The organism is Streptomyces sp. SID8352, from assembly GCF_009862265.1.
In the GTDB taxonomy this organism is placed as follows: domain Bacteria; phylum Actinomycetota; class Actinomycetes; order Streptomycetales; family Streptomycetaceae; genus Streptomyces.
In genome coordinates, this window is record NZ_WWGX01000012.1 from 1 (window position 1) to 57,671 (window position 57,671).

The following is a 57,671-nucleotide window of genomic DNA, read 5'->3' on the forward strand; positions in this document are numbered from 1 at the left end:
CATGGCGGCTTCGACGTTGGTGACCTGGTAGCCGTGGACGGGGTCCATGATCGTGGGGAGGCAGAGGCGGCCGGGGTCGCAGGAGGAGAATCCGGCGTTGCGGTCGGGGGTCCATTGCATGGGGGTGCGGACGGCGTCGCGGTCGCCGAGCCAGATGTTGTCGCCCATGCCGATNTCGTCGCCGTAGTAGAGGATCGGTGAGCCGGGGAGGGAGAGGAGGAGGGCGGTGAAGAGCTGGATCTGGTTGCGGTCGTTGTCGAGGAGGGGGGCGAGGCGGCGGCGGATGCCGATGTTGGCGCGCATGCGGGGGTCTTTGGCGTATTCCGCGTACATGTAGTCGCGTTCTTCGTCGGTGACCATTTCGAGGGTGAGTTCGTCGTGGTTGCGGAGGAAGATGCCCCATTGGCAGTTGGAGGGGATGGCGGGGGTTTTGGCGAGGATTTCGGAGACGGGGTGGCGTGATTCGCGGCGGACGGCCATGAAGATGCGGGGCATGACGGGGAAGTGGAAGGCCATGTGGCATTCGTCGCCGCCGGTGGTGTAGTCGCCGAAGTAGTCGACGACGTCCTCGGGCCATTGGTTGGCTTCGGCGAGGAGGACGGTGTCGGGGTAGTGGGTGTCGATCTCGTGGCGTACGCGTTTGAGGAAGGCGTGGCTGGCGGGGAGGTTTTCGCAGGTGGTGCCTTCTTGGGCGTAGAGGTAGGGGACGGCGTCGAGGCGGAAGCCGTCGATGCCGAGGTCGAGCCAGAATTTGAGGGCGGCGAGCATTTCCTCCTGGACGGCGGGGTTGTCGTAGTTGAGGTCGGGCTGGTGGGAGAAGAAGCGGTGCCAGTAGTACTGGCGGCGGTGGGGGTCGTAGGTCCAGTTGGAGGCTTCGGTGTCGACGAAGATGATGCGGGCTTCGGGGTAGCGGGTGTCGTCGTCGGCCCAGACGTAGTAGTCGCCGTAGGGGCCGGTGGGGTCGCGTCGTGATTCCTGGAACCAGGGGTGCTGGTCGCTGGTGTGGTTCATGACGAAGTCGATGATGACGCGCATGCCGCGCTGGTGGGCGGCGTCGGTGAATTCGACGAAGTCGGCGAGGTCGCCGAATTCGGGGAGGACGGCGGTGTAGTCGGCGACGTCGTAGCCGCCGTCCTTGAGGGGGGACTGGAAGAAGGGGGGGAGCCAGAGGCAGTCGACGCCGAGCCATTGGAGGTAGTCGAGGCGTGCGGTGAGTCCTTTGAGGTCGCCGATGCCGTCGCCGTTGCTGTCCTGGAAGGAGCGGACGAGGACCTCGTAGAAGACGGCCCGTTTGAACCAGTCGGGGTCGCGGTCGCTCGCGGGGGTGTCCTCGAAGGTGTCCGGTACGGGCTCGTTGACGGTCATGAGATGGGTGACCCTCCGGTCTGCGGGGTGGACGGTCGCAGGACCGGGCGGACGTACGGGGGCCGAGCGGCCCGTTCCGTGACGCGCATGCCGGTCCTGCCCCGGGTGACTGGTCCCGCCGGCGGGAGGCTCTCCCGTCGGCACCGACTCGGGCCGTTCCGAGCCGAGTTGCGGCATGTCCAACGAGGACGTGGCCCTCCGGGTTGTGGTGCGCTCCGAGGCCGGCCGCCCGGCGGAGACGCCGTCCGGCGCCCGCCGCCCCGGGCGTACGGGGGTCCGCGGGGCACGGGACGGGGGACGGGCGGTGGGTCGCGGGGCCGTTCCCGGTGACGGGGGTGCGCGCCGGGGAGCGCGGCGCCGGGGAACGTCTCCCGGCGGGCGACGGGGGTGAGCTGGCGGTTCCCGCCCGGGGCGCCGTGTCCCGCCGGAGGGGCCGGGGGGGCTCGCGCGGCGTGACGGGGTGGCCGCGGGGGGAGGAGGACCCGGGCTCCGATGGTCCCGCCGTCGGGGGACGGGCCGTCGGCGGGGGCGGGGAGGCACCGGAAGCGGCGGTGGGGACGGGCGGGTGCGGTGGTGGAGATGGGCCGGATGGGGGAGGCGCCGTCCCCCGGGCATCCGGTGGGGCACTGCGCCGGTCGCCCGGCGGCGGTCCTCCAGGGGGAGTAGTCACGCGGTGGGGCCGGAGACGGGCCCGGCACGCCCGCCCCACCCCTTTGGCGCCCCGTGGCCTCCCCATCGGGCCCATCACCGGGCTTCCCCACCGGGCCCTTCTCCCGGCCCGTTCCCCCCAGGACCCCGCCGCGGTGACCCGGACCCCGGGCACGCCACCGTGGCCCCGGGCCCACCGCCGGGGCCCGCCTCCGCCTTCTGCGGGAGGGACCCCACCTCGTACGGGACGCCCCCCTCGTCCCGGACGCGCCCCACCCTCGCCGGAGCGGACGACCGCGCCCCGCGGGCGCTCGCGCCGTTAGCCCATCCGGCGCCCAGGACCACCGCATTCCGCGAGGAATCACCCCTCAAGGGGGTGAACCGCCCGGCGGTGGACGAAGCGGCGCCGTAACGTCGTCGGCGCCGAGAAGGCCCACCGTCCGACCGAGCGAATGCGTAGAGGTGGAGTGTGAAGGCGATCCGCCGTCTGACCGTCCGTCCCGTTCTCCCCGACCCCCTCCGGCCGCTCAGCGACCTGGCCCGCAATCTGCGCTGGTCCTGGCACGAGGGGACGCGCGACCTGTTCCGGTCCGTCGACCCCGGGTGCTGGGCCGACGCCGGGGGCGACCCGGTGCGGCTGCTCGGCACGGTCCCGCCCGCGCGTCTGGCCGAGCTGGCCGGGGACGGGGAGTTCCTGCGCCGGCTGGCCGGGGCCGCCGCCGACCTCGACCGCTACATGACCGGTGACCGCTGGTACCAGGACCGGGAGCGGTCCGCCCGGCTCCCGGCCGCCGTCGCCTACTTCTCGCCCGAGTTCGGGATCACCGCCGCCCTGCCCCAGTACTCCGGCGGGCTCGGCATCCTGGCCGGCGACCACCTGAAGGCCGCCAGCGACCTCGGGGTGCCGCTGGTCGGCGTCGGCCTGCTCTACCGCCACGGCTACTTCCGCCAGTCCCTCTCCCGCGACGGCTGGCAGCAGGAGCACTACCCGGTCCTCGACCCGGGCGCCCTGCCCCTGGCCCTGCTGGAGGAGCCGGACGGCACCCCCGCCCGCGTCGCCCTCGCCCTGCCCGGCGGCCGGGAACTGCGCGCCCGGATCTGGCTCGCCCAGGTGGGCCGCGTCCCGCTGCTGCTGCTCGACTCGGACGTGGAGGAGAACGACCTCGGGGAGCGCGGCGTCACCGACCGGCTCTACGGCGGCGGCAGCGACCACCGGCTGCTCCAGGAGATGCTGCTGGGGATGGGCGGCGTCCGGGCGGTGCGGGCCTACTGCCGGATCACCGGCCACGCCCCGCCGGAGGTGTTCCACACCAACGAGGGCCACGCCGGGTTCCTCGGCGTCGAGCGGATCGCGGAACTCTGCGACGGGGGGCTGGACTTCGACTCGGCACTGGAGGCGGTCCGGGCCGGGACCGTCTTCACCACCCACACCCCCGTGCCGGCCGGCATCGACCGCTTCGACCGCGACCTGATCGCCCGCCACTTCGGCCCCGGCGCCGAACTCCCCGGCATCGGCGCCGAACGCGTGCTGCGGCTGGGCGGGGAGAGCTACCCGGGCGGTGAGCCCGGAGTCTTCAACATGGCCGTGATGGGCCTGCGCCTCGCCCAGCGCGCCAACGGCGTCTCGCTGCTGCACGGCGGGGTCAGCCGCGAGATGTTCGCCGGGCTGTGGCCGGGCTTCGACGCCGACGAGGTGCCGATCACCTCCGTCACCAACGGGGTGCACGCCCCGACCTGGGTGGCCCCCGAGGTGTTCCGGCTGGGCGCCCGCGCGATCGGCGCCGAGCGGGCCGAGGAGGCGCTGACCGTCGGCGGACCGGACCGCTGGGACTCCGTCACCGACATCCCCGACGAGGACCTCTGGGAGCTGCGCCGCACCCTGCGCGGACAGCTCGTCGCCGAGGTGCGCGAGCGGCTGCGGGCCTCCTGGCGGGAGCGCGGCGCGGGCGAGGCCGAGCTGGGCTGGATCGACGGTGTCCTCGACCCCGGCGTGCTGACCATCGGCTTCGCGCGGCGCGTCCCCTCGTACAAGCGGCTGACGCTGATGCTGGAGGACCGCGAGCGGCTGACCGGGCTGCTGCTGCACCCCGAGCGGCCGGTGCAGATCGTGGTCGCGGGCAAGGCGCACCCGGCGGACGACGGCGGCAAGCGGCTGGTGCAGGAGCTGGTGCGGTTCGCGGACGATCCGCGGGTGCGGCACCGGATCGTGTTCCTGCCCGACTACGGCATGGGGATGGCGCAGAAGCTCTACCCGGGCTGCGACGTCTGGCTGAACAACCCGCTCCGGCCGCTGGAGGCGTGCGGGACCAGCGGGATGAAGGCGGCGCTCAACGGCTGCCTCAACCTGTCGGTGCTGGACGGCTGGTGGGACGAGTGGTACCAGCCGGACTTCGGCTGGGCGATCCCCACCGCCGACGGCGCCGCGAGCGATCCGGAACGGCGCGACGCGATGGAGGCGGCGGCCCTCTACGAGCTGCTGGAGCAGCGGGTGACCCCGCCCTTCTACGAGCGGGGGCGGAGCGGTCTGCCCGACCGCTGGATCGAGATGGTGCGCCGCACCCTGAGCCTGCTGGGGCCCCGGGTGCTGGCGGGCCGGATGGTCCGGGAATACGTGGAGCGGCTGTACACCCCGGCGGCCGAGGCGCACCGGGCGATGGAGCCGGACGCGGCGCGCGGGCTGGCCGAGTGGAAGGCGCGGGTGCGGGCGGCCTGGCCGGGGGTGCGGGTCGGGCACGTGGAGGCGTCGGCGGCCACCGCAACCGCCGAACTCGGCAGCACGCTGGGGCTGCGGGTGCGGGTGGGCCTCGGGGACCTCGCCCCGGACGACGTGGAGGTGCAGGCGGTCTCGGGGCGGGTCGACTCCGGGGACCGCATCACCGGCGCGGCCGCCCTGGCGCTGAAGCCGGTGAGCGGGCCGGACCTGGAGGGCCGCTGGGTCTACGAGGGGCCGCTCGCGCTGGACCGCACCGGACCGTTCGGCTACACGGTGCGGGTGCTGCCGTCCCATCCGCTGCTGGCTTCCGGCGCCGACACGGGCCTGGTGGCCGTGCCGACCGACGAGCCGGCCGGTACGGCGGCACCGCTGATGCGCTGATGCGTTGATGCGTTGATGCGTTGATGCGCTGATGCGCTGGGGTGCTGACGGGGCGGGACGCCGGGGTGTCTGGGTGCCGGCGCGGCGACGGGTCGCAGCCGTCACCGGAACCGGAGCCGCCGCCGCGCCCGGAGCCGCCGCCGGACCGGGACCGCGGAGGGCCGGGAACCCCGGACGGCCCGCGCCCGGTCACCGGCCCCGGGCTCCGGCCCTGAGCACCGGCCCCGGGCTCCGGCCAGGTCACCGGCCCCGGGCTCCGGCCAGGTCGCCGGCCTCGCCGGCGGGGGCCCGGCCCCGCCCCGCGAGGGCCTCAGTCCTGCTCGTCGCCCCCGCTCAGCCGCCGCAGCACGGTGCCGCACCGCCGGGCGTAGGCGTGCTGGAAGCCCCGGGTGGCCGGACCCCCGGCCCGCGCGTACCAGCGGGCGGGGCGGCTGAAGCCGGTGACGGTCAGCCAGACGGTGCCGTCGCCGGTGCGGTCCACGACGAAGGCCTCCTCGCCGGACTCGGGGTGGCCGGACAGGGTGCCGTAGGCCCAGCCCGCCCGGCGGTACTCCTCGGTCGTCCACACCACCCGGCAGGGCGCCCGGAGCAGACCGGCGAGGGTGACGGTGACGTCGACGCCGGGCGCGGCCCGCAGGGCACCGGTCTCGATGCCGATGCCCGCCTCGCGGTGCATCTCCCAGGTGAGCACGGCCTCGGCCGCCCGCCGGAAGATCCGCTCGCCCTCGCCGAGGCGGGTGCGTACGTGCAGGGGGCGGAAGCCGGGCGGGCAGGGGCCCCGCTCGCGGGTCGCGCCGACGTCGTCGTACGTGAAGGACATGGGGCCCAAGCGTAAGGGCTGCCCCGTGGCGCCCGGCGGGGGCCGGGGCATCGGGGCAGCCCGTGGGCGGGTGCCCGGGGACCGCGGGTCCCCGGGCACCCGCCCGCCGTGGTGCGGGGCGGGTCAGGTCACGTTGATGGCGGTCCAGGCCGCCGCGACCGTCTGGTACTCGGTGCTGGAGGCGCCGTACAGGGCCGACGCCGCGTTCAGGGTCGCCGTGCGGGCGCCCTTGTAGTTGGTCGTGGACGTCATGTAGGTGGTGAGCGCCTTGTACCAGATCTGCAGCGCCTTGGCGCGGCCGATGCCGGTGATGGTGGAGTTGTTGTACGTCGGGGAGTTGTAGCTGACCCCGTCCACGGTCCGCGCCCCGCTGCCCTCGGCCAGCAGGAAGAAGAAGTGGTTGGCGGGGCCGGAGGAGTAGTGGACGTCGACGCCGCCGATGCCGGAGTACCAGTAGTCCTTCGAGGCGCCGTCCTTGCTGGGCTTGTCCATGTAGCGCAGCGGGGTGCCGTTGCCGTTGATGTTGATCTTCTCGCCGATGAGGTAGTCGCCCTTGTCGGAGGCGTTGTTGGCGTAGTACTCCACGCCGGTGCCGAGTATGTCGCTGGTGGCCTCGTTGAGGCCGCCGGACTCACCGCTGTAGACGAGGCGGGCGGTGTTGGCGGTGACGCCGTGGGTCATCTCGTGGCCGGCGACGTCCAGCGAGGTGAGCGGGCTGGTGTTGCTGTAGCCGTCGCCGTACGTCATGCAGAAGCAGCTGTCCTGCCAGAAGGCGTTGACGTAGGCGTTGCCGTAGTGGACGCGGGAGTAGGCGGCCCGGCCGTCGTTGCGGATGCCGTTGCGGCCGAAGGTGTTCTTGTAGAAGTCCCAGGTGGTCTGGGCTCCGTAGGCGGCGTCCGCGGCGGCGGTCTGGTCGGCGGAGGAGCTGGAGGCGGCGCCGGTGCCCCAGACGTCGTCGGCGTCGGTGAACAGGGTGCCGGTGCCGGAGGTGCCGCGGGCCAGGTTGTAGGTCTTGTGGCCGCCGCGCGTGGTGTCGTAGAGCTGGTACGTCGAGCCCGACAGGGTGGTGGTCAGGCTGACCGTGCCCGAGTACAGGGTCTTGCCGGTGCCGGTCTCGACGCCCTGCCACTCGCTGAGCCGGGCGCCGGTGGCGGCGTCGGTGATGACGTGCAGCTCGTTGGGGGTGCCGTCCTCCTGGAGGCCGCCGACGACGGTCTCGTAGGCGAGGACGGGGGTGCCCTCGGCCGCCCAGACGACCTTGCGGGGCGTGGAGTCGGCGGACGCCCCGGTGGCCCCGGCGGCGTCGGCGGCGCCGAGCGCCTGCTTGCGGGCGGCGGTGGCGGACACCTTCGGGGTGAGGGTCGGGACCTTGATGGTGGCCTCGGTCGCCCGGGTCACGCTCCGGGTGACGCCGGAGGCGCTCTTGTGGACGACGAGGTCGCCGCCGAGGACGGGCAGCCCGCCGTAGGTGCGCTCGTAGCGGGTGTGGACACTGCCGTCGGCGTCCTTGACGACGTCGCGGACGACCAGCTTCTCCTTGGCGCCGAGGCCGATCTCCCCGGCGGTGGCGGCGGCGGTGCCCTGCTCCTGCTGGATCAGCGCGGCACGGGCCGTGCTCGACAGGGCGACGGGGGCGGCGCCGAGGGTGCGCGGCGCGGGGGTGCTGCCGGCGGCGGCGGTCTGGGCGGTCAGGCCGGTGGTGAGCAGGGCTCCGGCGGCGACGGCGGTGGCGACGGCGAGCGTGGTGCGCTTGTGGCGCGAGAAGAGGGAGGACACACAGACTCCTTGGGTGGGGGGTCCGGCCGGATGTGGGGTGTCCGGCCGTTGCTGAGTGCGAAGTTGTGCGGCGGGTGGGGAGAACACTGACACCTTCGACGTGTACATGTCACCAGGGTCGAAGGGTGTTGGCCGAATCGGTCCGGCCGGAATGGAGTGATCTTGGGGAGGGCGCCGCCCCCGGGAACGGGGTCTCCGGGGGCGGCACCCCGGTCGGGACGCCGCTCCGGGGTGCGGGCGGCGCGGTCCGCGGTGGCCGGAAACCGACCCCGCGCGGACCCCTCGGGAGCCGGGTGGTCTAGGGGAAGGTGATCTTCCATCCGTCGATGTAGCCCGTGTCACCGGGGCCCTTGTCCTGGACGCGCAGCTTCCAGACGCCGTTGGCCGCGACCGAGGAGGCGTTGACCGTCCACGTCTGGTGGACGTCGGGTGCCGGGTCGTAGCCGCTGCTCTTCAGGCGGGCCGTCGCCCCGTTCGGGGCGACCAGGTCGATCTGGAGGTCGCCGCGCCAGGAGTGCGCGATGTCGACCGAGACCTGGAGGTTGGCCGGGGCGTTGCCGGTGCGGCCGGTGACCGTGATCGGCGAGGTGACCGCCGCGCCGTAGTCCGGGATCTGGACGTCGGCGGTGTTCTCGAAGGTGGAGCCGTCGCCGGGCGGGTCGGTCGGGTCGCCGCCGCCGGAGCGGGCGCCGACGCCGACGGCCGCCCACGCGTCCTGCACCGCCGCGTACTCGGTGCCCGTCGTCCCGTACAGCTCGCCGGCCGCCGCGAGGGTGCCCGTGCGGGCGCCCGCGTAGTTGGTGGACGAGGTGAACTTCGTGACCAGGGCCCGGAACCAGATCTGCTCCGCCTTGGCGCGGCCGATGCCGGTGACCGCGAGGCCGTCCGCGGTGGGCGAGTCGTAGCTGACGCCGTTGATGGTCTTGGCGCCGCTGCCCTCGCTCAGCAGGTAGAAGAAGTGGTTGGCGGGGCCGGAGGAGTAGTGGACGTCGATGCCTCCGATGCCGGAGTACCAGGAGTCCTTGGAGGCGCCGTCCCTGCTGGGCTTGTCCATGTAGCGCAGCGGGGTGCCGTTGCCGTTGATGTTGATCTTCTCGCCGATGAGGTAGTCGCCGACGTCGGAGGCGTTGGCGGCGAAGAACTCGGCCGAGGTGCCGAAGATGTCCGAGGTGGCCTCGTTGAGGCCGCCGGACTCACCGCTGTAGACGAGGCCCGCGGTGTTGGAGGTGACGCCGTGGGTCATCTCGTGCCCGGCCACGTCGATGGCGGTGAGCGGGCGGCTGTTGCCCGTGCCGTCGCCGTAGGTCATGCAGAAGCAGCTGTCGTCCCAGAAGGCGTTGACGTACGCGTTGCCGTAGTGGACCCGGGAGTAGGCGCCGACGCCGTCGCCCCGGATGCCCGAGCGGCCGTGCACCTGCTTGTAGTAGTCCCAGGTCAGCGCGGCGCCGTAGTGGGCGTCGGCGGCGGCGGTCTCGCTGTCGGCGGCGGTGCCGTTGCCCCAGACGTCGTCGGCGCCCGAGTAGAGGGTGCCGGTGCCGGAGGTGCCGCGGTTGAGGTTGTACGTCTTGTGGTTGCCGCGGGCGGTGTCGGTCAGCGAGTACGACGACCCGGACTGCGCGGTGCCCAGTGTCACGGTGCCGCTGTACAGGGTGTTGCCGGTGCCCTTGTGGACGGCCTGGTACTGGTACAGCTCGGCGCCGGTGGCGGCGTCGGTGACGACGTGCAGGCTGCTCGGGGTGCCGTCCTCCTGGAGGCCGCCGACGACGGTCTCGTAGGCGAGGACGGGGGTGCCCTGCGCGGCCCAGACCACCCTGCGCGGGGCGCGGTCGGCGTCCGGCTTCTCGGCGCCGGCCGCCCTGGCGGCGGCGATGGCCCGGGTCTCGGCCCCGGCGGCGGAGATCTTCGGCGTCACGGTGGCGGGGGCGACGGCGCGGGTGACGGTGGCGGTCCTCGGGGCCCCTCCGGGGCGGCTCTCGACGACGAAGTCGCCGCCGAGGACGGGCAGTCCGTCGTAGGTGCGCTCGTAGCGGGTGTGCAGGGTGCCGTCGCGGTCCTTGACGACGTCGCGGACGACCAGCTTCTCCTTGGCGCCCAGGCCGAGTTCGGCGGCGGTCCGGGCGGTGGCGGCACCGGCGTCGCGTATCAGTCCGGCGCGCTGGGCGGGGGAGAGGGCGACGAGTCCGGCGCCCTTGGCGGGGGGCGCCGTCGGGGCGGCGGTGGCCGGACCGGACTGGACGGCCGCCGCCACCAGCGCGGCGACGCCGGCCAGGGCGACGGCGGCGGAGCGGAGCCGGGTCCTGCGGTGGGGTGGGACGGGAGAGGTGTCTCTGTGGGGAGAGCTGCTGCTCAACACTGACTCCTTCTGCGCGGGCCGCGGATCGCGCGGCCTGGGGAGACCGGCCGGCGGGTGGGCCGGCCGGGCGGTGCGGGAGATACGCAGATGTGGTGTGCGGACGCGTGGAGCGGGCCGGGGCGCGGCGCTGGAACGCCGGTTGCGGGGGCGCTGCGGAACGGCCGTCGGAAGAGTCGCAGGAGAACGTGGTTCTTGTCAGGAGCGCGTCAGTAGGTTGGCCGAAAGTCGTTCGTTGTCCGGGCGTTCACGTTCGATATACGGACCCTTCACGTGGTGCGGCTCCGGCCCGTCCGCGCCCCGGGAGGGGGCCACCGCCCGCCCCGGGGCGGGGGCGCGTCCGCACCGGGGCGGGCCGCGTCCGTACCGGAGGCACCGCGCGTCCGGCCGGGTGCGGGAGCCCCTCGCCAGGTGCCGCGTCCGCCCGGGCCTCGGCGACCGCCCGGGGGCCGCCGCGCGCCGGTCCGGGAGCCGCCGCGCGTCCGCCGTCCCGGGCCCGCCGTCGCCCGCCCGGGGTGCCCGTGCCGCCCGGGTCGGCTCAGGACAGTGCCTAGGACAGGCTGTCGCGCCAGGCGCGGTGCAGATGGGCGAAGCGGCCCGTGCCGGCGATCAGTTCGGCCGGGGGGCCGTCCTCCACGATCCGGCCGCCCTCCATCACCAGCACCCGGTCCGCGATCTCCACCGTCGACAGCCGGTGCGCGATCACCACCGCCGTACGGCCCCGCAGCACCGTCGCCATCGCCCGCTGCACCGCCCGTTCCCCGGGGACGTCCAGCGAACTGGTCGCCTCGTCCAGGATCAGCACCGCCGGGTCGGCCAGCAGCGCCCGCGCGAACGCCACCAGTTGCCGCTGCCCGGCGGAGATCCGCCCGCCCCGCTTGCGGACGTCGGTGTCGTAGCCGTCGGGCAGGGCCGCGATGAACTCGTGGGCGCCGATGGCCCGCGCCGCCCGCTCGATCTCCTCCCGGGTGGCCGAGGGGCGCCCGATGGCGATGTTCTCCGCGACCGTGCCGGAGAACAGGAACGCCTCCTGCGTCACCATCACCACCCCGCGCCGCAGTTCGGGCACGGCCAGCTCGCGCAGGTCCGTCCCGTCCAGCAGCACCCGCCCGGCCGAGGGGTCGTAGAACCGGGCGAGCAGCTTGGCCAGCGTCGACTTGCCCGCCCCGGTCGAGCCCACCACCGCGACGGTCTGCCCGGCCGGGAGGACCAGGTCGAAGCGGGGCAGAACCTCGCCGCCGGTGCGGTAGCCGAAGCTCACCGCGTCGAAGACCACTTCCCGCCCGGGGTGCTCCGACGCCAGGGGCGGCAGCTCCCCGGGCGCGGCCGGTTCCGGCACCGACGGGGTCTGCGCCAGCAGCCCGGCGATCTTCTCCAGCGAGGCCCCCGCGGACTGGTAGGAGTTGAGGAACATGCCGAGCCGGTCGATCGGGTCGTACAGGCGCCGCAGGTAGAGCACGGCCGCCGCCAGCACCCCGAGCGCCAGCGTGCCCTCCGCCACCCGGTACGCGCCCCACAGCACGATCCCCGCGACGGCGGTGTTGGCGACCAGCCGGGAGCCGACGACATAGCGGGCCATCTCCAGCAGCGCGTCCCCGTTGGTCCGCTCGTGGCGGGCGTTGAGCACCGCGAAGTCGGCGTCGTTGGCGGCCTCCCGGCGGAAGGCCCGCACCGGGCGGATGCCGTTCAGCGTCTCCACGAACTTCACGATGACCGCCGCCATCGCCGTCGACCGCTCCGCGTAGACCCGGCCCGCGCGCCGCTGGTAGGACCGGATCAGCAGGCACAGCGGCACGAACGACCCCACCGCGACCGCCCCGAGGCCCAGGTCCAGCCACAGCAGCATCAGCGAGATGGAGACGAAGGAGAGGACGACCGTGACGAGTTCCTGGAGCCCGTCGCCGAGCAGCTCCCGCAGCGACTCCACGTCCGTGGTGGACCGGGAGATCAGCCGCCCCGAGGTGTAGCGCTCGTGGAAGTCGACGCTCAGCGCCTGCGCGTGCCGGAAGATCCGGCCCCGCAGCTCCAGCAGCACGTCCTGGTTGACCCGTGCCGAGAGGATGATGAAGCCGTACTGCAGGGCGCCCCCGGCCACCGAGCAGAGCAGATAGCCGGCGGCCACCGCGACCAGCGGCCCGCTGTCGCCCGCCCGCAGGGCCGGCACCGCGCGGTCGATGGCGTACGCCACCAGCAGCGGGCCCGCCTGCACCGCCGCCTGCTGGAGCAGCAGGAGCAGCGCCGCCGCGGCCACCCGGGCCCGCAACGGCGCCAGCAGGGAGCGCAGCAGGGCGGCGGTCGCCCCGGGCGGGCCCGCCAGCAGATCCTGGTCGACGGGATCGACGACGGCGCCGGAACCCCTCGCCCGGTCCTCGCCCTCGGGCCGTTCACGGTCCGGCGCGGTGGCCGTGGGCGCCGTCATCGGACGTCCCCCTCCTCGTGCTCCTCGTGTCCCGCCATCAGATGGGCGTACTCGGCATGGGTGCGCAGCAGCTCCTGGTGGCTGCCGACGGCGGCGATCCGGCCGCCGGAGAGCAGCGCCACCCGGTCCGCGAGCAGGACCGTGGAGGGGCGGTGCGCCACGATCAGCGCGGTGGTGTCCGCGAGGACCCGGCGCAGCGCGGCCTCGACGGCCGCCTCGGTGTGCACGTCCAGCGCGGACAGCGGGTCGTCCAGGACGAGGAACCGCGGCCTGCCGACCACGGCCCGCGCCAGGGCGAGGCGCTGGCGCTGCCCGCCGGACAGGCTGAGCCCCTGCTCGCCGACGGGGGTGCCGGTGCCCTGCGGCAGCGCGTGCGCGAAGTCGGCCTGGGCGATGGCCAGGGCCCGGACCAGCTCGTCGTCACCCGCGCCGGGACCGGCGCCCATGAGGACGTTCTCCCCGACGGTGGCCGAGAACAGGGTGGGCTCCTCGAAGGCGACGGCCACCAGGGCGCGCAGCTCCTCGCGGGGCAGGGCGGTGATGTCCACGCCGTCCAGGGTGATCCGGCCGGAGGTCACCTCGTGCAGCCGGGGGATCAGCGCGGTGAGCGTCGTCTTGCCGCTGCCGGTGGCGCCGACCAGGGCCATCGACTCGCCGGGGCGGATGTGCAGATCGACGCGGTCGAGCAGGGGAGGGGAGCCGGGGGGCGCGTCGGGGTAGCGGAAGCGGACGTTCTCGAAGCGGAGCCCGGCGGTGCCGGGGCGTCCCGCCTCCCGGGCGCCGGGGCCGACGGCGCCCTTGGCCGCCGGGGCCCCGGCAACCGAGGCGTCCGGGGTCCCCGCCCCGGCGACTCCGGACGGGGCCCCGGCGGCCGGGTGCGGGGCGGCCGGGACCGGGGCGGCCGGGCGGTGGGCGACACGGACGCTCCGCCCGGCGGCGGGTGGGGCGGACGCCGTGCCGCTCTCCTCCTCGGCGTCCATCACCTCGAAGTACCGGTCGGTCGCGGTGGCCGCCTCCTGGCTCATCGCCAGCAGGAAGCCGATGGACTCCACGGGCCAGCGCAGCGCCAGCGCCGTGGACAGGAAGGCCACCAGCGTCCCCGCCGACAGCGCCCCGTCGGCCACCTGGACCACGCCCACCACCAGCGCCGCGCCGACGGCCACTTCGGGCAGGGTCACGATGACCGCCCAGATGCCGGCCAGCAGCCGCGCCTTGCGCAGCTCCGTCCCCCGCAGGGTCCCGGACAGCTCCCGGAAGGCCCGCGCCTGGCTGCGGTGGCGCCCGAAGCCCTTGATGATCCGGATGCCGAGCACGCTCTCCTCGACCACGGTCGTCAGATCGCCCACCTGGTCCTGGGCGAGCCGCGCCACCGCCGAGTACTTCTTCTCGAACGCCGCCAGGGTGGCCACCACGGGCACGGCGGGTCCGAGGATCACCAGTCCCAGCAGCCAGTCCTGCATCAGCATGATGACCACGCCGACCAGGATCGTCACCCCGTTGACCAGCAGGAAGGTCAGCGGGAACGCCAGGAACATGCGCAGCAGCATCAGATCGGTGGTGCCGCGCGAGAGGAGCTGCCCCGACGCCCACCGGTCGTGGAAGGCGACCGGGAGCCGCTGCACGTGCCGGTAGAGGTCGGCCCGCATCCGCGCCTCGATCCGCGACAGCGGCCGGGCCACCAGCCACCGCCGCAGCCCGAACAGCAGCGCCTCGCCCACCCCCAGGAGCAGCAGGAACAGGGCGCCGAGCCACACCCCGGCCGTGTCCCCGTCCGCGACGGGCCCGTCCACCATCCACTTCAGGACCAGCGGGATCACCAGCCCCGTGCAGGAGGCGACGACCGCGATGAGGGCGGCGAAGGACAGCCGGGCCCGCACGGGCCGCACATACGGCCACAGCCGCAGCAGCGCGCGCACGGCGGAGCGGTCCGGGGGGGATTCCTCGGGGGAGGCAGGTGTGGTGGGCATCAGGACCGAGCCTACGGTTCACCACTGACACTGCCCAGTGGGTTTCCGCGCGGCCGGGCCGCCCCGGGGGAGGGGGCCGGAGGGGGAACCTCCGGCGGAACGGCCCCCGCCCGGGGCGCGGGGACGGCCCCCGCCGGGTGCCGCCCCGGCAGCCGCGCCCGCGCCCGCGCCCGCCTCCGGCGTCCCGGTGTGTCGGCGTCCCGGCGTCCCTACGTGTCGGCCCCGATGGTCCGGCGGCCCTACGTGTCGGCCCGCACGTCCCGGCGGCCCTACGCGTCGGCGTCCGCCAGCAGCCGCTCCAGCTCCGTCATCAGCCGCACCGCCGCCGCCCGCTGGTCACCGGCGAGCCCGCCCCGCCGGGGCGCCCGCGGCCGGCGGTCGATGGCGATCCGCAGCGCCGCCGCGGCCTGCCGCGCGAAGAGGGACAGCAGGTCCAGCTCGCTGAGGCTGGAGCGGGCCTGCGGGGCCGGGTCGAGCACCTCCAGCACGCCGAGGACCCGGTCGTCGTGCAGCAGCGGCGCCGCCATCAGCGCGTCCGGCACGTACGCCGTGGACTCCGCCAGCGCCCGGTCGAAGGAGGAGTCCCGGGCGAGGTCGTCCACGATCACGGACTCCCCGGACATCGCCACCCACCCGGCGATGCCCCGTCCGGCCGGGAAGCGCCGCCCGGTCAGGAACTCCTCCCCCTGACCGGACACCGCCTGGAAGACCAGTTCCTGCGTGCCGTCGTCGAGCAGCAGGACCGAGCTGGCCCCGGCGCCGAAGATGGCCCGCGCCACGTCGACGACCGACTGGAGGAGTTCCCGGACCGAGGCGTCCTCGCCCGGACCGTCGGGGGTGGGGGCCGTCGCGGGCCCGATCGGAAGAGTCATGGGGCACCTCTGCTGCCGGGTCGGGCGACCTGCACGTTGGCCGCCGAGAGAAAGAGGGCGTTCTTGAGCTGGAAGGTCGTCATGCGGGGGTGCGCGGACAGCAGCCGGGCGCACAGCCCGGCGACGAACGGGGTGGCGAAGCTGTTGCCGGTGGTGCGGATGCTGGCCCCGCCGAGCCAGGCCACCTCGACGTTCTGCCCGGGGGCGAAGAACTCGACCGGCGGGTCCGGGTTGTACAGGTGCAGCCCGGGGTCGTCCTCCTGGTGGCTGCCGACCGAGACGACCGAGGCGAACCGCCACGGGAAGCTCTCCACCGGCGTGTTGTGCGCCGAGGCGGTGATCACCGTCCGGTTGAAGTACGCCTCGTCGGCGAGGGCGTGCAGCTCCTCCGCGAACCGCGCCCGCGTGGTGGACAGACTGAGGTTGATCACGTCGAAACGCTGTCGGACGGCCCAGCGCAGCCCCGCGATCAGCATGTCGCCGGTCCCGGAGAACCGCTCTCCGAGGACCCGCACGCTGTGCAGCTCGCACTCCGGGGCCGTACGGCGGATGATCCCGGCGCACGCGGTGCCGTGGCCGCAGACGTCGCCGGTGTCCGTCTCCCGCACGGAGACGGTCCCGTCGTCGTCCCGGACCACCACCCGGGACCCGGCGACCGGGCCCACCAGCGGGTGGTCCCGCTCCACCCCCGAGTCCACCACGCACACCCGGACACCGGCGCCGGTGCCGCCGGGCAGCGGCCGTTCGGCCGGTTCGGGGCCCCGGTCGGCCAGGACGGGGATGTCCCCTGGGCCCCGGCCGCGCAGGCTCCAGGTCAGCCCGTCGCCGGGGCCCGCCGTCGCGGTCGTCATGCGGAACTCTCCTCTCCTCGCGGGGCCGGCCGCCGCGCCGGGCTGGCGAGCCGCACGGCCCGCGCCCAGCCGACGCCGGGCAGATGGCCCTTGGCGGTGAACGACTCCTCGGCGGCCCGGGCCGCCAGGACGGCCTCCCGGCCGCTGCCCAGGGCCCGCAGGGTGTGCGCCAGGTCCAGCGAGGCCAGCGCCCGGACCAGCGGGGAGTCGGTGTCCGCCGCCGCCCGGACCGCGCGGGCCGCCAGCTCCCGGGCCTCCCCGTCCCGGCCCCGGGCCGCGGCCAGCCGGCCGTTCAGCCCGTCCAGGTCCACCGCCTCGGCCGGGGGGCGGCCGGGCCGCCCGGACAGCGGGGCGAGCGCCGCCGCCGCCTCCCGCCACCGCCCCTGGTCCAGCAGGACCCGTGCCGACTCCAGGGCCACCGTGTCCCGCAGCGCGTCGGCGCCCAGCGACCGCGCCTCGCGGGCCGCCCGGTCCAGCGCGCCCAGCGCCCGGCCGCCCCGGCCCGCCAGGGTGTCGACCAGCGCGCCGAACAGGGGCAGGAACACCCGCGCCTCCGCGTAGCCGAGCCGCTCCGCGAGCCGCTCCGCCTCCGCCAGCCGGGCGCACGCCTCGGCCGGCCGGGCGCGCAGCGCCAGCATGACGGCGAGCGGGCAGTTCAGCGTCACCCGTACGGTGGGGCGCCGCCCGTGCTCGGCGAGCAGCGCCCGGCAGCGGTCCAGCGCCGTCGGCAGCGGCTCCGGGCCGCGCCACAGCGAGACGCCGACGGCACCGAGCGCGGCGGCCCGCTCCGGCTCGGCGTCGGCGGCCACCGCGTGCGCCAGGGCCCGGGTGAGCAGGGTGTCCGCCTCGCCGTGCCGGCCCTGCGCCTGCCGGTGCTGGCCGAGCCGCAGACACGCCCTGGCCTGCCCGAGCGGATCGCCGGCCGCCTCGAAGACGGGCAGTGTCCCCCGGGCGGCCTCGGCCGGGGAGCCGCCGTCCGGCACCCCGGCCACCGCCAGGCTCAGCCGGGCGTGCGCCAGCTCCAGCGGGTCGGCCGGGGGCGCGGCGGTGCGCCGCAGCAGCTCCCGTGCCTCCGCCACCCGGCCCAGCGCCAGCCGGACCTCGCCGAGGCGGCGCAGCGCCCCCGCGGCGGACGGGTCGCCGGGTCCGTACAGGGCGGTGGACCGGCTCAGCAGGTCGTCGGCCCACGGCAGGTCGGAGCGGGCCAGCGCCTGCGCCCCGGCGCGGCCGAGGGCACCGGCCGCCCGCAGCCGCAGCGTCCCCAGCTCCTCGGTCACCAGGCCCAGTTCGCGCCGGTAGCGGTAGGCCCGCTCCAGATGGCCGCCGACCGCGCCGTCGCCGCGCGCCCGGACCCCGGGCAGGTCGGCGGCCCGCTCGTGCCGTTCGGCGCGGGCCCGCTTGGACATGCAGCCGTACGCGACCTCCTGGACCAGTCCGCTGGCGAACCGGTAGCCGCGCCCGTCGGCGGCCGGTTCGACCATGCGGTGGCGGCCCAGCGCCAGCAGCGCCTCGACGGTGCCGCGCCGGGTACCGCGGGCCAGTTCGGCCAGCTCCCCGGCGTCGAACCGGCCGCCCAGCACGGCGGCGAGGTCCAGGGTGACCCGCTCGGCGCCGGTCAGGGCGTCGATCCGGGCGCCCAGGAGCGCCTGCACGGTGGGCGGCGGGTCGTCGGCCCGGGCGCCGCGGGGCAGCGGCAGCAGCAGTTGCTCCAGGTGCAGGGGGTTGCCTCCGGCGCGCTCCAGCAGCCGGTCGGGCAGCCCGGGCGGGGCGGCGGAGGACGCGCCGGACGGGGCGCCGGGGGTGAGGCCGGCCGGGGTGCCGGGCGCGCTGCCGGTCGGGCCGAGGCGGGGCGCACCGCCGCCCGGAGCGATGACGCCCTCGGGCGGTCCGGCGTGGAACGTCCCGGCGCCGGCGTCGGCGCCGGGCGGGTCGGCGCGGGGTGACCGGCCGTCGGCCGCGCCGACCCGGGTGGTGAGCCGGGCGGTGGCTCCGGCGAGGACCTCCGCCAGCAGCCGCGCGTCGGCCTCCGGCAGCCCCGGCAGGGCCAGCGTGGTTCCGGGCGGCGCGGCACGGGAGTCCAGCAACTCGGGCCGGGCCAGGCAGAGCAGCAGGACGGGGGCGTCGCCGAGTTCCCGGTCGAGCCGGTCCACCAGGTCAAGCAGGGCCGGAGCGGCCCAGTGGCAGTCGTCGAGGACCAGCACCACCGGGCCGCCGGTGGCGGCGGCGGTCAGTACCTGGAGCAGCGCGGCGCAGGTGTCGTCCGGCGAGGGGCTGGGGGTGCCGTCCGCGAGCAGGCCGCCCGCCAGCACGGCCAGGGCGTCCGCCGCGTCCCGCTCCGCGGCCCCGGAACGCCGGGCGGCCAGCAGCGAGGTGAGGGCGTCGGCCAGCGGCCAGAGGGTGCCCCGGTCGCCGTAGGGGCGGCAGCGCCCGGCGCCGTACGCCACCCGGGGCCCGGCCCGGGTCGCCAGCCACTGCCGGACGAGCCGGGTCTTGCCGAGCCCGGCCTCCCCGTGCACCAGCAGCAGGTGCCGGAGAGGGGGACCCGCGGCGCCGGTCCCGGCGGCACGGCTCCCCGGCGGGCCGCCGGAAGGACTCCCGCCGTCCGCGACGCCGGTGCCCCGGCCAGCCGGAGCCTCCCCACTCCAGGAGCCTTCGTCCGCGGTGTCCCGGACCGCGCGGTGGGGCTCGGCCGTGCGGGGTGAGGTGTCCCGGTCGGTGTCCGTGTCGGCGTGAACACCGGGGGGTGAGTTGTTCACGGAATGGGGGCCGGTGCTGTCTTCGGGGGTGGCCGGGGCCGGGCGGGTGTCGTGGGCCGCGTCGTGGGGGGCGTCGATGCGGCCGACGACGTCGGGGGCGTTGTCGCGCGTGCCGGCCGTGCTCGGGGAGCCGTCCCGTTCGAGCCACGGGTCGGCGTCGGGGCCGGGTCCGGTGCCGTCCCTCCGGTCACGGACGTCCGTGACGGCCCGACCGCCCTGCGCCGGGGCGCCGTTCGCGGTCCGCGCGCCGCCGGGCGCGCCCGGCGTCCAGGTCGTCCGCGGGGCTCCCGCCGTCGCCGTCGCACGGGCCAGCGCCGCGTCCAGCGCGTCGAGTTCGACGCCGCGTCCCACGAACGGGATGTCGAAGCGCCGCAGTTGGTCGGGCTCGTCGCCGCCCAGCCCCAGCAGGCGGTACGCCGTCACCGGCACCGACTTGCCCTTGAGGCGCAGCGGGCCGACCTCCTCGACGCGGACCGTGGGGCCCGCCGCGAGACGGGTCTCCGGGCCGAGCAGGATGCTCCCGGCGTCGGCGTGCTGCTCCAGCCGGGCCGCGACGTTGACGGTCTCCCCGGAGACGAGGGCCTGCCGCGCCGAGGCGTCCGAAGCCGCCACCACGGGGCCGGTGTTCACGCCGATGCGCACTTCCAGCCCGATCCCCAGGGCCTGTTCGAGGTCGGCGTTGAGCCGGTCCAGCGCGTCGAGCATGCCGAGCGCGGCGCCGAGGGCGCGGCGGGCGTCGTCCTCGCGCACCGAGGGCACCCCGAAGACGGCCATCACGGCGTCCCCGATGAACTTCTCCAGCGTGCCCCCGTGCTCCTCCACCTGGCCGCGCATCAGCGCGAAGTAGCGCAGGGTGACGGCGCGGAGGGTCTCCGGGTCGAGGGCCTCGGAGAGCGCCGTGGAGCCGACCAGATCGCAGAAGAGCACGGTGACGACCTTGCGGGCCTCGACCGGTCCGGGCGGGAATTCCGGCCCGGGCCCCCCGGACGGGACGGGGCACGGGTCCGGCGGACGGCAGGGGGTGCCGCAGGACGGGCAGAAGCGGGCCCCGCCCGGCAGGGCGGCCCGGCAGCTCGTGCAGCTCATGGCGGGGACCTCGTCGCGGTGGCCGGTCGGGTGGACGGGGGAGGGGTGCCGCTCGGCGCGGCGCGTCGCCCGGAGCAACGCGTCGCCCGGCGCGGCGCGCCGCTCAGAACAGCGCGCCGCCGGCGACCTCGCTGTGGGCCTGCACCTCGGGGCCCACCTCGCCGAGCCGCCGCCCGATGTCGATGAGGAGCGCGACCTCCTGCTCGGTCATCGACAGCAGCACCTCCACCTGTTCGTCGGTGAGCGCGTCGAGGGGGAAGCCCGCCGCGGCCAGCCGGGCGAAGCGGGCGGTGCGGTCGTCGCTCATCGGTGACCTCCTGACGGGGCCGCGGCCGTCCTTGCGGGCCGGGCGGCGAGTTCGGACAGCAGCCGGGCCAGGCCCGACACGGTGTGCAGGGCGCCGACCGAGACGGCGGTGCGCTGGGGCCCGGTCAGCGGCAGCCGGTCGAGGACCCGGTCCAGGGCGGCCACGTGGGCGGAGTCCAGCGCCGCGTGCGCGCGCAGGGTGCGGAAGGCCGCGTCGGGCAGGCCGGTCCCGGCGGCGAGGTGCTCCGCCAGCCAGCCGGCGGGGGCGTTCCCCTCCAGCGCGGCCATGTAGCCGAGGAGGACCGCGGGGTGGTGGTGCTCGACCCAGTAGTACGGGGCGCCGGTCAGCACCGCGACGGCGGTGGGCGGCAGCGCCGCGCGCACGGCGGCGGCGTCGCCCCCGGCCAGGGCCAGGTCGGCGAGCAGCCAGTCGTCGTGGCCGCGCTCCTCCTCGATGTGCCGGCGCAGGTACCGGGCGAGCGGGCGGGCCACCGGGTCGCCGGGCGGCGCCGCCTCGCAGCGGGCGACGGCGCGTTCCATCAGCGGTACGGAGGCGCGGACCAGGGCGTGCATGGCGCCCAGGTAGGCGAGATAGCGCGGGCGCAGCCCGTCCGGCCGCCAGAGCAGGGCGGCGGCGGCGTGCACGGCGGGCTCGGCCAGCGACAGCTTGGTCCGCAGCACCCGGGAGAACGGCGCGGCCCCCACCGCACCGCCCCCGGCCGCTCCCTCCACCGCCCGCCCGGCCGCACCGCCCCCGGGTCCCCCCACGGCGACCCGGGCGGCACCGCCCCCGGCCGGTTCCCCCACGGCGGCCCCGGCAGCGCCGCCCACGTCCCCCGCCGGGAGCCTCTCCGCGGCCGGCGCACCACCCCCTGTCCGCCCCGGCCCGCCTCCCGCGCCTCCCGTGCCGTCAGGAGCCGCCGCCCGGTGGCCCCCCGCGCTCCGCGCGCCGCCCGCGGCACCCCCCGCCCGTCGGCCCACCGCACCGCGTGCCGCGCCGTCCGGGGTCCCCGCCGGGCCGCCCCGCGTGCCCCGTGCGGCACCGCCCACGACCCCCGCCGCGTCTCCCGCCGCACCCCGTACGGCGCCGCCCGTGACGTCCCCCTCCGGGCCGCCCGCCGCACCCCTCACCGCGGGTCCCCGTCCAGCGCGACCAGATCCGCGTACGGGGCGCAGCCGTGCCGCCGTACGAGGGCGACCGGGCCGGCGGCCGTCTGGCGCCGGGCGGCCTCCGCGTCGAGCAGCTCCCCCACCGGTCCGGTGCCGTCGCGGGCGGCTCCGGCGAGCACCCCGGGATGCCGCTCCAGACGGTGGCAGGAGGCGCAGTAGCCGCCCTCCCCGCCCGCGCCCCCGTCGCCGTGGCGGGCGTACAGATGGACGGGGCCTGCGGCGCGGACCATCCGCAGCACGGGGGAGGCGCCCGAGCGGCGCCGCACGGCGGGCCAGCCGTCCTCGGCGATGTGGCCGAGGCGCAGGTGCGCCGGGGCCGGGCGGGCGTCGACGGCGCGCTGGTTGCAGCAGGCGAGGACGGTGCCGTCGAAGGCCACCACCGGCCAGGCCGCCAGCGCGCAGGGCAGCGGCCGGTCGCCGTCCGGGAGGACGCGGGCGGCGCCCGCCCAGGCGGCGGCCCGGCCCAGCGGGCGGACCGCGGTGACCAGCATCGGCACCCGGTCGGCGAACTCCCGGCGGATCTCGGCGGTCACCTCGGCCAGATAGGGGTCCCGGGGGCCGCTCCCGGTGAGGTGGAAGCTGACCGGCACCCCCGCGTCGCGGATCTCCCGCACCGCCCGCAGCACGTCGGCGCGGGGCACCTCGCGCTCGTGGTGGGCGTCCAGGCTCGCGGAGAAGTGGTCGACGGCGGTGACCGCGCGCATGATCCGCCCGGGGACCCGGCCGGAGCGGGCGAAGAACATGCCGCTCAGCAGCGCGCTGCGGGTGCCCGCCGCGCGGGCCGCGACCGCGAGCGCGGTGGTCAGCTCCGGCCGCAGCAGCGGCTCGCCCCCGGTCAGCAGGAGCACCTCGGGGCGGTCCGCGGCGCCGAACGAGCCGACGAAGCGCAGCAGATGCCCCCCGTCCGGCTCCTCGCCGGACATCGTGGAGGCGGTGGAGCAGTGGGCGCAGCTCAGCGGGCAGCGCCGGGTGAGGGTCAGCAGCAGTCCCGCGCCCGGGACGGGCCGCAGCCGCAGCAGGTCGGACAGACGCACGGGCGCACCTCCCTGTCTCGTCGCCCGGCCGGTGGGCGGCCGTGGCCACCCAGCGTCCCGGCGGGCGGTCAACGGGCGGTTCGGCGCCGCCTGTGTACCGGTAAACCGGCAGGCCGGACGGGTGCCGGGCGGTGCCGAGGAGCCCCGGGGGCGGTGCCGGGCGGCCGGTGACCCGGCCCGAACAGCGTCCATACCGCTCGCATACCGGCTCTTGACCGGCGGGGAACCGCCGCTGCCTAGCGTCCTGTTCCACCGGCCGGCGACCGCCGCCCGGAGTCCCGTCCGTGAGGAGTGAACCCATGGCCGACGCCATCGAGCCCACCGAGGACAGCACCCCCGAGAACGACAGCCCCGAGGTCGAGGCCCACCTGTCGAAGGACGCGGTCAAGAACGCGGTGCTCGGACTCCAGGCCGGCGGCCTCGAGGGGGAGTCCGTGATCTCCCCCGCGATGAGCTGTTCCTCCTGCGTGGCCGCGAGCTGCTGAACCGTCGCCCCGGCGCCGGCCGGACCGGCGGTCCCACCGCCGGTCCGGCCGGCGCGACCGTTCGGCCGACGAGACGACGATGACAGGAGAGGGGCTGGGCGGAGATGCGCCTATCGTGGGAAACGGTGGTGTTCTACCTGGGGAACCACCGCCGGTGGTTCGAGGACGTCACCCGGCGGCAGCCGGACGCCGTCCATCTGCGGGAGTACCGGGCGGCCGTCCCGGCCACCTGGGGCCTGCGGCGCCGTGGCTACTGGCTGATCAGTGAGCCGCCGGGCGCCGACCGCGTCGAGCAGGGCTGGAAGCTGCACGTCAGCGCCACCTCCCGGAGCAGCGCGGAGATCCTGCGCCGCGCCCTGCCGGTGCTGCGCGACGCGGGGGTGCGGTTCAAGTTCCTGATGGACCCGGCGGCGGTGGCCGAGGTGAACGGCAAGAGCGCCCCCCGGGGTTCGAGCGGCAAGTTCATCACCGTCTACCCGCCCGACCCCGACGGCTTCCACCGGATCGCCCGCGCGCTCACCGAGGCCCTCGACGGCTGTGACGGCCCGTACATCCTCTCCGACCGCCGCTACCCCGGCTCCCGGATCGTCTTCTACCGCTACGGTGCCTTCACCTCGCACTTCCGGCTGCGGGCCGACGGGATCAAGGAACTGCTCATCCAGGCCCCGGACGGGTCCTGGGTGCCCGACGTGCGCACCCCGTACTGGGGCGCTCCCGACTGGGCCGGCGACCCCTTCGACGGCCCCGCCCGCACCACGGCGCCCCCGGCCCCCACCGCGTCCCCGGCCTCCACCGTGTCCCCGGCCACGGCGAGCCCGGCCCCCGCCTCCCCGGGGACCCCCGCCGCGCGGGAGGAGCCCGCCCCGGCCGAGGAACCCCCGGCGCCGCTGCTCGACGGCCGGTACTCCGTCACCGGGACGCTGGCCCTCGGCAACCGCGGTGGCGTCTACCGCGCGGTGGACACCCGGACCGGCGCCGACGTGGTGCTGCGCGAGGCCCGCCCGGCCGTGGAGGTCGGCCTGCACCGCACCGAGGCCGTCGCCCTGCTCCACCACGAGCACCGGCTGCTCACCGAACTCGCCGACACCGGCCTCTTCGTCCGCCCGGCCGGCCTCTTCACCGCCTGGGAACACTCCTTCCTCGTCGAGGAGTTCATCGACGGCGTCCACCTGGGCCGGCTGAGCATCGGCGAGAACCCCCTCTACGACCTGGACCTGACGCCCGAGCGGCTGACCGCCTACTACGAGCGGCTCCGCGCCCTCTGGCTCCAGGTCGCGGACGCCATCGCCGTCTGCCACGAGCGGGGCATCGTCCTCGGGGACCTCTCCCTCACCAACATCCTCGTCACCCCCGAGGACCGGGTGCGGATCATCGACCTGGAGTCCGCCTGCCACGAGGGCGTCGACCGCGGTGCCGGGCTCGGCACCCCGGGCATGGCGCCCCGCCGGGCGGCCACCGGCACCGTCGACCGCCGTGCCGACTACTACGCCCTCGGCGCCGTTCTGCTCAGCGGCGTCCTCGCCTGCCAGCTCAGCGATGTCGTCGAGCACGAGGTGCCGCTCGGGCTGCTCGACGAACTCGCGGCCGACCTGGACCTGCCCGCCGAGTTCACCGCCCTCGTCCGCGACCTCTACGACGAGGACGCCCCGCTGCCCGACCCCGACGTGCTCCGGGGCCGCATCGCCGGCCTGCCCTTCGCCACCGCATGGCGGCAGCCCCCGCCCCTGGTCCGCCGCGCCGCCCCCGGCCCGGAGGACGCCGCCGAGCTGCGCCGCCGGATACGCGACGTCCTGCGGGGCGTCCGCGACTACGCGCTCGGCGCCGCCGACACGACCCGCGACGACCGGCTCCTCCCCGCCGACCTGCTGGTCTTCGAGACCAACCCGCTCTCCCTCGCCCACGGCGCCTACGGCAGCCTCTACGCCCTGCACACCGTCCACGGCGAGGTCCCCGGGGAACTGCTCGCCTGGGCCCTGCGCCGCCCCACCGGGCACACCGCGATGCCCCCCGGCCTCTACTACGGCTCCGCCGGGGTCGCCTGGGCCCTGTCCGCGATGGGCCATCCCGCGCAGGCCGCCCGCGTCCTGCGCGACACGGCGGGGCACCCGCTGCTGGCCGACGAGGGCGACACCGGCGTGCTGACCGGCACCGCGGGCCACGGCATGGCCTGCCTCAGGCTCTGGCAGGACACCGGGGACCCCGAGTTCCTGGACCGTGCCCGCGCCCTCGCCGGCGGCCTCGCCCGCACCGCCCGCCGCGAGGAGGACCGCGCCCACTGGCCGGACGCCGAGGGTCGGCGGCCCGTCGGCTACGGCCACGGCCCCAGCGGCGTGGCGATGTTCCTGCTGGCCCTGCACGCGGTCACCGGCGACCCGGACACCCTCGCCCTGGGGCGCGCGGCCCTCGAACACGACCTCTCCCGCGCCGAGTACGCCCCCAGCGGACTGCTGTCCTTCCAGGCATACGCCGACGACCGGGACGCGCGGACCATCCTGCGCCACTACTGGGACGAGGGCACCGCGGGCATCCTCACCACCCTGCTCCGCTACTGGTGGAGGACCGGCGACGAGCGCCTGCGCAAGCAGGTCGACCGGCTGCTGCCGGACGTGCGGCGCAAGTACACCGTCTTCCCCCAGCTCTTCCACGGCATCAGCGGCCTGGGCGACGCCCTGCTGGACGCCTACGAGTTCCTCGGCGACCCCGAGCTGCTCGGCGACGCCGAACGGGCCGCGCGGGCCGTGCTCCGCTGGGCGGTGCGCAGGCCCGAGGGGGTCGTCTTCCCCGGCGAGCAGACCCTGCGGGAGAGCGCCGACCTGGCCACCGGCTCCGCCGGGATCGCGCTGTTCCTGTCCCGGTTCGAGCACACCGTCCCGGGCGCCCGCACCAACCGCAACTTCCTCCTGGACGACCTGCTGGCCGACCCCCGGCGCCCGCCGGGCGAGCGGCGGGCGGACCGGTGACCGGGACCGAGCCCCGGACCGAGCCCGCGCCGGGGCTGCGGCACAACCGGACCTTCCAGCTCCTCTGGACGGCGCAGGCCCTGTCGGACTTCGGCTCGTCGATGTCCGCCATGGCCCTGCCCCTGGTCCTGCTGGCGGGCGGCTCCTCCAGCGCCGAGGCGGCGGTGATCGGCACCGCGATGCTCGTCGTCGGCCTGGTGGTCCGCATCCCCGCCGGATACCTCAGCGACCACCGCGACCAGCGGGTCCTCATGGTCGGCTGCGACCTGGCGCGGCTGCTGGCCGCCGGGGTCCTGGCCCTGTGCCTGCTGGTGCGTCCGCTGCCGCTCTGGCTGGCGCTGGCCGCGGTGGTCGTCTCCGTCACGGCCGTCGAGGTGTTCCGCCCGTCCCAGCAGAAGGTGCTGCGCTGGATCGTCGACCGCGACCAGCTCCCCGCGGCGATCTCGCTCAACCAGGCCCGCTCGTACGGGGCGGAGATCGCCGCGCCCGCCGTCGCCGGGTTCCTCCTCGGCCTGGGCCAGGCCCTCCCGTTCGCCGTCGACGCCGTCACCTTCGGGGTCTCCGCGCTGTGCGTGGCCGCCGCCCCCGGCGTACGGCGGGCCGTCGCCGCCCGCCTCCCGGAGGCCGGGGCGCCGGCCGCCGCGCCCGGCCGCCCGGCCGAGCGGTTCTGGCCGCGGCTCACGGCCGGGTTCCGCTACCTCGGCGGCCACCGGCCCCTGCTGTACCTGGCGTTGTACTTCAGCGGCGTCAACCTGGGCTTCTCCGCCTTCGGTTACGTGCTGATCCTCGGCGTGGGCGGCGGCTCCGGCGGCGCCACCGCGGTGGGCGCCGCGATGAGCACGGCGGCCCTGGCCGGGCTGTGCGGCTCGCTGATCGCCCCACGGGCGCAGCGGCTGCTGCGGATGCCGGTGCTGATCATGGCCGGGCCCGCGGCCTCGGCGCTGCTGCTGCTCGCCGCCTGGCGGACCGGGAGCACCGTGGCCGTCGCAGCCGGGTTCTCGGCGCTGTGCCTGCTGACGCCGGTCGTCGGGGTGGTGTTCTCCACCATCATGGCGACCTCCGTGCCCGAGGAGGTCTACGGCCGGGTCAACTCCAGCCTCTCGCTCCTCGCCCAACTGCCGCAGTGTGCCGGTCCCATGGCGGCCGGACTGCTGCTGCTGAACCTGTCCCTGCCCGGCACCGCGGCGGTCCTCGGCGTCCTGTTCGCCGGGCTCGCCGTCGTCGCGCCCGCCCTGCCCGACCTGACCCGCACCGCGCCGGACGCCCCGGCCGGGGAGGAACGATGACCCCCTCCGGAGACACCGGTCCCGTCCGCCCGGCATCCTCCGCTTCCGCCCCCGCCCGGCGGCACCCGTCCGCCGCGCGGGGCCTGCCGGCCGGGCGGCGGGGGGCGTTCCGGTCCCGTGCGTGCCCCGAGACCCGGGCCCCCGGGCGCCGGGGCGTGCCCCTTCCCCCGGCGCGCCCGGAGGGGGCCCGGTCGTCCCGGTGCTCCGGGCCGTTCCGGTCTCCCGTGTGTCCGCAGGCGTACCGGTCATCCGCGCACCCGGGTGCGGCCCGGCGGGTGGACACGGAGGAGTCCCCGCCGCCCGGAGGGGGCCGCCGGGGCCGGGAGAGCAGGGGGCGGCGGCGATGACGCGACCGTTCCCGCCGGGCACCGCACCGCCCTGGGCGCCACCGGCCGGCCACCCCGAACCCCGGGCGGCACTCGGCCGGTTCGCGTCCGGCGTCGCCCTGCTGACCGCGGGCCGCCTGATCCCGCACGCGGTCACCGTCAACTCCCTCACCGCCGTCCCGACGGAACCGCCGCTGGTGGTGGTGAGCGTTCCGCGCGCGGCGAGCGTCCACGCCACCGTGGAGCGGGACCGGGAGTTCGCCGTCTCCGTCCTCTCCGGACGGCAGCACGCGGTGGCCGCGCGGTTCGCGGAACGCCACCGGCCCCGGGGCCGACAGGAGTTCGCGGGCGTCGACACCTTCCGGGGACGGCGCACCGGCGCCCCGCTCCTCAACGGCGCTCTCGCCTGGCTGGAGTGCGCGCTCACCGATGTGCGCGACGGCGGCGACCACTCCGTGTTCCTCGGCTCGGTCCTCCACCTCACGGCGGGACCGCCGGGCGACCCGCTGGTCCACTTCGCCGGCGCCTTCCGCACCCTCGGCCGCACCCCCATACCCGGCGGCCCACGCTGATCCGGTGCCTTGTGCCGGGCCCCGCGCGAAGGGTGCCTTGCGCGGAGGCGGGCCCTGCGCGGAGGCGGGCCCTGTGTGTGTCCCGGTCCCGCGCGGACTTCGGGTCCTGGACTTCGGGTCCCGCACGGACTTCGGGCCCCGCAGGGGACGGCGGCACCGCGCCGACTCCGGGCCCCGGGCCGGGTTCGGGCCGTGCCGGGTTCGGTGCGCAGCCCGGGGTACGGCCATTGTGTGTGCCGGTGCCGGTGCCGGTGCCGGTGCCGGTTCCGCAGGGCCGGGAGGCCCGGGGAAGTGCCGGAACCGGAGCCGGGACCCGGCGGCGGTCCCCTGTCTCCCCGGGGATTGCCGCACGCCCGTACGGCCCACCATCCGAGGTACCCGGACCACTCGGGCCATCCGCAGTGCCCGGGCCACCCGTCCCGTTCCGTCCCGTCCCGGGCCACCCGTTCCGTCCCGTCCCGGGCCACCCGTTCCGCCCCGGGCTTCCGCCCCGGGCTTCCGCCCCGGGCTTCCGCCCCGGGCTTCCGCCCCGGGCTTCCGCCCCGGGCTTCCGCCCCGGGCTTCCGCCCCGGGCTTCCGGTCCCGCGCGGCCCGGTCAGCCGCCGGTCCCGCCCACGCCGTCCGTGCCCGTGTGCTCGCGGACGTACGACTGGAGCAGCCGCGGCACGGTGTACCGGGCCGAGTGGGCCGACACCTCCTCCCCGGGGCAGCCGACCGCGCCCGCCTCGATCAGCCGCTCCAGCCTGCGCAGCGCCTCGTCAGTGCCGCAGCCCAGGGCCTCGGCGGACTCCCCGAGGGTGAACGGCACCCCGACCGGCAGCCGCGCGATGCGCAGCAGCGCCCCGCGCCCCTCCTCGGACAGGTCCCGCCAGCTCGCCTCCAGCCGGGGGCGGACCGCCACGTCGCCCGCCGCCAGTTCGCCCAGCGCCGCCGCCGGATCGGCCAGCCGCGCCGCGTACTCGGCCAGCGGCAGATGGCGCAGTACGGCGAGCCGGTTGCCGCTCACCCGCACCGCGAGCGGCAGCATCCCCCCGGCCGCGACGATGCGCCGGGCGGCGGCCGGGTCCCGGGCGAGCCGTTCGGCCCCGGCGATGCGGGCCAGCAGCTCCAGGGCCTCCGCCTCGGTGTACGCGGGCAGGCCGACCCGGGTGACCCCGGCCAGCCCGGCCAGTTGGGCCCGCGCGGTGACCAGCACCCGGCCGTGGCCCTCGCCGGGCAGCAGCATCCGCGCCGTCGCCTCGTCGGCGGCGTCGTCCAGGACCAGCAGGACCCGGCGCCGGGAGAGCCAGCCCCGGCACAGCGCCGCCGTCCGCCCCGGGTCGGCCGCGGCCCGGTCCAGCCCCGCCAGCCGGGCGACCTCCCCGACGACCGAGGCCGGGGGCCGGGGATGACCGGCCGCGGTGCGCAGGCCCACCAGCAGCAGCCCGTCCGGGAAGCGTCCGGCCAGCCGCCGGGCGGCGTGCACCGCGAGCACCGTCTTGCCCGCGCCCGCCGCCCCGGTGACCAGCGCGTCCCGGCCCCGCCGCAGCGCGCCCTCCAGCTCCCGCAGCGGATCCTCGCGCCCGGTGAAGTCCGCGAGGCCCGGCGGCAGCAGGCAGCCCGGGCCCGGCCCGGGGACGGCGGACGCGGCCGGGGCCCCGCGCCCGCCGCCGTCCCCGTCGCCGAGGACCGTCCGGTGCAGGGCCGCCAGCCGGGCGCCCGGCGGCAGCCCCAGCTCCCGGGCCAGTTGCTGCCGCACCTCGTCGTAGACCGCGAGGGCCTCGGTCCGGCGGCCGGACAGGTGCAGGGCGCTCATCCGGGCGGCCTGGAGCCGCTCCCTGAGCGGATGCCGCTCGGCGGCGGCCCGCAGCCCGTCGGCGACCGCCTCCGCGTGGCCCGACGCCAGCTCGGCCTCGGCCCAGTCCTCGAACACCCCGGCCCGGTCCGCGTCGAGCCGCCGCACCGCCTCCTGGACCTGCGGCGAGCACCGCAGCTCGGCCAGCGGATCGCCCCGCCAGAGGCCGAGCGCCCGGCCCAGCAGCCCGGCGCAGAGGGCCTGTTCGCCGCGGAGCCCGGCCGCCCGGCCCTGCCGGGCGAGCGCCGCGAACCGCAGGGAGTCCAGCTCCCCGGGCTCGACCCGCAGCGTGTAGCCGCTGTCCTGGCACACCAGCCGCCCGGCGGCGGGGCCGTCCAGCAGCTTGCGCAGTGCCGAGACGTAGACCTGGAGGTTCTTGCGGGCGGTCCGGGGCGGCTCGTCCTCCCACACGGCGTCGGTCAGCCGGTCCACCGTCACGGGCTGGTTGGCGTGGCAGAGCAGCACCGCGAGCACCAGCCGCTGCTTGAGCGGCCCCAGCGGGCGGGGCCGGCCGTCGACGGTCAGGGCGAGCGGGCCGAGCACGGAGAAACGGAGCCCCATGTCCTCCGGCTCCCCGGCCTCCGCCCCACGGGCCTCCGCCGCTCCGGCCGCCGGGCCCCCGGCCGGCGCGGGCCGGGCGTCCCGGCCGGGGCCGGTGCGCGTGTGCCGGGCGGGCCGGACGCCCGTCGCGGTCACCGACACCCCTCCGTCCGGCGGGGGCGGTCCGGCCGGGCGGTGAGGGGTCCGCGTCCGGGGGTTCTCCCCCGGGGGGTGGCCCGCCCGTACCCGGCGGCTCCCGCCGTCCGGACGTCCGGGGCGGCCCCGTGCACCCCCGGGACCATGGTGCGCATCTCGTCCATCGCTGTCGTCGCGCCGTAGGGGGTCATGCGTCCAGCGTGCGCGGCGCGGGCCCGGCCGCCCATGGGCGCGTGCCCCCGCATTCCGTCCCCCGTACCGCCCGGCCGCCTCCGGCCGCCGGGAATCCGGGGGCGGGCCCCCATATCGCGGCGGGTCCCCCGCTGGCATTCTGACGGCCATGACCGAAGCCGAGGCCTGGTGGAGCAGAGGCGTGACACCGGCCGAGCGGACGGCTGCCGGGCACCGGCCGGGGGATGCGGTGCGCGGCGGCCCGACGCCGGTGCCGTCGGGCGACGCCCGGCACCGGGACCACCCGCGCGCCGGGGGGTCCCGGGCACGGTCCGGTCCGCACGGGGACGCCCCGGGCACCCTGCCGTCCGGGGCGTCGGGGGCGTCCGGGGCATCCGGGGCGTCGCGAGCGTCCGGGGCGTCCGCCGCCCGGCCCGCCCGTCCCTCCTGGGCCGCCACGGTGGAGGAGGCGCTGGCCCGCGCCCCCGCCGAGGGGATCCCGCCGCCGGCCGGAGCCGACTGGCGGGAGGCGTTCGCGGCGGTCCTCGCGCCGTTCACCGCGCACGCCGCCGACCGCCTCCTCGACGCCGCCCGCCGGAACGGCGCCGACGCGGTCGCCGACCTCGCCGCCGTACGGGACTGCTTCACCGACCGGCTCGGTCGGGACCTCGTGACCCTCGCCCGGCGCACCCTGGTCCTGGAACTCCACACCGCGCGCGCCGCGGGACGGCTGCGCGGCGCCACGCCCGAGCAGCGGTTCGCCGACTTCGCGGGGCGCGCCGCCGCCCGGCCCGCGCTGCGCGCCCTGCTCACCCGCTACCCGGTCCTGGCCCGGCTGCTGGCGCGCACCGCCGAGCAGGCCGTCGCCGCCTGGGTGGAGATCCTCGAACGGCTCGCCGCCGACCGTGCCGACCTGGTCGCCGCCGTGTTCGCGGGCCACGACCCGGGGCCGCTGGCCGAGGTGCGCACGGGCGCGGGCGACCGGCACGAGCGGGGCCGCTCGGTGGCGGTGCTGCGCTTCGGGGACGGCACCCGGGCGGTGCTCAAGCCCCGGCCCGTCACCGTCCACCGGCACTTCAACGACACCGTCCACTGGCTCGGCGCCCACGTGCCGGGCCTCGGCCTGCGGACCCTGCGGGTGCTGGAGCGGCCGGGCCACGGCTGGGTCGAGTACGCCGAGGCCGGGCCCTGCCCGGACCGGGACCACGTCGCCCGCTTCTACCGGCGGACGGGCGCGCTGCTGGCGCTTTTCCAGGCGCTCGGCACCACCGACCTGCACGCGGAGAACCTCATCGCCTGCGCCGACCAGCCGGTGCCGGTGGACGTGGAGACCCTCCTCCAGCCGCGTCTGGCCCGCCCGGCCACCGACGATCCGGCGATGCGCGCCCTGGACTCCTCCGTCCACCGCACCGCGCTGCTCCCGGCCCTCCTCGTCGGCGAGCGGGGGGCGCTGGACGTGTCCGCGCTCGGCGGCGACCGGGACGCCCCGCTGCCCGACGCGGTCCCCGGCTGGTCCGCGCCGGGCACCGACGAGATGCGCCTGATCCGCACCACCGGCGTCTTCGCGGGCGCCGCCAACCGGCCCCGGCTGGACGGCGAGGACGCCGACCCCGGCCCGTACGCCGACGACCTGCTCGACGGCTTCCGGCTGGCCTACGACGCGATCACCGCGCACCGGGACGAACTCCTCGGCCCCGGCGGGCTGCTGGCCCGCTTCGCCGGGGACGGCACCCGGGTCGTCCTGCGCAACACCCACTGGTACGCCACCCTGCTGGACGAGTCCACCCACCCCGACGTGCTGCGCGACGCGGCCGACCGGGACCGGCTGCTCGGCCTGGTGCGACGGGAGTCGGCCGCCGACCCGGTGCTGGGCCCGCTGGCCGACGCCGAACTGGCCGGGCTCTGGGAGGGCGACGTCCCGCTGGTCGGCTACCGGCCGGGGGACCGGGAGCTGACGGTGGGCCGGCTGACGGCGGGCGGCCTGGTCAGCCGGTCCGGACTGGCGGAGGCGGAGCGCCGGATCGCGGCGATGAGCCCGACCGACCGGCTCGACCAGGAGTGGGTGATCCGCGCCGCCCTCGCCACCCGCCGCGCCCACGCCCCCTGCGGCGACCCCCCGCTCCCGGGCACCCCCGTCCCCGCCACGCCGGAGCGTCCTGCCGATTCGCCGCACGGCGCGCCCAACACGACGGCAGAGCAATCCCGTTGGGTGTCCGCAGCGGCCACCGTGCCGAAGACGCCCGGCTCTTGGCCGTCCGGAGGGGCCACGGTGCCGGTGTCGCCGATTCCTTCGCGTTCCGGCGCGCCCGAATCGCGCACGGTGCCCGAGGCGCCCGATGCGGCCGCGGTCATCGCGCCGGTGTCCCTCGTTTCCTCGCCGCCCGGTACGGCCGCCGCCCCGCCCGTCCCTCCGCCCGCCCCGGGTGACGCCCTGTCCGGTCCGGCCGTCGGCCCGTACGATGCCGGCATGGCCGCGTCCGGAACGGCGCACGTCACCCCCGCCCCCGCTCCCGGTGCGGGCCCCGCCGGGGTCCCGCCGGGTCCCCCCGCCCGGCCCTCCGCCCCCCAGGAGAGGGCACCGGTCCCGTGCCGGCTCCCGTTCCCGGCGCCCGGCCCGGCGGCCACCCCGTACGGGCCGCTCTCCGCCGGGGCACCCGACGAGGAGCGGTTGCTGGCCGCCGCCGGGGCCGTCGCCGACCGCGTCCTGGCCGCCGCGCAGGACAACGGCCGGCGGGTCAACTGGCTCGGCCTGGAACCCCTGGACGGCCGGGTGTGGGCGATCCTCCCGCAGGGCGCCGGGCTCGCCCACGGCTACCTCGGCACCGCCCTCTTCCTGGCCCAGCTCGCCCGCCTGACCGGCACCGCCCGCTACGCCACCGGCGCCCGGCGCGCGCTCACCGCCGTGCCCGGACTGCTCACCGCCCTCGCCGGGCGGCCCACCGACGCCGCCGTCATCGGCACCGGCTTCGCCGGGCTCGGCGGGATCGCCTACGCCCTCGCCCGGCTCGCCGTCCTCCTCGACGACGACGCCCTCGCGGACCTGGCCGACACCGCCGCCCTCGCCGCCACCACCGCCCCGGACGACGGGGACCCCGGCGTGCGGGAGGGCGACGCGGGGCTGCTGGCCGCGATGCTCGCCGTGCGGTCCACCACGGGCTCCGCCCGCGCCGCAGACACCGCCCGCCGCTGTGCCGTCCGGCTCGCCGCGCTGGACCCCGGCCACCTGCCCGCGGGCGGCCTGGACAGCGGGGCGGCCGGGATCGGCTGGGCCCTGCTCCGCTACGCCCGGGCCACCGGCGACGACCGGTTCACCGCCCCCGGGCACGCCGCCCTGCGCACCGCCGCCGCCCGGTACGCCACCGCCCCCGTCGGCACCGGCTGGTGCGACGGCGCCGCCGGGACCGCCCTGGCCGTCGCCGACAGCCCCCGCGCGCTCCGCGACCCCGGCCCGGCCGCCCTGCTGGACCGCGCCGTGTCCGCCGCCGCCACCGCCCCGACGGCCGACCACAGCCTCTGCCACGGCGAGGCGGGCGCCCTCGACCTGCTGCTCACCGCGACCGCCGCCGGGCGCGCCGCCCCCGGCACGGTCCTCGCCCGCGCCGGGGCCCTGCTGAGCACCCTCGACCGCCTCGGCCCGCGCTGTGCCACTCCCGACGCCGTCAGCACCCCCGGGCTGCTGACCGGACTCGCCGGCATCGGGTACGCCCTGCTCAGGACCGCCTGCGGGGACCTCGTCCCGTCCGTCACCCTGCTCGCGACCCCCGGCTCCGACCGCGCCGCCGCCCCGCACCCGCGGGCCGGGCACCCCGCTCCGGCGGGGGAACACGACCGCACCACCGCACCGCGTCCCATTCACCGCACCCTCCAAGGAGACGTCCGATGAGCCATGGCGTACGCACCACGCGCTGGAACGACGCGGAGGACACCTCCGCCACCCCCGCCGGGAACCCGGCCGGGGAGATCCGGTTGCCCGCGGCCCCGGCGGCCGGGCAGCGCGCCAGACTCCTGGCCGGGATGACCGAGTACAACGAGCCGAGCACCATCATCCAGACCACTTTCAGCCTCAGCATCATCTGATCCGATTCCAGGGCGAATTGACGCCCTGTTCGGCACCCGCCACCGGCGGTTAGCATCTGGCCATGTTGGTGACATCGCCGGTGGTGGTCGGCCGTGCGGAGCAACTCGGACTGCTCGACGCCGGACTCGCCGCCGTCGGCGCGGGCCGGGGCCGCGCGGTGTTCCTGCTCGGTGAGGCGGGGATCGGCAAGTCGCGGCTCGCCGGTGAGTGCGCCTACCGCGCGGTCACCGGCGGCCTGGCCGTGCTGCGGGGCCGCTCCGGCCCCGGCGCGGGCGCCGCCGCCCCCTTCCGGCCCATCGCCGAGGCGCTGCTCTCCCTCTTCCGGGTCAGCGGACCGCCCCGCGCCCCCGAACTCGTGCCCTACCGCTCCGCGCTCGCGGGCATCCTGCCCGAATGGCGCGCGGGCGGCACCCCGGCCGAGCCGACCTCGCTGATCGAGACGGCCGAGGCGGTGCTGCGGGTGCTGCTCGCCGTCGCCCGGGACCGCGAGTCCCATCCGCGGCCCGGCTGTCTGCTGATCCTGGAGGACCTGCACGACGCCGACGCCGAGACGCTCGCGGTCGTCGAGTACCTCTGCGGCAACCTCGCCGACCTGCCGGTCTTCCTGCTGGGCACCCTGCGGTCGGAGGCGGGCGCCGCCGGCACCCTGGTCCGGGAGGCCGCCCGGAGCCGCTGCGCGGACCTCACCGAACTGCTGCCGCTCAGCGCCGAGCAGGTCACCGCGATGGCCGGGGCCGCCCTCGCCGCGGACGCCGCCCGGCCGCTGCCCGGCGCCGATCCGCCGCCGCTGCCCGGACCGGTGGCCGAGCGGCTGGCCCGGGACGCCGAGGGCAATCCCTTCGTCGTCGAGGAACTGCTCAGCGGCATGATCACCGCCGGGGTGCTGCGCCGCAGCCCCGCCGGCGACTGGGAGGTCTGCGGCGACCTCGGCATCGACGTCCCCCGGACCGTGGTGCACAGCGTCATCCGCCGGGCCGACCGGCTCAGCCCCGCCGGGCGGACCCTGCTGGACACCGCCGCCGTCCTCGGCCGCCGCTTCCCCCTCTCCGTGCTCCAGCGGATCACCGGGCTGGGCGACCGCGATCTGCTGGTCCACCTGCGGGCCGGGATCGACGCCCAGCTCATCTCCTCCAGCGGCCCGGTGGCCGACTGGTACGAGTTCCGGCACGCGCTGACCGCCGAGGCCCTGCTCAGCGGACTGCTTCCGACCGAGCGCGCCGCCCTCGCCCGCCGGGCCGCCGACGCCATCGAGCAGGCGTACCCCGGACTGCCCGGCGAATGGTGCCCCCGGGTCGCCGGGCTCCGCCTCACCGCCGGGGACCCCGCGGCCGCGGCCCGGCGGTACGCGGAGGCCGGGGAGGCCGCGCGCCGGGAGGGCGCCGTCGACTCCGCCGTCTCGTTCCTGGAGCGCGCCCAGGAGCTGCTGTCCGCCACCGAGCGCGCCCCCGTCGTCGAGCAGCTGCTCTACACCCTGATGGAGTCGGGGCGGCTGGACCGCGCCCTCGCCCTCGTCGACACCCTGCCCGTCACCGGTCCCGGCGCCCTGGACACCGCCCGCGCCGCCGCCCTGCGGGCCCGCCTCGCCTGGGCCACCGTCACCGCCGCCCGCTACGCCGACGCCGCCGCCCAGGCCCACCACGCCCGCCGCCTCTTCGCCCGCCTCGGGGACGGCCCCGCACCCGCCGTGGACGTGGTCGAGGCCCACCTCGCGCTCGCCGACACCGGTCCCTCCGGCGAGCCCGGGGCGGGCGGGGCCGGTACGGACACGGGGGCGGCCGCGACGGAGGCCGGCGCCGACCGGGCCGACCGCGCCGAACGCCTCGCGCGCCGAGCGGCGGAGGAGGCGGAACGCACCGGACTGCCGGAAGTGGCCTGTCAGGCATGGCAGTTGCTGGCCATGCTGGAACGCCGGCACGGGTTCGACCGGGCCGACGCCTGTCTGGAGCGCGGCCTCGCGCTGGCCACCGAGCACGGACTGACCACCCTCCAGATCGACGCCCTGCTCCGGCTCGGCAGCAACGACTTCATGCGCGGCGGCTCCTCCGCCCTGCTGGAGCGCGCCCACCGGGCCGCCGTCGACCACGGTGCGCTGGTGCTGATGCACAACGCCGAGGCCAGCCTCGCCATGCAGGCCGTCCTCACCGGCCGCTACACCGCCGCCCGGGAGCTGGCCGACCGCTGTGTCCTGGCCACCGCCCGGCTGCGCAACACCGACAACCACCAGTTCGTGCTGCTCACCCGCGCCACGCTCGCCGCCCACCGGGGCAACCGCCGCGAGATGGAGCGGGAGCTGGCCGAGTTCCGCCGCTGGGACGGGGACACCTCGCTGCAACTGCCCGTGCTCTTCGGCAGCCGGGCCGTCTGCGCGCTGCTGGAGGAGGACCACGAGCAGGCGCTGCGCGAACTCGACCAGTCCCTCGTCTGGGAGAAGCGCCACCCGTCCGTCTTCTACCTCAACGGCCGCTACGGACTGCGCCCCCTGCTGCGGGCCCTGACCGGGCGCGCCGACCCCGCCGAGCACGCGGCGGTGGCCGCCCACCCCGCCGCCGCCCTGCCGTGGAACCGCCAGTTCGAGCGCTTCGCCCTGGCCGTCCACGAGGGCCGGGCCGGGCACGCCCTGCGGGCCGGGGGAGCGGTGGAGCAGGCGGTCCGGGCGGGCGGCCCCTTCCCGATGGGCCGCCGGATCGGCCTGCGGCTGGTCGCCCAGGCGGCCCTGGCCGACGGCTGGGGCGATCCGGTCGCCTGGGCCCGGGAGGCGGAGGAGTACTTCCACGAGGCGTCCGTCCCGGCCGTCGCGGGCGCCTGCCGGGAACTGCTGCGCCGGGCGGGCGCGACGGTCCGCCAGCGCCGCCGCGGCGCCTCCGGCATCCCCGCCGCGCTGCGCCGCATCGGGCTCACCCCCCGGGAGTACGAGGTCTTCCTGCTCCTGGTGCCGAGGCTCGGCAACAAGGACATAGCGGAGCGGCTGTACATCTCCGCCCGCACCGTCGAGAAGCACGTGGCGAGCCTGCTGGCGAAGACCGGCAGCCCCCACCGGTCGGCGCTGTGCGACTACGCCGCCGAGGCGACCGGCCCGGCCGGACCCGGCTGACCCGGGCCGTACGCCGCCGGACCCCGGCCGGACCCGGCTGACCCGGGCCGTACGCCGCCGGACCTCGGGCGGACCCGGCTGATCCGGGGCCGTACGCCGCCGGACCCTCGGGCCGTATGGAGCCGGAGCCGGAGCCGGGGGCCGGGGCCGGACCCGGAGCCCGATCCGTACGCCGCCGGGAACGGACACCGCCCGCCGCTCGCGCCCCGCCGTTCCTCCCGCCTCTGCCGTCGGGAGCCCCGTCTCCACGCGTCGTCGTCCCCGTGGCGCCGCTTCCCGTGGGCCGTCGTCCGCACGGTGCCCGTCCCCGTGGGCCGCCGTCCCCGCGGTGCCTGCTCGCACGGCGCCCCCGGTCCCCGCGCCCCCGTCCCCGCGCCTCCGCCCCACCGTCCCCGTCCCCGCGTGCCCCGCCCGTCGCCCCTCCCGCCCCGGGGAAACCGGCCTGCCGCGGACCGCGGACCGCCGGACGGCTCGCACGCACGTTTCCACGGGGCCGGGCGGTCGTTACGGGGGGATATGAGACATCGACAAGGGCGCGCGCGGCGCCCGGGGGCCGCTCTGGCCGCCGTACTGACATGGGCGGGACTCCTGGCGGGCACCGCCGGCTGCTCCGGCGGCGGGGTCGGCTTCGGGGAGGTGTTCGGCAAGCCGTCCGCCGCCCGGGAGGTCATCCGTGTCACCCCCGGCGACGGCGCCGCGGGTGTCCCGCCGGGTGGGCGGCTGTCCGTGCGGGTGCCGGACGGGCGGCTGGAGTCGGTGCGGGTGGTGGTCTCCCAGGACGCCGGGGAGCGCGAGGTGCCGGGCCACGTCTCCGCCGACGGCCTGGGCTGGCGGCCCGCCGACGACCGGCTCGCCCCGGCCGCGAGGTACACCGTCGACGCCGTCGCCGTGGACGGCCTGGGACGCCGCTCCGCCCGCCGCACCACCTTCACCACCCGGGTCCCCGACGAGCGGTTCATCGGCCATGTCGTCCCCGAGGACCGCGCCGTCGTCGGCACCGGGATGATCGTCTCGCTGGAGTTCAGCCGGACGCTGACCGACCGCGCCGCCGTCGAACGCGGCGTCAGCGTGACCGCCGAGCCCGCCGTCGAGATCCGCCCGCACTGGTTCGGCAACGACCGCCTGGACTTCCGCCCCGAGACGTACTGGACGCCCGGCACCGAGGTCACCGTCGCCCTGGACCTGCGCGACGTCGAGGGGGCGCCGGGTGTGTACGGGATGCAGCGCAGGACGTTCTCCTTCACCGTCGGCCGCAGCCAGGTCTCCGTGGTCGACGCCGCCGAACGCACCATGCGGGTCAGCCGGGACGGCACCGTCGTGGCCACCCTGCCGGTCACCGCGGGGGCGTCCGCCACCCCCACCTACAACGGCCGCATGGTGATCAGCGAGATGCTCGACGTCACCCGCATGGACAGCCGCACGGTCGGCTTCGGCGGCGAGTACGACATCCCCGACGTGCCGCACGCCATCCGGCTGACCGCCTCCGGCACCTTCCTGCACGGCAACTACTGGTCCCCCGGGGACACCTTCGGCCGGGCCAACGTCAGCCACGGCTGCGTGGGCCTGCGTGACGTCCGGGGCGGCGGCGCCGACACCCCGGCGGGCTGGTTCTTCGACCGCAGCCTGGTCGGCGACGTCGTCGAGGTCGTCCACAGCGCCGACCGCACGGTCGACGCGGACAACGGGCTCGGCGGCTGGAACATGCCGTGGCGGCGGTGGACGGCGGGCAGCGCGGTCCACTGACCCCGCGGGCCACCTCCCGCGCCCCTGCGGACACCCGTCCCGCGCCCCGCGCGCCCCCTGCTCCGAGCCCCCGCGCCCCCGCTCCGGCACTCGGTACGGAACGGTGACAGTCCCCCGCGCCGGACCCCGCCGGCCCGCGGTTACGATGCGCCGAAGCGCGCGCGGGCGCGCCGGGGCGCGGGCCGGAGCAGGCCCGGCGAGGGGAGCAGACGTGAACGTGGGTCCGATATCGGGGGCGCTGTCGGAGAACATCCGCGGACGGGGCCGCGGAGGAGCGCGCGGAGGGCTGGGGGCCCTGCTCGCCGGGGCGCTGGTGCTGGTCCTCACCGCCTGCGCGGGCAACGGCGCGGGCACGGGCGCCGGCACCGCCGCGGTCGGCGGCGGCAAGGAGGCCGGGCCCTCTCCCACGGCGTCGGGCCCCTCCCGGGCCGCCGTCACCATCGCCCCCGGGGACGGCGCCACCGCCGTCGCCACCAGCGGCGCCCTCCGGGTCGGCGCCTCCGGCGGCAGGCTCACCGAGGTCGTCGTCAAGAACCCCGACGGCGGCCGGATCGCCGGGCGGACCTCCGCGAACGGCACCGTCTGGACGCCGTCCACCCATCTCGCCGCCGCCACCACCTACACCGTCCGCGCGGTCGCCCAGGACGCCGAGGGCCGCGCCGTGACCCGCGACTCCCGCTTCACCACCCTCACCCCGCAGCAGACCTTCCTCGGCACCTTCACCCCCGAGGACGGCTCCGAGGTCGGCGTAGGGATGTCGTTCTCCCTCCGCTTCACCCGGGGCATCACCCGCCCCGAGGCCGTCGAACGGGCCGTCACCATCACCACCGAACCGGCCGTCGAGGTGGCGGGCCACTGGTTCGGCAACGACCGCCTGGACTTCCGCCCCGAGCACTACTGGAAGGCCGGCACCAAGGTCACCGTCGCCCTGAACCTCGACGGCGTCGAGGGCCGCGAGGGCGTCTACGGCAAGCAGAACCGCACCGTCTCCTTCACCATCGGCCGCGACCAGGTCTCCGTCGTGGACGCCGCCGCCCACACCATGAAGGTCACCCGGGAGGGACGGACCGTCAGGACCATCCCCGTCACCACCGGCGCGCCCGGCTACGCCACGTGGAACGGCCGGATGGTCATCACCGAGAAGCTCCGGGAGACCCGGATGAACGGCGACACCGTCGGCTACGGCGGCGAGTACGACATAAAGGACGTCCCGCACGCCATGCGGCTCTCCACCTCCGGCACCTTCATCCACGGCAACTACTGGGGCGGCGACGCCTTCGGCAACCGCAACGCCAGCCACGGCTGCGTGGGGCTGCGCGACGTGCAGGGCGGCTGGGACGAGGAGGCCCCCGGCCGCTGGTTCTTCGAGAACTCCCTCGTCGGCGACGTGGTCGTGGTCGAGAACTCCGAGGACGGGACCATCGCCCCGGACAACGGCCTCAACGGCTGGAACATGTCCTGGGAGGAGTGGACCGCCTGAGCCGTCCCGGTCCGCGTGGACGGACGGCGGCCCGGTGTGACCGACCGCACCGGGCCGCCCGCGGTTAATCCCCGTTAACCTGCTGGGCATGACCGTACATCTCGAAGTCGCGGACGGCGTCGGCACGCTGCGCCTGGACCGCCCGCCCATGAACGCGCTGGACGTCGCCACCCAGGACCGGCTCAGGGAGCTGGCCGAGGAGGTCACCCGCCGCGAGGACGTGCGCGCCGTGGTCATCCACGGCGGCGAGAAGGTGTTCGCGGCGGGCGCGGACATCAAGGAGATGCAGGCCATGGACCACGCGGCGATGGTGCTGCGGGCCCGCGCCCTCCAGGACTCCTTCACCGCCGTGGCCCGCATCCCCAAGCCCGTCGTCGCCGCCGTCACCGGCTACGCGCTGGGCGGCGGCTGCGAACTCGCGCTCTGCGCCGACATCCGCGTCGCCGGTGAGAACGCCAAGCTGGGCCAGCCCGAGATCCTGCTCGGCCTGATCCCGGGCGCCGGCGGCACCCAGCGCCTCGCCCGCCTCGTCGGCCCCTCCCGGGCCAAGGACCTCATCTTCACCGGGCGCCAGGTCAGGGCCGACGAGGCGCTGGCCATCGGCCTGGTGGACCGGGTGGTGCCCGCCGCCGAGGTCTACGAGCAGGCGCACGCCTGGGCCGCCCGGCTCGCCAAGGGCCCCGCCATCGCGCTGCGCGCCGCCAAGGAGTGCGTCGACGCGGGCCTGGAGACGGACATCGAGACCGGTCTCGCCATCGAACGGAACTGGTTCGCCGGGCTGTTCGCCACCGAGGACCGCGAGACCGGGATGCGCAGCTTCGTGGAGGAGGGTCCCGGCAAGGCCGTCTTCCGGTGAACCCCGCGTGCGCCGGGCGAGGTTGGGTCGGTGTCGCACGCGTCCCCCGATGGGGCGGTTCTGGTCCGCATCGAGAAGCTTTCGAGCGCGCCGTGCCGGGGAAATCCGCCGGGTTCCGCCGAACCCGCCCCTCCCGCAGGTCAGGCGGGTTGTGCGCCGTCACTCGGTGCCGCTGGCACATGCCGTACGGGTGGTCCCGCGCCGAGGCTTCGCACCGGCGCATTCGCGGGAACCGCCCCGGAGCGCGCGCCGGACGGCCATGATGGGGGCATGTCGGGGCTGGAGGGTACGGATCAGCCGCGGGGAACCGGAGGTGCGACCGCGTCGCGCTGGTCGCCGGCGGTCGAGGACGAGCACGGGCTGCGTGCGATGGAGTCGTTCGGCGACCCCTCGGAGCGCGAGGTGCGCCTGCGCTCCCTCCCCGAATCCGCCGCCACCGCCCGGCGGCTGGCCCAGATCGTCGCCCTGCGCTGGAAGGTGGGCCCCCGGGTCACCGAGGACACGGCGCTGCTCGTCTCCGAGCTGGTGGGCAACGCCGTGCGGCACACCGGGGCCCGCTGCTTCGGCCTCCATCTGCGCAAGGGTTCCGGACGGATCCGGGTCATGGTCCGCGACCCCTCCCGGGGGCTGCCCTGTCTGCTGCCGGTGCAGGAGACGGACATCAGCGGGCGGGGCCTCTTCCTCGTCGACAAGCTGTCCGACCGGTGGGGGGTCGATCTGCTGCCGATGGGAAAGACGACGTGGTTCGAGATGAGGGTCTCGGACCGCTGACCCCCCGGGCCGCCTCGGGCTCCGCTCCCGGGCCCTGGCCCCGGGCTCCGGGCCTCGCTCTCGGTCCCCGGGCCTCGCTCCTGGGCCCCGCCCCGGGCTCCCGCCTTCGCCGTTCGATCCCCGTCCCCCGGGACCTGCTCCCGCCGCCCCGCGCCCCGTCCCCGGGCTCCGGCCCGCGCCGCCCGGCCCCGCCCCTGATTCCCCCCGCTTGCGCCCATGTGCCCCTGGGCGCAAGCCCGTTCGGGCAACACGCCGCCCACGGGTGACAGTCCCCGTCCGGCCGGTGCGCGGCGGGGATCGTACCGCCATGATCATTGCTCGTGTGCGGCGCCGTACCGCCGTCGCCGTGTTCTCCCTGTCCGCCGTCCTCGCCGCCTCGGCAGCGGCGCTGCCGGGCCCGGCCCGGGCGTCGGTGACCCCGGCCGCCGCGGCCGGGGCCGTGCCGGCCGCCCCCGCCGCCGCGAAGGCGGCGCCCGCCTGCCCCCAGTTCCGCGACCGGATCAAGGCCGCCGCCGACCGGGACGTCGACATCGACCGCATCACGCCCGAACCGGCCTGGCGCACCAGCTGCGGCACCCTCTACCGCAGTGACAGCCGCGGCCCCGCGGTGATCTTCGAGGAGGGCTTCCGCGCCAGGGACGTGGTCACCGGGCAGTACGACATCGAGCAGTACGTCCTGGTCAACCAGCCCTCGCCGTACGTGTCGACGACCTACGACCACGACCTCTACAAGACCTGGTACAAGTCCGGCTACAACTACTACATCGACGCCCCCGGCGGCGTCGACGTCAACAGGACCATTGGCAGCACCCACAAGTGGGCGGACCAGGTCGAGGTCGCCTTCCCCGGCGGCATCAAGCGCCAGTACGTCATCGGGGTCTGCCCGGTCGACAAGCAGACCAAGACCGAGATCATGAGCGAGTGCGAGAGCAACCCGAACTACGTGCCCTGGCACTGACGTTCGCGGTCCCGTCCCCGGGGGACCGGCCTCCGGGGACGGGAACGGGGCCGTGGGGTGGCGCTACCCGGCGGCCCAGGTCCGCAGTGCGGCGCGGCTGGCGAAGTCGGCCACGTTGGTGTCCAGCGGACGGTCGGTGTACTGGTGGAAGCGCCACCTGGCCCGGATGCGGGGCTTGCCCGCGGTGACGTAGTCCGCGATCCAGAGTCCGTCCCCGGCGTACGAGGTGGTGTCGACGTTCAGCCAGAAGTGGCGGTTGCAGTAGAGAACGACCCGGTGGTGCGGCCGGAGTTCCTTCAGCTTGCGGAGGAAACGGTCCTTCTCGGTGTTGGTGGCGTGGGTGCCGTCACCGGTGCTCTCCCAGTCGACGGCGAGGATGTCGCCCCGCCGCTCGGGTGCCTTGGCCAGGAAGTGCTCGGCCTGGGCGGTGAGGTTGCCCGGCCAGAGGAAGTGGTAGAAGCCGACGACGAGTCCGGCGTCACGGGCCCGTTTCGTCTGGGCCGCGAGCCGTGGGTTGACGTAGGTACGGCCCTCCGTCGCCTTGACGAAGACGAAGGAGAGTCCGTCGGTGCCGTAGGAGGAGGACTGGTACGCGCTCACGTCGATGCCGCGCAGCATGGGGCCTCCCTTCGTGGAGCCTCGGGGGACGTGGCTGGTTCATGCCCTCCCCGGCCCGGGACTACGCGGAATCGGCACTTCAGACACTCGTTCGGGTTGTCCGGAAGCACGCCTCCGCGCGGCGGTCGCGCAAGAGGGGTACGGGGCGAGGAGGTTGGCCGGACAGCGCCCTCTCATGCCTCCCGCGCGCCCCGGCGACGGGCCCGGCGCGAGCCGCGGACGGGGGCGCGTGGCGTGGCGACGGCGTGGACCGAGGCTTTCCGGGGCACGGGGAGGAAGCACCCAAGGAGCCTTTGTCGGGGCGGAGTTCATCGGCTCTGCCGAGGCGGTCGGGGAAGGGGCGGTCGGCGAAGGGGCGGTCCGGCCCCCGCGCGCCGGTCCTTGCAACCGGGCCGCCCGCCCGCGCCGTGGACCGAGCCGGGACGCGTGCGGATGCGGCGGTCCCACCCCCGCGACGGATCGCCTCAACGCCGCTTGAGACGGGCGCGGTAGAGCTGCGAGGCGGCGACCATCGCGACGCAGACCCCCCAGAAGACCCAGACGCCCATGGATGCGCCGGCGAAGGCGAAGGCGGTCCCCGCCGCGCCGACACTGACCACGTCGCTGTACTGGACGAACGGATGCATCATGCCTCTCCTGGATGTCTCGGACGGGCTGTCATGCGCCGCCCCGCATAAGCGAATACGAGGGTGCCGACCGGGTAGCTCGCGGGACCACCCCGCACGCCCGGGGACTACGGTGAGCAGCGGCATGGTCAGAGCCCCCTGATGGGACCATCCCCGCACACGCGGGGACTATGCACCGCTCACCCTGCTGCGCCCAGTGGGGGAAGGGACCACCCCCGCACGCGCGGGGAGTACAGGACGTGACCTGCGGGTTCATCTCGGAAGGGGGCGGATTTTGCCCACTTCCTTCGATTCCGGCCCTCGGCGAGTCCCGGCCATCCGGTCTGCTCCCGGGGCCCGGTGCCTCGCTGAAGGATACGGGGCCCGGACGTCGGCGGTCTCGGCCGAGGCACGTTCCGGTGCCGTTCCGACGCCGGTTGTCGCGGGTCGTTCACGGCCTTGTCATGTTTGGGCCCCACCCCCCGACCGGCCGAAAACCGACGGCTAGCGTGAGCGCGGCACGGCACCCACCGGGGGTGCCGACGACCGCACACGGAACGGGGCACGGGACGACATGGGCGCACACGACGCACGGGCGGTCTCACGACGGCGGGCGCTCCGGCTGGCCGGTACCGGACTGGGCCTCGCCCTGTTGGGCGCGGGCGCCTGGGGCTGCTCGCCGGAGGACGACCCGGGGGCCGCCGGGGGCGGTGCGACCCCCGGCGGCGCGAAGGACGGCGATCCCGCCACCACCCCGCCGCCCGGCGGAGCCCCGAAGCCGCTGTGGTCGGCCGACACCGCGAACACCACCCTGAGCGGCAACGGCGCCCTCGTGGTCAGTGGCGGCCTCGCCCTGGTGGCCGGCGACCCGCTCGTCGCCCGCGACCTCGTCAGCGGGCGCGAGAAGTGGTCCCGCAGGGGCGTCACCACCCCCGGGGCCCGACTCCTCATCGGTGGCGGGACGTTGTACCTGGCCAGTGCGGAGTACGACGGCGACGTGGTCGGCCTCGACCCGGCGACGGGCAAGGAGACCTGGCGCAGCGCGATCGGCGACGAGTACGCGCAGCCGCGTCCCATGGCCGCCGACGACCGCCATGTCTACGTCCTGGCGGGCATCCTGGAGAAGGACTTCTCGACGCCGAACAACGTGATCGCGGCGATCGACACCGCCTCGGGCAAGGTGGCCTGGCGGGAGCGGCGCGACGCGGGGACCGAGGAGCACGGCATCACCGCCCGGGTGGCCGGGGACCGCCTCGTCTACACGGACTTCCGCAAGAACGTCACCGTCCGCGACACCGCCACCGGCCGCCAGGTGTGGACGAAGAAGATCGGGAACGCCAACTGGGAGCAGTTCGCCGTCCACAAGGGCCTGGTGATCGTGGCCGACGGACGGCGGCTGCGCGCGCTGGCCCTGGCCGACGGCGCGGAGCGCTGGTCGCTCGACTCCGGGGACCACACCTTCTTCAACGGCCCGCAGGTGCTCGACGGCGTCCTCTACGTCTCCGACCGGCTGCGCGGCATGCGGGCGGTGGACCCGGAGTCCGGGAAGACGCTCTGGCACAACCGGGACCTGCTGGAGAGGGCGGCCTACGCCTGGCAGTTCACGAAGGCCGGCGACACGCTGTACGGGGCGAGCCAACTGGACGACGACGGCGGTGTCCACGCCTTCGACGCGGCGACGGGCGAACTGCGCTGGACGTACAACGACGGGTCCGGTGACCTCCAGCGCTGGTACGTGGCGAGCGGGGGCGAGCGGCTCGCCGCACTCCACGGCCGGCGCCTCCACGCCCTCCCGGCCGTCTGACCTCCCCGCCCGGCCCGGGCCACCGGGGACGAGCCGCTTCCCGGGGGCCGCCCTCCGGCGGACACGGTGCCGCCGCGTCCGCCGGAGGGCCAGGCCGGGTCCGGTGCGCGGGTCCCGCGTCCCGTGACGGGGGCCTCCCGCGCCGTGGGCCCGGGAGGCCGCCGGGTCAGTCCGTCCAGAAGGGGAAGGCGTGGTCCAGCAGGAACCGCGGACCGTCGCGGTCGGCACCGAACTGGGCCTCGAAGGGCCGCCACCAGGCCTCGTTCTCCGCGTACCAGGAGACCGTCGTGCGCAGTCCCTCGGCCAGCGGGACCGCGGCGCGCCAGCCGAGCCGCTGTTCGAGGCGGGCGGGCGAGGCGACCAACGAGGGGCCGCGGCCGTCCCCGACGGGGCAGTCCAGCCGGGCCACGGGGCCCGAGTCCGTCAGATCGGCGATGGTGTCGGCCACCTCCTCCAGTCCGGTCGGCACCCCGGCCGACAGGTTGAACGTCTCTCCCCAGAGGCCGCGCTCGACCAGTCCCAGCAGGGCGCGGGTGGCGTCCTCGACGGCGAGGAAGTCCCGCAGCCGCCCGGTCACCGCCTCGCTCTTGATGCCGGAGAGGGACTGGGCCGTGATCCGCGGCACGATCCGGTCCGGCGCCTGCCAGGGACCGTGGAGATTGGTCAGGCGGACCGTCGTCGCCGCGGTGCCGAAGGTGTGCCGGCAGGACTCCAGGTACTGCTCGCACCCGATCTTCGAGGCCGCGTAGGGCGACAGCGGGAGGAGCGGACCGGTCTCGGTGAACAGGTCACCGTCGTTCCCGCCGTACACCTCGATCGACGAGGCGAACAGCACGGGCACGTCCGTGGCCCGCGCGTGGTCCAGTACGGCGGTGGTGACGGCCGTGTTGTTCCTCATGACCCGGGCCGGTTCGTACAGGGAGAAGTCCACCTGCGGCAGCGCCGCGAGATGGATGACCGCGTCCGCGGCGCCGGTCAGCCGTGCCCCGGGCTCCGACAGGTCCACGTATTGGTGGGCGGCCCGGTCGAGCAGTCCCGACGAGCGGAGGCGCCCCAGCCGGTCCGCGACGTCGACGAGGGTGACGTTGTGCCCGGCCTCCAGGGCCGCGAGAGCGAGGTTCGTGCCGACGAAACCGGCCGCGCCGACGATGCTGATGTTGAGCGACATGACATTCCTCTCCAGGAGTTCGCCGTTCGTCTTGGCCCGGCCGTGCCGGGGGAGAACGGCTCACCAGGCGTAGCCCCAGCGCTCGCAGACGGAGGCGATCTCCTCCGCCGGACGCTCCCCGCTGTACTCGGCCGTCCTCTTGATGCGTCCGCTGCGGATGTTGGCGCCCCAGTCGCCCGTGCCCGCGTCCAGTGCTCCGTGGTCCGCGTCTCCGTACGCCAGCATCCGGGCGTCGAAGGGGACGCCCAGGAACGCGGTGAGCCGCCGGCAGGTGCGCTCCGGATCGTTCGTCAGGTCCTCGTACCGTACGAGCATCGGCCTGGTCGCGGCGGCCTGCGCGGCGTCGAGGCGTTCCGCCCATTCGGCGACCAGGCCGACGGCTGCCTCCTGCGAGTCGCAGATCCCGGTGGTCACCAGGGACCTGACGACATCGGCCGGGTGGCGGCGCAGGAAGATGTAGCGGGCGCCGGGCCAGCAACGTGCCAGATCGTCGTGGATGAAGATGTTCGCCGGGGTCTTCTCGACGATGATCCGCTTCCCGCTCCGGCGCAGCTCACGGTGGAGCAGGGAATCCCACAGCAGGTAGGTGAGGTCGGTCTGCCGGAGCCCCAGCTTCCGTGCGGAGAGCCGGGTGAGCTGCCCCTTCTTCAGATGCGCTCCGAGGCCGCCGAGATGGAGCTCGTGCGGGGAGTGGATGAGCGGGTGCGTGTCCAGTACGCACCGGAGCAGGGTGGAGCCGGAACGCATCAGGGACATGATGAAGACCGGCGACTCCACCAGCCGCGGTCCCGGTTCCGGGGGGTCCTCCCGCGGCCCGGCCTCGCGCATCAGGGCGAAGACCGTCCTGTCCGGTGCCGGCGTACCGCCCGACGAGATGCTCACGCTTGTCCTCCTGCTGGCCGTGGCGGGTGCCCGCGCCGCGTATCCCACGCGGGGAGCCCGCCGTTCACGTGCACCACTTCACCCGTGGTGCGGGGAAGGAAGTCCGACCGCGGTGCCACGACGGTCCGGGTGACCGGGGCCCGGGCCGGTCGCGTGCTCTTCCGGCGGACGTCCGCCGCCGCGCTGCCATGAGGCCGGCGCACCGGGAAGGGAGCGCGCGGCCGCATCCCCGGGGGACCGGTGCCCGGCCACCGGGGCCCCGGCCGGGTCCGCGCCGCGGCGGGAGCCGGATACCGGGGCCGCCTCCGCCACGTCCGTCCGCCGGGCAGCACCGGGAACGGGGACGGGGACCGTGGTCCGGTGGCGGGACGGCATGTGCCGTCGGAGGCCGGTCCCGGGCGGCGCTCACTCCCGGGCGACGGGCCGGGGCCCCCGACGGGCACGGGGAGCGGGCGGCGGGACGGGGACGGGCGCCAGCTCCGGGCTCGTCACCTCCAGCTCCCCGGCGGACGTCACCCGGATCCGTACCTCCCTCAGATCGGTCACCGGGGTGCCGTGGGGGACGTCGCGGCCGCCTCCCACGGCGACCGCGGCCATGCCCGCCGACCGGGCCGCCAGGAGCCCCGCGGCCGAGTCCTCGAAGACGAGGCAGTCGTGCGGCTTCACGCCCAGCGCGCCGGCCGCCCGCAGATACCCCTCCGGGGACGGCTTTCCCTCCGCCACCTCCTCCGCGCAGATCAGCAGCGGGGGACGGGGCAGGGACGCGGCGGCGAGCCGGCACAGCGCCACCTGCCGCGCCGCCGAGGTCACCACCGCCCAGGAACGGCCCGGCAGCGCCCCGGTCAGCCCGGCGGCCCCCGGCACCGCCGTGACGTCCTCCGTGTCCCGGCAGGACAGCTCGTGCAGCCACCGGAGCTCCGCCCCGACCCGGGCCCGCGGCACGAGCCGCGGGATGAAGTCCTGGTCCCGCAGGCCGTGCGAGACCTCCATGACCCTGCCCACGTCCAGGCCGTTGCGCTCGGCCCACAGCCGGGTGTGCCGGCCGATGGCGCGGTGGGACGCCACGAGGGTGCCGTCGAGGTCGAACAGTGCCGCGCCGTAGCGGGGCGTCGAGCGCAACGCTCCGTCGGTCACCGGTGCTCCCTTCACAGTGCCTTGAGCACCGCGTCCATGCGGTGCCGTGCGTAGGCCTCGTTGAGTTCCGCCAGCCCCGGCCCGTCCCCGTGCGGGCCCAGGAACGCGACGCCCCGCGGCTCCGCGGGCGGGCCCTGCGTGGTGACCGGCAGGGTCCAGGCGGAGGCCCCGGCCGGAGCGGCGGAGGGCGGAGCGGGCCACCAGGCCTCCTCGTCGTTCAGCCGGCGCAGCACGGGCAGCAGTTCCCGGGGGCCCGGGGGGCCCGAGGGGGGCCACGGCGGCCGTGCCGGGCCGCCGGGTCCGGCGGCGGGTTCCCGCAGTGCCACGGCCCGCGTGCGCAGCCGGACGGGGTGGCCCGGGCGGCGCAGCAGCGCCACCGCGACGGGCAGCAGCGAGCGGTTGTCCAGACGCTCGCAGGCGAGCCTCGTGAGCAGGGGCAGACCGCCGGTGGCCGCCGGGGCGTCCGCCCCGAGGTCCAGGACCTCCCCCCGGCGGGCCGGGGGGAGGCTGTCGGCGACCCCCGCGGCCACCGCACCGCACGGGCACACCACACTGCGCACCGCCAGGTCCGGCAGCCGGTCCGCGGTGCTCGTGAGGGCCGCCGCCTCGCGGCGTGCCATGGCCCGCACGAGGTTCCCGACGAGGTCTTCGATGTCGGCCGTCACGCGGATCGCGCCCCGATTCCGTCGTTCCGCTCACGCGCTCCGGACTCGACCGCCCGCGCGCACAACCGGACCAGGTCCTCGGTCCCGCTCTCCCCGAGGGCGGAGGCGTCGCGTTCCGTGATCCCCGAGTCGATCCAGCTCCGCAGGGCCTCGATCCGCAGTTCCGCGGCGAACGGGGCGTCTGCCACCGCAGCGGCGGGCCGGGCGGCGCGGGCGGCGTCGAGGCCCAGGAGGTATCCGGCGGCCCAGACCTCCAGGCGGGTGCGGTCGGGCGCCCCGGGCACCCCGGGCCTCCCGGGCTCCCCGTGCCGCCGGGGGCCGCGCGCCCCGGCCTCCGCCCGGTCCCGGAAGGAGCCCGAGATCCGCCGCGGGTCGGCCCCGACCAGCGGGGCCCACTCCCGCCACCCCCAGCTGAACGGGTGCTCCACCGGCTCCCCGGCGAAGCCGCGCAGGACGCGTATCCCGCACCGCGAGGCCACCAGCTCCACCGAGTACGAGTACGAGTACGAGTACGGGCAGGGCAGCGGGACGTGCCGGACCGGGCAGGAGTCCGGCCCCGAGTCCGCGGCCCAGCGCTCCGGGGGGACGCGGACCCGGCCCGCGAAGACGGTCGCCCGCCGGTGGCCGTGGCCGTCGTTGCCCGCGATGCTCGGGCCCGTCCCGTGCTCCAGCAGATGCGGCACCACCGCGACGACGGAGATCCCCTCGGCCCGGCAGTACTCCGCGACCAGTTCGTCGTCGTCCCGGAAGTCGTCCGGGTATCCCCGGAGGTGGGCCCCCAGTCCGCGCGCCGCCCCCGCCGGAAGCACGAGGCCGAGTGTCGGCACCCACTCCGCCGGGGCCAGCGGGGCCCAGGCCGAGCCGGCCACGGCCGCGCGCCGCACGTGGTACGAGTTGTGCGGGCTGTTCCCGTTCACGTAGAGGGCGATCGCGTCCTTGTCGCGCAGGGAGACCAGCGCCGCGAGGCGGTCCGCGAAGTCCGGCGCGGGCATGACGTCGTCCTGGAGGACCAGGTGGTGCGTGGCGCCGGGTGCCACCGCCGACCACGCCAGCTTCGCCGTCCGCAGCGGGCTGGGCCCGGCGTCCGGGTCGGGGTCCCAGACGAGCCGGGGGCGCAGCGGGCGCAGGGCCGCCGCCAGTTCGGCCACGCCCTCACGGCGTGCCGGGTGGCACATGACCGCCACGCTGATCTCCGGTGGCGCGGCATCAGGCATGTGCGCCCCCCGCGGCACCGGTGGCGGCGGCCGTGTCCGTGAGGAGCCGCTCCACATCGCGCAGGACGCTCTCGATCCGCCGGGGACCCACCACACGCGTGTCCGCGGTGAGCGTGATCTGGAGGGCGTCGTCGTGGTCGTACACGTGGAAGGCCACATCCGCCGCACCCTGCTCGTGGGTGAAGCCCCGCCAGCTGAACTCGCCCGCACCGGCGTCCGGCCCGCCCGGCCGCCGGGGCTGGGGGCTGCGGTCGAACCGCAGGTCGTTGAACCAGCAGGTGCGGTGCATGCGGGACCGGGCGCCGCCCGCGCGCTCGATGCCCCGCAGCAGGGCCGGCTTGTCGTACTGGGCGTGCCGGTAGGCCAGGAGCGACGCGTTCCAGGCCCGGCGCACCACGGCGACGAAGTCCTCGCCCCCGCCGCCCCCGGGGGATTCCTCCGGAGGAGAGACGTCGAAGGACAGGATGCCCTCCAGGGCGACCGGACCGATCGTGCCGCGGAAGGGCTCGCGCGTCCGGTTGCTGCACATCAGCATCAGACACGGACGGGGCGACCCGGTCAGCGCGCCCAGGACGCTGCCGACCGCGGCGAGGAGGACGCAGGTCGTGCTGGCCCCGCTCGCACGGGCCAGCTCCCCCACCGCGCCGGGCAGCGCCCGCGACCGCAGCGAACCGCGCCAGAAGCGTGGGCTGCGCTCGTCGGCGATGCCGCGCGGCGCCTCCATGGGGGGTGCCGAACGCAGGGTGGTGAGCCAGTAGTCGACAGCCCGGTCGGAGCGCTTCCGCCACGGTTCGGATGCCTGGAGTGCCGCGATGTCCCGGGGCTGAGCGGGCTCGGGAACACGCGGATCGCGTCCCTCGATCCGGTCCAGCAGCTCGGCCGCGGCCACGGCGAGCCCGTTGTTGTCGGCCGCCAGGTGCGAGACGGCCAGCACCACCCGTGTCACGTCGGGCCCCGCGTACAGCAGGCCCACGCGCAGGGGCGGTTCGTCACCGTGCCGGAAGCGGCGCGCGCACAGCTCCCGCGCCAGCACCGCCGCCGGGTCCGGGGCGTCGGGGTCCCCGCCGGCGGGGGGGGCCCCCCCCGCCGCGCCGCGCAGCACATCCGTGGCCCTCCAGCCGACCGCCTCGGCCAGCACCGCGTCGCAGTCCGCGAGGCGGGCGGCGAAGGCCGCCACTCCAGCGGTATCCCGCAGCGGCTCAGCAGCCGCTGGGTCGCTGCGGCGCCGTCGCCGCCGTAGACGCTGCGCAGCGACTCGTGGCGGTCGACGAGCCAGGACAGCGCGGCGAGGACCTGGCGGGCCGGCCGGGGCGCGGGCAGGTCGAGCACCCATTGCAGATTGAACTGGTGGTCGTGCTCGCCGAGATCCCTCATGGCGTCCCAGATGGCCTGCTGTCCCCAGGTGGCCGGCAGATTGCCCCCGGTGTCCGGGGCCGGGTCCCAGGAGAGGCTCAGGCGGGAGGGCCGTTCCGATCCGGTCATACGGTGTTCCTCAGCTCCTCGCCGTTGGTGGAGCAGCCGCCCATCGTGTAGTCGACGGTGGCCCGCCGGGTGCAGACCACGTCGATCCCGGCGCGCGCGAGGTCGATGGCGAAGGTGAAGTCCTCCGTCCACTGCATCTTCTGCCGGGCGCGGGAGAACTCCTCCCGGAACGGGACCTTGTCGTGGATCTCCCGCCGTACCAGCAGCTCGTTGGTGTCGAGCCGGGCGACCAGTTCGCCGTCGACCTTGAACACGTCCCGGACCACGGGCGAGCCCGGCACGAAGACACCCAGCCGGACGAGCCGCCGGTACGACTCGGAACGCGCCGCCCGCCCCTCGACGACGGGCCACCAGGGGTCCTCCCCGGCGGGGACGAACTCCTCGCCGGCGTCCGTCACCAGCCGCCGCCAGCTGTGTGCCACCCCCGCGTCCGGGGAGTCCTCCAGGGCCCGCACCAGGGTGCGCAGGTGCCCCGGGCGGTAGGCGTTGTCGTCGTCGAGCTGGGCGACGAACGCACCGCGGCTCAGGGCGATGCCCACATTGCGCATCCGCCCCAGCCGGGACGACAGATAGCTGGTCTCGAACCCCGGCGCGCGCCGCTGGTTGTGGATGACGAGGTCCGCCCGGACGTCCCTCAGCGCGGCCACGAACCCCTCGTCGTCGAGCCTCGGACAGGCGTCGCCGACGATGACGTGCTCGGTGCGCACGCCGTCCTGCGCGGCCACCGACCGCACACAGCGCAGCAGCGCGTCCGGCCGGTCGTGGGTGAGGGTGACGACGCTGACCAGGCAGGCCCGTCCGGGCCGGGGCGCGCGGGGGGACTCCTCGGCCTCCGTCGCGGGCCGTGGTGCCGTGGGGTGCTTCTCAACCGGCATGCCGTGCGTCCTCCTCGTCGGGCTCCGGCGCCTCCAGCGAGGCGAGCGTCGCGGTCATTCCGCCGCGTATCCAGGTGATGACGTCGGGCCGGAATCCGGCGGACCGCAGCCGCAGCAGGGCCTCGCCCTCCAGCTCCCGTCCGAAGGCCAGCGCCTCGGCACGCTCCTGCGGGGTGGCGTCCGCGGGCAGCTCCACGGCGACGGCCAGGGCGAGGGCCTCGCGCAGCGCGTCCGCGACGGCGTCGATCCGCTCCCCGGGCACCGTTCCGGTGACCCCGCGCCGTACGGCCTCCACACCGAAGGCGACATGGCGCGACTCGTCCCGGGTCATGGCGACGAAGCCGGCCCTGAGTCCGGGCAGGAAGGAGCCGGACCGCAGCGAGGAGACCAGCCGGCGCTGGGCGGTCAGGGCCAGCACCCCCTCGGTGACGATGTGGAACACGGCGACCGCGCGCAGCCAGTCGTCATGGCCGCCGTGCAGGGACGACAGCGGGCGGATGAGCCGGGCCTCCAGCTCGTTGAGGCGCAGTTGCGCGGGCGTCGAGTGCTGCCAGGCCGAGTCCAGGGCCTGCCTCAGGTCGTCCCCGCCGAGACCGAGGACCTCGCTCGCGAGCCGGTCCATCAACCGGGTGTGGCGCGACTCGTCGGCCGACTGGGTGCCGAGGAAGATCAGCGACGCCTCGTCGGGGGCGCCGAGGGCGATGGGTGCCAGCAGGTCGAGCCCGGTGTACTCGCCGACCAGGAAATGGCGGACGATCCGCTCCAGGCGGGCCTTGGTCTCGGCGGGCACGCGCTGCCAGTGCTCGGCGTCCCGCTCCAGCTCCAGGGCCTCCGCGGACCAGTGCTGCTTGTCCCAGGACCGGTAGAGGGTCCGGTAGGTGGGACGCGAGGCGATGGTGAGCTGCGCGTGGCCGGCGATCTCCGCCACCGGGAGACCTGCCATCTCCGGGAGTCCGGCCTCGTCCAGTAACAGGGTGCTCCAACGGGTCATGACACTCCAACCGGGCCGTGGGCCTCTTCGGTGAACTCGGGGCCGATGAGATCGGCGGGATCGTGCAGGACGTAGTGCTCGGCTCCCTCCGTGCCGCCGTCGGACGGGCCGTCCGGGTCGGGCCGGAAACCGGCCCGCTCGAACACGTCGGCGGCCGGGGTGTTGCGGTCGCTCGGTTCGAAGGAGCCCCGGACCCGCTCCCGGGCCGGTCCCAGCTCCCGCACACTGGCGGCCAGGAGACGGGGACCGACGCCCAGACCGATGACGCGGCAGCTCAGGACCAGGCAGATGACCCGTCCGTCGACGACGACGCATCCCCCGACGAGCCCGTAGTCGGCGAACCGGTCGGTGACGTGGCAGACCGTCACACGGCCGTCCCGCACCAGTTCCGCGATCTCGTGCTGGGCGGGGCGCCACTGTGTGGTCCGGTACTGCGTGGTCCGTAGCAGCAGTTCCTCCAGACGGGCCACGTCGTCCGGGCCCGCCCGGCGCACGGAGACCCGGGCGCCCACCTCACGGGCCAGGGCCCGTTCGTCGAGCGTCTCGCCGAGCTCGCGGCGCTTCAGCATGCCGCGGGTGGACTCCGTGCGGCGGGCCGCCTCGTGCCCGGCGGGCGGCCGGTCGAGCAGCGGATCGGTGAGCAGCCGCTCGCGGAAGCCGTGCACCGGCCCCTCGGCGATCCGGACCCCCGGCAGGGCCCGGCGCACCTCGTGCCGTTCGACGGGGTTGTCGTCGAGGAAGAGGATGGCGTCGTGGGCGAGCCCGAGACTGTCCGCGACGCGTGCCAGATTGCGGGACTTGGGCTCCCAGTTGATGGCGTGGAGCACGAAGTCGTCCGGCGTCAGCAGCAGCGGGTGGCGCACGTTCCGCCAGCGCTCCATGGTCTGCGACTCGGTGCCCTTGCTGGCGGTGACCAGGAGGAAGCCCCGCGACTTGAGCAGGGCGAGCGCCTGGTGGAGGCCGAGGTGGATCCAGGTGGAGGTGCGGTCGTGGTCCAGCCAGGAGAACCCGTCCTCCGCCGCGACGCCCGGCCACAGGGTGTTGTCCAGGTCGACGACCACGCACTTGACCCGGCCCTGTTCGGTGTGGGCGGTGTGGAGATCGAGGTACTCACGGGCCAGCGACGCCCCCAGCAGCGGAAGCTGATGCGGTGTCTCCCGCTCCGGGTCGGGCGTTCCGCCGTGGTGGCCGAAGGGGAACCAGAGGTCGTCGAAGAGCTGCCGCGCTCCGTACCGGGCGACCAGCCGCTCCTCGTCGAGCAGCATCAGATGGTCGTGCGGGCGCAGGGCCTCGTCGATGTCGGCGTTCAGCCGGGCCACCGTCTCCCGGTCGCCCCACCCGGTCCGGTGGCCGTAGCGCCCGTACGGCGACAGCGCTCCGGGCCCGTAGTTGTGGACGATCCCGATGCCGCTGTCCCGTGTCGCCGCCGCCAGGGCGTCGATCCAGGAGCGCCCCACCTTCCGCAGCCGCTCGGCCCGCTCCCGGCGCTCGTCCTCGGTGGCGAGCGGTCCGTGGTCCCAGAGTTCCGTCAGATAGGGCTGGATGGAGAGCTGGAGGACGGTGACGTCCGGCCGGTACTTGTCGACGAGCGTCCTCAGCCGCCCGCGGGAGTCCGGCCACGCGCCCACGAGGCGCACGTCGAGGCCCCTCTCCAGCCCCTGCGAGACCAGCTCGTCCCGGGCGAACTCCGTGACGCAGCCGCCGAGCGCGAGCACGGTCAGCTTCCGCAGCGGCCCGGACCGGCCGTCGAGCAGCCCGGTGGAGAGGGGACGCGGCTGGAAGTAGTGCTGGCGCCCGAAGCCGCGCATGACGCCGGCGCTCTGGTCGCGCGGTGTGGACACCGGGGCGGCGAGAGCGAAGAGGGAGTCGATCCCGGCACGCTCGTCCGCGCCCGCCCCGACGACGAAACCGCGCCGGGTGAGGAACTCCAGGAGCACGCCGTCGGTGGAGCCGGTGAGGTCGCGCAGCTCCTCCTCGGTGAATCCCGCCGGCCCGGTGAGGGAGCGCAGCGCCCGCCCCAGCTCCGGTTCGACCGCGGCGCGTTCCCCCGTGACCACGTGGGTCAGCACGGTGGAGGAGGAGAGGTCCGTGATCGCGAGGAAGGCACTGACCTGATGGGTGGTGCCGGCCCTGGGCATTATGTACCTCCGTCGGACTGCTGCGGATGGTGTCCGTGCCGTGCCCCCGCCGTGCGCAGGTACCAGGGCGCGCTCAGGAGCACGGGGAGTGCGATGAGGGCGGCGATCGTCACGGACGCGCCGAGGAGCGACGCCGCGGTGAGGGAGGCGCCGAGCACCGCTCCGACGAGGCTGCACGCGTCGGTCAGCGGGATCAGCGCCGCGTAGTAGTGCCCGGCGAGGTGGGCGGGGAGGCGGCTCTGCGCCTCGGCGAAGAACACGGCGGTGGCCACGG

39 protein-coding genes (1 of these 39 running past the window's edge) are annotated in these 57,671 nt (G+C 76.1%); 14 read left to right on the plus strand and 25 right to left on the minus strand.

What is annotated here, in order from left to right; genetic code table 11:
• On the minus strand, positions 1-1,365 hold a 1,365-nt coding region (treS, locus tag GTY84_RS04075; protein WP_161224703.1), incomplete at its 3' end, for a maltose alpha-D-glucosyltransferase.
• Between the two features lie 1,117 nt (positions 1,366-2,482).
• Here treS and GTY84_RS04080 point away from each other — a divergent pair.
• The gene (locus GTY84_RS04080) at positions 2,483-5,107 is read left to right on the plus strand and encodes a glycosyltransferase family 1 protein (protein WP_161224704.1); all 2,625 of its coding nucleotides are present in this window, start codon (positions 2,483-2,485) and stop codon (positions 5,105-5,107) included.
• A 310-nt stretch (positions 5,108-5,417) separates the two neighbouring features.
• Here the strand turns inward: GTY84_RS04080 and GTY84_RS04085 are convergent, their stop codons facing one another.
• From GTY84_RS04085 to GTY84_RS04140, 11 genes are all read right to left on the minus strand, one after another.
• Entirely contained in the window at positions 5,418-5,927 is a 510-nt protein-coding gene (locus GTY84_RS04085; RefSeq protein ID WP_161224705.1) for a DUF1990 domain-containing protein, read from the minus strand.
• A 123-nt stretch (positions 5,928-6,050) separates the two neighbouring features.
• Positions 6,051-7,703 (minus strand): M4 family metallopeptidase, encoded by a 1,653-nt coding sequence (locus GTY84_RS04090; protein WP_345943335.1) that lies wholly within the window; start codon positions 7,701-7,703, stop codon positions 6,051-6,053.
• 298 nt (positions 7,704-8,001) lie between these two features.
• Positions 8,002-10,053, minus strand: coding sequence for a M4 family metallopeptidase (locus GTY84_RS04095; protein ID WP_161224707.1), 2,052 nt, complete (start codon positions 10,051-10,053; stop codon positions 8,002-8,004).
• A 550-nt stretch (positions 10,054-10,603) separates the two neighbouring features.
• Positions 10,604-12,472 (minus strand): ABC transporter ATP-binding protein, encoded by a 1,869-nt coding sequence (locus tag GTY84_RS04100; protein ID WP_161224708.1) that lies wholly within the window; start codon positions 12,470-12,472, stop codon positions 10,604-10,606.
• Complete coding sequence (locus GTY84_RS04105; protein WP_161224709.1) at positions 12,469-14,439, minus strand: ABC transporter ATP-binding protein; 1,971 nt, start codon at positions 14,437-14,439, stop codon at positions 12,469-12,471. The genes GTY84_RS04100 and GTY84_RS04105 overlap by 4 nt, the downstream gene beginning before the upstream one ends.
• A gap of 269 nt (positions 14,440-14,708) precedes the next feature.
• A complete protein-coding gene (locus GTY84_RS04110) occupies positions 14,709-15,311 on the minus strand; it encodes a GAF domain-containing protein (RefSeq protein ID WP_161224710.1) in 603 nt (200 codons plus the stop codon).
• On the minus strand, positions 15,308-16,162 hold the full coding sequence (locus GTY84_RS04115; protein WP_161224711.1) for a S8 family serine peptidase: 855 nt from the start codon (positions 16,160-16,162) through the stop codon (positions 15,308-15,310). The genes GTY84_RS04110 and GTY84_RS04115 overlap by 4 nt, the downstream gene beginning before the upstream one ends.
• Positions 16,159-20,004, minus strand: a complete 3,846-nt coding sequence (locus GTY84_RS04120; protein WP_237532029.1) for an adenylate/guanylate cyclase domain-containing protein — start codon at positions 20,002-20,004, stop codon at positions 16,159-16,161. Before GTY84_RS04120 ends, GTY84_RS04115 begins: the two co-directional genes overlap by 4 nt.
• A 103-nt stretch (positions 20,005-20,107) precedes the next feature.
• Positions 20,108-20,311 (minus strand): aroma-sacti cluster domain-containing protein, encoded by a 204-nt coding sequence (locus GTY84_RS04130; protein ID WP_161224712.1) that lies wholly within the window; start codon positions 20,309-20,311, stop codon positions 20,108-20,110.
• Complete coding sequence (locus GTY84_RS04135) at positions 20,308-21,015, minus strand: iron-containing redox enzyme family protein (RefSeq protein WP_161224713.1); 708 nt, start codon at positions 21,013-21,015, stop codon at positions 20,308-20,310. Before GTY84_RS04135 ends, GTY84_RS04130 begins: the two co-directional genes overlap by 4 nt.
• Before the next feature lie 422 nt (positions 21,016-21,437).
• A complete protein-coding gene (locus GTY84_RS04140) occupies positions 21,438-22,514 on the minus strand; it encodes a radical SAM protein (RefSeq protein WP_161224714.1) in 1,077 nt (358 codons plus the stop codon).
• Between the two features lie 299 nt (positions 22,515-22,813).
• Between GTY84_RS04140 and GTY84_RS04145 the strand changes: the two genes are divergently transcribed.
• The 4 genes from GTY84_RS04145 (at position 22,814) to GTY84_RS04160 (ending at position 28,143) form a co-directional block, all read left to right on the plus strand.
• Positions 22,814-22,999: a hypothetical protein gene (locus GTY84_RS04145; RefSeq protein WP_161224715.1), complete on the plus strand. Its 186-nt coding sequence runs from the start codon at positions 22,814-22,816 to the stop codon at positions 22,997-22,999.
• 125 nt (positions 23,000-23,124) lie between these two features.
• Positions 23,125-25,959, plus strand: coding sequence for a lanthionine synthetase LanC family protein (locus GTY84_RS04150; RefSeq protein ID WP_161224716.1), 2,835 nt, complete (start codon positions 23,125-23,127; stop codon positions 25,957-25,959).
• A complete protein-coding gene (locus tag GTY84_RS04155; RefSeq protein ID WP_161224717.1) occupies positions 25,956-27,245 on the plus strand; it encodes an MFS transporter in 1,290 nt (429 codons plus the stop codon). Before GTY84_RS04150 ends, GTY84_RS04155 begins: the two co-directional genes overlap by 4 nt.
• 343 nt (positions 27,246-27,588) lie before the next feature.
• Positions 27,589-28,143 (plus strand): flavin reductase family protein, encoded by a 555-nt coding sequence (locus GTY84_RS04160; RefSeq protein ID WP_161224718.1) that lies wholly within the window; start codon positions 27,589-27,591, stop codon positions 28,141-28,143.
• Between the two features lie 595 nt (positions 28,144-28,738).
• On the opposite strand, the gene GTY84_RS34485 is transcribed toward GTY84_RS04160, so the two are convergent.
• Positions 28,739-30,538: an AfsR/SARP family transcriptional regulator gene (locus GTY84_RS34485; protein WP_161224719.1), complete on the minus strand. Its 1,800-nt coding sequence runs from the start codon at positions 30,536-30,538 to the stop codon at positions 28,739-28,741.
• A gap of 475 nt (positions 30,539-31,013) precedes the next feature.
• Here GTY84_RS34485 and lanM point away from each other — a divergent pair, with 475 nt between their 5' ends.
• The 8 genes from lanM (at position 31,014) to GTY84_RS04205 (ending at position 43,821) form a co-directional block, all read left to right on the plus strand.
• Positions 31,014-34,727, plus strand: coding sequence for a type 2 lanthipeptide synthetase LanM (gene lanM, locus GTY84_RS04170; RefSeq protein WP_161224720.1), 3,714 nt, complete (start codon positions 31,014-31,016; stop codon positions 34,725-34,727).
• Entirely contained in the window at positions 34,724-34,921 is a 198-nt protein-coding gene (locus tag GTY84_RS04175; RefSeq protein ID WP_161224721.1) for a hypothetical protein, read from the plus strand. The genes lanM and GTY84_RS04175 overlap by 4 nt, the downstream gene beginning before the upstream one ends.
• A gap of 62 nt (positions 34,922-34,983) precedes the next feature.
• Positions 34,984-38,013 carry a LuxR family transcriptional regulator gene (locus tag GTY84_RS04180; RefSeq protein ID WP_161224722.1) on the plus strand — a complete coding sequence of 1,010 codons (3,030 nt, stop codon included), beginning with the start codon at positions 34,984-34,986 and terminating at the stop codon, positions 38,011-38,013.
• A gap of 516 nt (positions 38,014-38,529) precedes the next feature.
• The gene (locus GTY84_RS04185) at positions 38,530-39,756 is read left to right on the plus strand and encodes an Ig-like domain-containing protein (RefSeq protein WP_161224723.1); all 1,227 of its coding nucleotides are present in this window, start codon (positions 38,530-38,532) and stop codon (positions 39,754-39,756) included.
• Between the two features lie 250 nt (positions 39,757-40,006).
• Positions 40,007-41,236 (plus strand): Ig-like domain-containing protein, encoded by a 1,230-nt coding sequence (locus tag GTY84_RS04190; RefSeq protein WP_345943337.1) that lies wholly within the window; start codon positions 40,007-40,009, stop codon positions 41,234-41,236.
• Between the two features lie 88 nt (positions 41,237-41,324).
• Positions 41,325-42,092, plus strand: coding sequence for an enoyl-CoA hydratase-related protein (locus GTY84_RS04195; protein WP_161224725.1), 768 nt, complete (start codon positions 41,325-41,327; stop codon positions 42,090-42,092).
• A gap of 270 nt (positions 42,093-42,362) precedes the next feature.
• Positions 42,363-42,863, plus strand: a complete 501-nt coding sequence (locus GTY84_RS04200) for an ATP-binding protein (RefSeq protein WP_161224726.1) — start codon at positions 42,363-42,365, stop codon at positions 42,861-42,863.
• A gap of 307 nt (positions 42,864-43,170) precedes the next feature.
• Complete coding sequence (locus tag GTY84_RS04205; RefSeq protein ID WP_161224727.1) at positions 43,171-43,821, plus strand: ADP-ribosyltransferase; 651 nt, start codon at positions 43,171-43,173, stop codon at positions 43,819-43,821.
• Positions 43,822-43,884: 63 nt separating this feature from the next.
• Here GTY84_RS04205 and GTY84_RS04210 read toward each other — a convergent pair whose 3' ends face one another.
• On the minus strand, positions 43,885-44,439 hold the full coding sequence (locus GTY84_RS04210; protein WP_161224728.1) for a glycoside hydrolase family 25 protein: 555 nt from the start codon (positions 44,437-44,439) through the stop codon (positions 43,885-43,887).
• Between the two features lie 464 nt (positions 44,440-44,903).
• The gene (locus tag GTY84_RS04215; protein WP_161224729.1) at positions 44,904-45,068 is read right to left on the minus strand and encodes a hypothetical protein; all 165 of its coding nucleotides are present in this window, start codon (positions 45,066-45,068) and stop codon (positions 44,904-44,906) included.
• 550 nt (positions 45,069-45,618) lie between these two features.
• On the opposite strand from GTY84_RS04215, the gene GTY84_RS04220 reads away from it, so the two are divergent.
• The gene (locus GTY84_RS04220; protein WP_161224730.1) at positions 45,619-46,848 is read left to right on the plus strand and encodes a PQQ-binding-like beta-propeller repeat protein; all 1,230 of its coding nucleotides are present in this window, start codon (positions 45,619-45,621) and stop codon (positions 46,846-46,848) included.
• Positions 46,849-47,014: 166 nt separating this feature from the next.
• Here the strand turns inward: GTY84_RS04220 and GTY84_RS04225 are convergent, their stop codons facing one another.
• From GTY84_RS04225 to GTY84_RS04270, 10 genes are all read right to left on the minus strand, one after another.
• The gene (locus GTY84_RS04225) at positions 47,015-48,016 is read right to left on the minus strand and encodes an NAD-dependent epimerase/dehydratase family protein (protein ID WP_161224731.1); all 1,002 of its coding nucleotides are present in this window, start codon (positions 48,014-48,016) and stop codon (positions 47,015-47,017) included.
• 60 nt (positions 48,017-48,076) lie between these two features.
• Positions 48,077-48,898, minus strand: coding sequence for a sulfotransferase (locus GTY84_RS04230; RefSeq protein WP_161224732.1), 822 nt, complete (start codon positions 48,896-48,898; stop codon positions 48,077-48,079).
• Positions 48,899-49,303: 405 nt separating this feature from the next.
• Positions 49,304-50,032 carry an HAD-IA family hydrolase gene (locus tag GTY84_RS04235; RefSeq protein WP_161224733.1) on the minus strand — a complete coding sequence of 243 codons (729 nt, stop codon included), beginning with the start codon at positions 50,030-50,032 and terminating at the stop codon, positions 49,304-49,306.
• An 11-nt stretch (positions 50,033-50,043) separates the two neighbouring features.
• A complete protein-coding gene (locus GTY84_RS04240) occupies positions 50,044-50,697 on the minus strand; it encodes a hypothetical protein (RefSeq protein WP_161224734.1) in 654 nt (217 codons plus the stop codon).
• Positions 50,694-51,911: a hypothetical protein gene (locus tag GTY84_RS04245; protein WP_161224735.1), complete on the minus strand. Its 1,218-nt coding sequence runs from the start codon at positions 51,909-51,911 to the stop codon at positions 50,694-50,696. The genes GTY84_RS04240 and GTY84_RS04245 overlap by 4 nt, the downstream gene beginning before the upstream one ends.
• The gene (locus tag GTY84_RS04250) at positions 51,904-53,088 is read right to left on the minus strand and encodes a hypothetical protein (protein WP_161224736.1); all 1,185 of its coding nucleotides are present in this window, start codon (positions 53,086-53,088) and stop codon (positions 51,904-51,906) included. The genes GTY84_RS04245 and GTY84_RS04250 overlap by 8 nt, the downstream gene beginning before the upstream one ends.
• Positions 53,089-53,389: 301 nt before the next feature.
• Positions 53,390-54,268, minus strand: a complete 879-nt coding sequence (locus GTY84_RS04255; protein ID WP_161224737.1) for a glycosyltransferase family 2 protein — start codon at positions 54,266-54,268, stop codon at positions 53,390-53,392.
• Complete coding sequence (locus GTY84_RS04260; protein ID WP_161224738.1) at positions 54,258-55,259, minus strand: ribonucleotide-diphosphate reductase subunit beta; 1,002 nt, start codon at positions 55,257-55,259, stop codon at positions 54,258-54,260. The genes GTY84_RS04255 and GTY84_RS04260 overlap by 11 nt, the downstream gene beginning before the upstream one ends.
• Complete coding sequence (locus GTY84_RS04265; RefSeq protein ID WP_161224739.1) at positions 55,256-57,397, minus strand: HAD-IIIC family phosphatase; 2,142 nt, start codon at positions 57,395-57,397, stop codon at positions 55,256-55,258. Before GTY84_RS04265 ends, GTY84_RS04260 begins: the two co-directional genes overlap by 4 nt.
• Positions 57,397-57,671: the end of an MFS transporter gene (locus tag GTY84_RS04270; RefSeq protein WP_161224740.1), read on the minus strand. Its footprint extends 1,069 nt past the window's final position; the window shows 275 of its 1,344 coding nt (coding positions 1,070-1,344); the start codon falls outside the window, past its right edge; it ends in the stop codon at positions 57,397-57,399. Before GTY84_RS04270 ends, GTY84_RS04265 begins: the two co-directional genes overlap by 1 nt.

What these genes read in the sequence shown, in the direction of transcription:
- GTY84_RS04085 (WP_161224705.1), bottom strand. Translation starts at nt 5,927, where the DNA reads ATGTCCTTCACGTACGACGACGTCGGCGCGACCCGCGAGCGGGGCCCC.
- GTY84_RS04100 (WP_161224708.1), bottom strand. Translation starts at nt 12,472, where the DNA reads ATGACGGCGCCCACGGCCACCGCGCCGGACCGTGAACGGCCCGAGGGC.
- GTY84_RS04105 (WP_161224709.1), bottom strand. Translation starts at nt 14,439, where the DNA reads ATGCCCACCACACCTGCCTCCCCCGAGGAATCCCCCCCGGACCGCTCC.
- GTY84_RS04110 (WP_161224710.1), bottom strand. Translation starts at nt 15,311, where the DNA reads ATGACTCTTCCGATCGGGCCCGCGACGGCCCCCACCCCCGACGGTCCG.
- GTY84_RS04115 (WP_161224711.1), bottom strand. Translation starts at nt 16,162, where the DNA reads ATGACGACCGCGACGGCGGGCCCCGGCGACGGGCTGACCTGGAGCCTG.
- GTY84_RS04120 (WP_237532029.1), bottom strand. Translation starts at nt 20,004, where the DNA reads ATGAGCTGCACGAGCTGCCGGGCCGCCCTGCCGGGCGGGGCCCGCTTC.
- GTY84_RS04130 (WP_161224712.1), bottom strand. Translation starts at nt 20,311, where the DNA reads ATGAGCGACGACCGCACCGCCCGCTTCGCCCGGCTGGCCGCGGCGGGC.
- GTY84_RS04145 (WP_161224715.1), top strand. Translation starts at nt 22,814, where the DNA reads ATGGCCGACGCCATCGAGCCCACCGAGGACAGCACCCCCGAGAACGAC.
- GTY84_RS04160 (WP_161224718.1), top strand. Translation starts at nt 27,589, where the DNA reads ATGACGCGACCGTTCCCGCCGGGCACCGCACCGCCCTGGGCGCCACCG.
- GTY84_RS34485 (WP_161224719.1), bottom strand. Translation starts at nt 30,538, where the DNA reads ATGGGGCTCCGTTTCTCCGTGCTCGGCCCGCTCGCCCTGACCGTCGAC.
- lanM (WP_161224720.1), top strand. Translation starts at nt 31,014, where the DNA reads ATGACCGAAGCCGAGGCCTGGTGGAGCAGAGGCGTGACACCGGCCGAG.
- GTY84_RS04175 (WP_161224721.1), top strand. Translation starts at nt 34,724, where the DNA reads ATGAGCCATGGCGTACGCACCACGCGCTGGAACGACGCGGAGGACACC.
- GTY84_RS04180 (WP_161224722.1), top strand. Translation starts at nt 34,984, where the DNA reads ATGTTGGTGACATCGCCGGTGGTGGTCGGCCGTGCGGAGCAACTCGGA.
- GTY84_RS04185 (WP_161224723.1), top strand. Translation starts at nt 38,530, where the DNA reads ATGAGACATCGACAAGGGCGCGCGCGGCGCCCGGGGGCCGCTCTGGCC.
- GTY84_RS04195 (WP_161224725.1), top strand. Translation starts at nt 41,325, where the DNA reads ATGACCGTACATCTCGAAGTCGCGGACGGCGTCGGCACGCTGCGCCTG.
- GTY84_RS04200 (WP_161224726.1), top strand. Translation starts at nt 42,363, where the DNA reads ATGTCGGGGCTGGAGGGTACGGATCAGCCGCGGGGAACCGGAGGTGCG.
- GTY84_RS04205 (WP_161224727.1), top strand. Translation starts at nt 43,171, where the DNA reads ATGATCATTGCTCGTGTGCGGCGCCGTACCGCCGTCGCCGTGTTCTCC.
- GTY84_RS04210 (WP_161224728.1), bottom strand. Translation starts at nt 44,439, where the DNA reads ATGCTGCGCGGCATCGACGTGAGCGCGTACCAGTCCTCCTCCTACGGC.
- GTY84_RS04215 (WP_161224729.1), bottom strand. Translation starts at nt 45,068, where the DNA reads ATGATGCATCCGTTCGTCCAGTACAGCGACGTGGTCAGTGTCGGCGCG.
- GTY84_RS04220 (WP_161224730.1), top strand. Translation starts at nt 45,619, where the DNA reads ATGGGCGCACACGACGCACGGGCGGTCTCACGACGGCGGGCGCTCCGG.
- GTY84_RS04225 (WP_161224731.1), bottom strand. Translation starts at nt 48,016, where the DNA reads ATGTCGCTCAACATCAGCATCGTCGGCGCGGCCGGTTTCGTCGGCACG.
- GTY84_RS04245 (WP_161224735.1), bottom strand. Translation starts at nt 51,911, where the DNA reads ATGCCTGATGCCGCGCCACCGGAGATCAGCGTGGCGGTCATGTGCCAC.
- GTY84_RS04255 (WP_161224737.1), bottom strand. Translation starts at nt 54,268, where the DNA reads ATGCCGGTTGAGAAGCACCCCACGGCACCACGGCCCGCGACGGAGGCC.
- GTY84_RS04260 (WP_161224738.1), bottom strand. Translation starts at nt 55,259, where the DNA reads ATGACCCGTTGGAGCACCCTGTTACTGGACGAGGCCGGACTCCCGGAG.
- GTY84_RS04265 (WP_161224739.1), bottom strand. Translation starts at nt 57,397, where the DNA reads ATGCCCAGGGCCGGCACCACCCATCAGGTCAGTGCCTTCCTCGCGATC.